This is a genomic window from Mucilaginibacter pedocola, from assembly GCF_002013915.1.
Lineage (GTDB): Bacteria > Bacteroidota > Bacteroidia > Sphingobacteriales > Sphingobacteriaceae > Mucilaginibacter > Mucilaginibacter pedocola.
Genome location: NZ_MBTF01000005.1, coordinates 1 through 56,241, shown reverse-complemented (window position 1 = coordinate 56,241; position 56,241 = coordinate 1). Strand labels below are relative to the sequence as shown.

The following is a 56,241-nucleotide window of genomic DNA, read 5'->3' as shown; positions in this document are numbered from 1 at the left end:
ACAAGGGCTCGTCGAGAATAGTGGGTTACGCCATGATGGCGGCAGGTACCGCAAAGCCCCCCGTGCCGGCGCACCGCGTGGTAAACAGGCAGGGTTTGCTAACGGGTAAATTCCATTTCGGTGGCAACACCATGGAAGAGTTGCTGGCAGCCGAGGGTATAGAAGTTAAAGACGATAAGATACAGAATTTTAAGCAGCTGTATTGGGATCCGTCAGTGGAGCTGAGCCTTTAGGGCGGCGTACCATCTTGGCGGCTTCCGAATCGGTGTAATCCGTCACCACGAACATCACCAGCAATATTACAGCGTAAGTAAGCAGGAACGCGCGCGAACGGTCGTCATACCGCAACCAGGTGTAGCACAGGGTTACAATTAATATGCTAACAAAAAGCTCTATCAGCCCGTGCAGCGGCATCGAAAAAAAGCGGAATATAGTAGCGTTGGTATCGGTACAAACGGTAAAAAACAAATGCGCCAGCCCCATGGCGTAAGCAATGCGTCCAAGGTCGTCGGGCATTATGAAAGTAGTGGGCGCCGTCCACAAAAATAGCACTATCAGGTAGTCTACGTAAGCGTGCATGCTGGGGGAAAGTATCTTCATAGTAGTATATCGAACACTAATACGGCGGCAAGGGTAATTTGGTTTTTCTATTAAATAAAAAAATGTGCCTCAAAGTTTCGTTTTATAGTGGTTTGTGTATGCAAACGCAATAAATATTCCTGATGGCTATAGGGTATTAACCATGATTCGCTTGATTAGTGGATTCTCTGATGCGCCTTAAATTCCCTCCCGCGGGGGGGAGGGGTGCGGTAGGTTCGTGCGCAAAGGCAGGGAGGGGTAGCGGTCGTTTGAAAAGCAAATGCAGTAGCTTTTAGCCTCCGCCAGCCCCGCTATCCGCTGCAAGCCCTCGTACCTTCGGGGCTTTCCGCTACTATCGGGTTTAGTTAACGCGGGGCAGTGCAACAAAAAAGGGCAGAATCGCATTACACGTTTCTGCCCGGCTATTAATTAGGGGAATATAAACCAATGTAATATTTACGCCATGGTGCGTGTACCCTGCAACGGCGAGGCATTTTTAAAGCGCCTTGTTTTAGCGGCTACGTCCTTATGGTCGGTAACAAAATTCAGCACGAACAATAGGGTAGCGTAAGTAATATAAAAGGGTTTCATGCGCAGGTCGTACTCGCTCCAGGTGAAGCTCAGCACTACCAGCAGCACACCGGTACAAACCTCTATCAGCCCATGCACCGGCATCGAAAAAAAGCGGAATATACTGCCCGTGCTATTGGTGCAAACCGCAAGTAACAACTGCGCAAAGCCCATCAGGTAAACATATTGGCCGCTACTGCCCGGTAAAACAAAAATGGTAGGCGCTGCCCATAAGAACAACGTCAGCATAAAATCGGCATAAATGTGTTTAGAGGGGGATAGTACTTTCATAAATCGCTCGGTTAAATTGAATAAATTAGTTAGGGGTATTAAATATCTGTAAAGAGTAATACAAACAGCAAGCCAAAGGAGGCATGGCGTGTGGTTAGGCTAATGAGCAAGGCATAGGTATGCGGGCAAAATGTGCCTTCACAGCATCAGGAACGCGGTTTTGCTAACGCAAAAGAAGTGTGTAATGTGGCGAGATGAGGAATCGCGCTAAATCCTATCAGGCTTAAATAGCGTCCCCATAATAAGGCGTTTTCAGGAAATATATCCCCAAGTGGGTTGTCTGAACTCGAATTTTTTCGCGGGTGTTTGTTTTTAGGAGGCGCTCAAGAGGGCTTCGCCGTTTAAGGAATTTTTAGAATTTAACAGAATGGACAAGCAGCCTAACATTCTGCCCATTCATTAAATTCATTTAAAATTCGAGTTCAGGAAATTCAGGCATCTATCTCCAGCAACTCCATCCTGTTGCCGAACGGGTCGATAAAAGCAAAGCGGGTTCTGCCGGGGATGACGGGTTCCTCCACAATTTCAACGCCATTAGCCTCCAGATGCTTACGGGCAGCAGCAATATCAGTAACCTCCATGGCTACATGGCGAATGGTGCGTGGCAGGGCGGGTTCTACACCAATGTGGAGTTGCAGGTCGCCAATATCGAACCAATACCCTTCGGAAGAAAACAAGTGGTCGGGGCGGTAAATAAGTTTTAAGCCCAGCACTTCGGTGTAGAACAGGCGAGCTTCTTCCAGCCGTTCGGGCGGTACGCAAACATGAAAATGGTCGAGCCGTTTAAAGGTTATCATTCCGCTTCGTCTTCGGCAAAAGTTAATACGTAACCGTTATTATCCAATACGGAAAACTCAGTAGCGCCATAAAAGGTTTTCTCCAGCCCCTTCAATACAGTAACTTTTTCTTTTATATCCTCAAAAAAGGCACGGATGCCGCTAAGCTTTATATATAATAACAGCGAGCCACCGTTGCTGCGGTTAATTTCGGGCAGTTCTTCGCCAAGGCTTTCCATGGTCTGGAACATCATGGTAACGCTGCCTTTCACCATCATCACCCAAACAAAGTCAGGCCCTTCTTCGGGTACGCTCATGGCTACTTCAAAGCCAAGTATTTTATAAAACTCGATGGTTTTGGTAATGTCGGCAACAAAAATATTGGGCGAGAGGCTTTCCATAAGGCGGTTAATAAATGGTAAAATTGTGTTTGATGATGCTGATAAAGGTAAAACATTTATACCTTTATTGCTAAATAAAATAGCAAAATAATTAAACCACCTATGGGACAATTGATAGACGATTTTGAAGCCTACCGCAGCAAAATGAACGGCAGGATAATGGAGAGCGCCAACACCAACATTAAGCGTTTCTTCGCCTTAGATACCACCACTTATGCCGATGGCGCCCTCGATGTAAAAACCAAAGAGCTGCTGGGTTTAGTAGCCAGCATGGTACTCCGCTGCGACGATTGCATTAAATACCACCTGGGCAAATGCCACGAAGCCGGCGTAAACCACGACGAAATGAACGAAGTATTTATGATAGCCAATTTGGTGGGTGGCTCTATAGTGATACCGCATTACCGCAGGGCGGTGGAATATTGGGATGAGTTGAATGCACAGTAGGCAGTTTGTCCGCAGGACTCCTTCGGAGCAGTGCGCGGTTAGCAATAGGCAGTTTGGTTTTCTCGAAATATATTCTGTAGCTTTAAAAAGCTAAACCTAACCACATGCGTAGCCGCCGGTTATACCCTTATGTACCTATAGAACTTGCCGCAGTTTGCTCTGCCGCATTTATACTATTGCTTATATACCTATCTGATGCAGGGGGAAGATATACCGAACCTATGGGTATTCAAATGCCCGCATCTACGGGGTTTCGTTGCAGTATTGATGGCTTTGGCGAAGGGATGATATTAGTGGGGCAGGGCAAAGTGATGTTAGATCTGGATAACCGTATCCGCAGGCAAACTTTAATAAATATGGGCAAAAAGCACGGTATGCAATTTACCGCTGCCGAGCTTACTCAATTTGAAACCATAGGTGTGTTTGGGGTGCCTCTCGCGAAGCTAAAGCCCTACCTTGCTGCGTATAAATTTGAGGGTGCTGCATTTTACGCCCAGCAGGGCATAGCAATAAGCCCGCAAGCCAACGAGTTGGGCGATTGGATAGCTTCGGCAAATAAAGCGCACGTTGCAATGAAAGAACGCCCGATAAGGATGGCATTGCTGGCTGACTATCGTACAAATTCTGCACAGATAAAAAGGGTGTTGGATATACTTGTGGAGCGGAAAATTCATCACGTTGCCCTTGTAACCGATACCAAATGACAAAAGCTTTAAAATCTAAAAATATTAGCAAAATATTCTTTTATTGCTAACTTAGGCGGCGAAAAACAAAGCCAAAAAACCTATGTCTACCAAAGAAATAACACGTTGCAGCTGGTGCGGAACCGATGAACTCTACACAAAGTACCACGACGAAGAATGGGGCAAAACCGTTCACGATGATAAGGTATTCTTCGAGTTCCTGACGCTTGAGGCTGCGCAGGCGGGTTTAAGCTGGATAACCATTTTACGCCGCCGCGAAAACTATAGAAAAGCCTTTGCCGATTTTGATGTGGAGAAGGTGGCAGCTTTTACCGACGCAGACCAACAGCGCCTGTTGCAGGATGAAGGCATTATCCGTAATCGACTTAAGGTGTCGTCAGCCATACGCAATGCGCAATTGTTTATGGATGTGCAAAAGGAGTTCGGCTCGTTCGATAAATACCTGTACAGCTTTATGCCGGGCGGCAAGCCTATCACCACCTATCACGGCGCACAAGTAAGCACCCCCGAATCTGATGCGATAGCTAAGGACATGAAGAAACGCGGCTTCAAATTCTTCGGCACCACCATCTGCTATGCCTTTATGCAAGCCACAGGCATGGTGAACGACCACGTGCCTTCCTGTTCGTTTAGATAGTTTTGATTTCACAGATTTCACCGATTCAATTGATTTCACCGATAAAAAATGATGAAGCAGATTTTGCCTCTTCGTAAACATTAATCGTACTTTTGAAAACACGCATCGACGCCTAATTTGAGTAACGACCGTCATCAATCGGTGAAATCATCTAAATCAGTGCAATCGGTGTAAAAATTAAATTATGAAGAAGCTTTTTCTATTGGATGGCATGGCGCTTATTTACCGGGCGCATTTTGCATTGAGCAAAACCCCGCGTTTTACGTCGGGCGGACTGAATACCTCTGCCGTAATGGGCTTTACCAATACCCTGCTGGATGTATTGAAGAAAGAAAAACCCACCCACATGGCGGTAGTGTTCGATACCGATGCGCCAACCGAACGCCATACCGAATTTGAAGCCTACAAAGCCCACCGCGAGGCTATGCCCGAGGACCTGAGCAAGGCTTTGCCCTATATATTTAAAGTAGTGTTGGGTTTCAACATCCCGCTCATCACATCCGACGGGTACGAAGCTGATGACATTATTGGCACCCTCGCCAAAAAAGCCGAAGCCAAAGGCTACCAGGTATATTGCATGACGCCCGATAAGGATTTTGCACAACTGGTATCCGATAACATCCGCATTTACAAGCCCGCGCGTATGGGCAACGAGATGGAGATATTGGGCGTTAAGGAAGTACTTGCCAAATGGGAAATAGAACGCCCTGAGCAGGTGATAGATATCCTCGGGCTTTGGGGCGATGCGGTGGACGGTATCCCCGGCATCCCCGGTATTGGCGAGAAAACTGCCAAAACGCTTATTAAACAATACGGTTCGGTAGAGGGCATTATAGCCCACAGCCACGAGCTGAAAGGCAAACTGAAAGAGAACGTAGAGGCATTTGCCGAGCAGGGCTTAATGTCGAAACGGTTGGCTACTATCAACCTGAACTCGCCGGTAGAGCTGGATGAGGCTGGTTTAGAAATGTGCGCCCCAAGTAAAGACCTGCTGGAGCCGCTCTTTGCCGAGCTGGAATTCAGGACACTGGGGCGACGTGTGTTTGGCGATGATTTCAGCATTACCGAAACCCGCGCCGTATCGGTACAAACCGACTTGTTCGGCGAGCCTGTAGCTGGTGCCCGCACTACGCTTACAGTAGATGTGCAGGACGTATACGAACCGCCAACTCCTGCCGAAGCCAAAAACATTAACACCGTTGAACACGATTATATTTTAGCAGACACCTTTGAGAAACGCGCCGAACTCATCAGCATACTAAAACAACAGGAAGCAATTTGCTTTGATACCGAAACCACCGGTACCGATGCCAATAACTGCGAACTGGTGGGCTTATCCTTCGCCGTGAAGCACTACCAGGCATGGTATGTGCCCGTGCCTGTCAACGAACAGGAAACCATGGCGATTGTTGCCGAGTTTAAACCCGTTTTTGAGGATGAGAAAATTGGTAAGATAGGGCAGAACCTGAAGTTCGACATATTGATGCTGAAGTGGTACAATGTGGAGATGAAGGGCAGCCTGTTCGATACCATGATGGCGCACTACGTGATAGACCCCGATACCCGCCACGGGATGGATGTATTATCCGAGAATTACCTGGGCTACAAACCCGTTTCTATCACCGAGCTTATTGGCCCCAAAGGCAAAAACCAGGGTAATATGCGCGATGTGGAGATAGAGAAGATAAAAGATTACGCAGCCGAGGATGCCGATGTTACCCTGCAGCTGAAAACTGTTTTCGAACCGAAGATAAAAGAAGTAGGTGCCGAAAAACTATTGCACGAGATAGAGAACCCGCTGATATACGTACTGGCAGATGTGGAGCACGAGGGCGTACGCATTGACCATGAAACGCTGAAAGAGTTCAGCAAGGAGCTGGAAACCGACATTGCCAAACTGGAGAAGGTAGTGTATGAGAAAGCCGGCGTTCGTTTCAACATCGCATCGCCAAAGCAATTGGGCGAGGTGCTTTTCGAGAAGTTACTGCTCGACCCTAAAGCCAAAAAAACCAAAACCGGGCAATACCAAACCGGTGAGGATGTATTGCTGGCATTGGCTGCCAAGAGCGATATCGTAAGGGATATATTGGATTTCCGCCAGTTGCAAAAGCTAAAATCTACCTATGTAGATGCCCTGCCTACTATGGTGAACGCAAAAACCGGTCGTATACACACCAGCTACAACCAGGCAGTGGCAGCAACAGGGCGCTTAAGCTCCAATAACCCCAACCTGCAAAACATCCCTATCCGTACCGAGCGTGGCAGGGAAGTGCGCAAAGCCTTTATCCCAAGGGATGAGAACCACACCATTGTATCGGCGGATTACTCGCAGATAGAGCTGCGAATCATAGCCGAAATAAGCAAGGACGAGAACATGCGCCAGGCATTTATAGAAGGTATAGATATCCACACAGCCACCGCTGCCAAGGTATATGGTGTAGGTATAGACGAGGTGGATAGCACCCAGCGCCGCAATGCCAAGGCGGTAAACTTTGGTATTATCTATGGACAGTCGGCATTTGGCTTATCACAAAACCTGGGCATACCAAGGAAAGAAGCTGCCGAGATAATAGAGAACTACTTTGCCCAATACCCGGGCATAAAACAATACATGGCAGACACCATGAACTTTGCCCGCGAGAACGGCTACGTAACCACGCTGATGGGGCGCCGCCGTTATCTGCGCGATATAAACTCTGCTAACCAAACCGTGCGCGGTTTCGCTGAGCGAAATGCCATTAACGCCCCTATACAGGGTTCGGCAGCGGATATGATAAAAATTGCGATGATAAACATCCACCGCGAGCTTAAAGCCAGAAACTTAGATGCCCGCATGACCATGCAGGTGCATGATGAGTTGGTTTTCGATGTGCCGCATCACGAGGTAGAGATAGTAAAACCTATCATCATCGAAAACATGAAGAACGCCATTAAAACCGAGGTACCTATTATGGTGGAAATTGGTACGGGTGTGAATTGGTTGGAAGCGCATTAATGGTAATATTATTATGTCAGACCTATCTTTTATTGAGTCAAAAGATTTGAAGTTTTTTCATAGTAGTGATGGAACAACTGCTGTGTATAAAAACAAAAAAGTTATTTTTAGATATCTATCTATGACGCATCCTGATGCTTCATTTACAGCAGACCAGTATGTTAAATATGCCGAAGCCGTTGGGGAACTTGTTGGTAAACTAAAAAATCTACCGATACATAGTTCTACATTCAAAAAACCTGTATCGTCAAATGACATTATAAACGACTTTTCTCCATTTTATAAATATGTTCCGGAATCAACCTTTCAAAAACATATTATAAATGGAGATTGGCAGTTGGGAACCATCCAACAATACCGTACAATTGAGAATATTAATCAACGAGATGAACTTGAAGGTTGCTCATTCTTGAATTTTACAGTAAATAATCGAATCATTAGTTCATATGTAACATCGGGATTTAATTATCTTATTTTTTGTGGCACCAAAACACCGAATTCAGAAGACTTAGAAAATCAGTTCGGTACCAGAAAGCTATTTTTCCCAAATGTCAAGTCTTTCGCGGATAGAATTTGTAAAAGCATCAATGCAAAAAGGTATTACATACAAAATGTGGAGTACAACTCCTTAAAGTTGTATGTCTGTAAAGATTCAATCACGATTGATAAAGCCATACATTCAAAAAATATCTTATCCTCTTATTACCTTGACCTAATACAGAAATATTTGGTCTACCCAAATCTTTTTGTAAAACCAGAGTCGTTTAAAAAGGAAAACGAAGTACGAATTGTTTTTGAGATGGAAAGGGATTGCAATAAGCCTTACAAGTTTAATAGTAAAGAAGTTCTAAGTTACATAAGATATTAATCAGGTGGACAAGTAAAGTTAATCTGTAATGAACTTTAAAGTAGAATTGGGAAACACATTGAGTAGCTCTATGGATTGGTTCGATGAACTAACCGAAGCGCAACAACAAGATGTTTTAGAAGGTATTGCAGAAGCCGACCGAGGCGAAGTGATTCCGCATGCAGAAGTTGTAAAGCTTTTCGCAAAGTGGGGTTTGGAATAAAGCTTTCGCATTGGTTTAATTATTGCATTCGTTATATTTGTGTAGAGCGCTTTTAAAAAGGTTATGAGTGAAAAGCATAAATATCAGCAGGTGATACCCGAAATACCGCGTACGGCGGTAGATATTTACCGCATGTTGCCGGAGGGGACGCGCTGTGAAGTGTTATTTAACGAACTAATTATGTCTCCAGCGCCTACACCTCAACACCAGCTTCTATTTTCGGACCTGCATGCCCTGCTGTACATGTTCCTGCGGGATGCGAATGTTGGTAAGGTAGTACCTTCGCCTGTAGACGTTTATGTGGAGGGCTTAGAGTCGGTAGTGCAACCGGATATGATAGTGTTGCTGAACAACAATCTCGACATGATAAAAACCGATGGCATTTACGGCGCTCCGGACGTTGCTATCGAAATACTATCCTCTAACCGCGCTTATGATACTAAACGGAAACGTGCCCTCTACGAGAAAGCCGGCGTGAAAGAATACTTCATGATAGACCCGGAGAACAAACTCACCACTTTGCTTACGCTTGATGATGCGGGCGTTTATCAGCAGAGCTACGAAGCGCCGGGTGTGTTGCGGTCGGCATTGCTGGGCTGCGATATTGCCTTTTAAGCAGGCGTTTTTACTGCTTTCTTTCCTATTTATACTACATCATTGCCAAATCGGCAACAAAAGCTACTGTCTGGTTTCGATAAATACCGAAATGGTAATTATAACCTTAATTTAATCAAATAATAACACCATTTCAAACACATTTTTCAAATTATATGTTTGTTCATTTGGGGAAATGTTTAGTACCTTAACCACTATATAATCCTTTAATGAGAATCTACCACCTAAGTGCCGAATGCTACCCTATCGCCAAGGTTGGGGGGCTTGCCGATGTTGTTGGCGCACTGCCTAAATACCAAAACCAGGCGGGGCAAAACGCAGCGGTAGTAATGCCGTTCTACAATCGCAAGTTTGTTCACGAGAACACTTTTGATATGGTTTTCCAGGGCACTACGCTGCTGGGCACCCGCCGCATCTACTTCGAGATACTGAAAGAAACTACCGATAAGCTGGGCTTCGAGCTGTTCATGATAAAGATACCGGGCTTGCTCGACCGTGAGAACGTGTACAGCTACCCAGATGAGAAAGACCAGTTCTTAGCCTTCCAGATATGCTTTTTAGATTGGATAAACTGGAGCGGGCAAACACCCGACCTGGTGCACTGCCACGACCACCATACCGGGCTGGTACCTTTCCTGATGTACCACTCATCGCTGTATAAACGCCTGGCGCAAATACCAACCATATTTACTATCCACAACGGGCAATACCACGGCGCGTTCGGCTGGGACAGGCTGAACCTGCTGCCCGAGATAGATTTTTACAAAACCGGCTTACTGGAATGGGCAGGTGGTATAAACCCGCTGGCAAGCGCCGTAAAATGCAGCTGGCGTTACACAACCGTATCGCCCAATTACCTGCACGAACTTACCATTAACTCTAACGGGCTCGAGTATCTTTTTTACCTGGAAGGGCGCAAAGGCTACGGCATTATCAACGGTATCGATACCGATGTATGGAACTCCGCTACCGACCCAATGGTGCCTGCTAAATATAGCTTAACCACAGTAGCTAAAGGCAAACAGAAAAATAAAGAATTGTTGTGCTCGCGCTTTAACCTTTCGGCAGATAAACCGCTGATCGTATTCATAGGGCGTTTGGTTGTTGAGAAGGGTGCCGACGTATTGCCCGACGCCATAGAACGCAGCATACAGCAGCATGGCGATAATGTTAACTTTTTAATTTTAGGCACGGGCGATACCGAAACCGAAATGGCGCTGCAAAAGCTGAAGGATTTCCATCCGGGCAATTGCGCCGTTTTCATCGGGTATGATGAATCGCTGGCGCACCATATATACGCCGGGGCAGATTTCCTGCTGATGCCATCGCGCGTGGAGCCTTGCGGGCTGAACCAACTGTACGCCATCCGTTATGGCACTATTCCTGTGGTACGTAGCACGGGCGGCTTGTCAGACACGGTTATCGATTTTGGCGACGAAGGCGGTTATGGCATCCGTTTTAACCATGTAAGTGTGGCGGATATCACCCACTCTATAAACCGTGCTGTTGAGCTATACGCCGACACTAAAAAAATGCAGCAACTACGCAAACACATGATGAGCCTCGATTTTTCGTGGGGGCGCTCAGCAAAAGAATATAACGACCTATACGAAACTCTAATTCCCAAGTTATGACATCAAAAGTAATCAGCATTGTACTTGGCGGCGGCCAGGGAAGCCGTTTGGCACCGCTAACGCAAACCCGCTCTAAGCCTGCCGTACCTATTGCCGGTAAATACCGGTTGGTAGATATTCCTATCTCGAACTGTTTGCACTCCAATATCAACAGGATATTTGTGCTTACGCAGTTCAATTCGGCATCGCTTAATAAGCATATCAAAAACACCTACCACTTCAGTACCTTCAGTACTGCTTTTGTAGATATTTTGGCTGCCGAGCAAACACCAACAAGCGCAGGCTGGTTTCAGGGTACTGCCGATGCGGTAAGGCAATGCTTGCACCACCTGGCGGTGCACGAATTTGAGTACGTACTCATCCTATCGGGCGACCAGCTGTACCAGATGGACTTTGAGGAAATGATAGCCCAGCACATCGAAAAGAAAGCTGATATATCTATAGCTACCATCCCCGTGCACGTAAACGATGTACCGGGCTTCGGTATCCTGAAAACTGACGAGAATAACCTCATTACCTCGTTCATCGAAAAACCAAAATCAGGTTTCGAGAACTGGGTGTCAGAAGTGAGCGACGAGATGAAGGCGCAGGGACGTATCTACCTGGCATCAATGGGTATTTACATCTTCAACCGCAAACTGCTTTACGAATTGCTGGAAGGCAACGAGCGTACCGACTTTGGTAAAGAAATTATCCCGGAATCTATCGAAGGGCACAAAGTACTAAGCTACCAATACGAAGGTTACTGGACCGACATTGGTACCATCCCATCGTTCTTTGAAGCTAACCTTGGCTTAACAGACGATATCCCGCAGTTCAACCTGTTCGATAAAAACCATATCTACACCCGTGCACGCATGTTGCCGCCAACCAAAATATCGGGCACTCATTTGGATAGGTCGATAATTGCGGATGGTTGTATCATCAATGCCAGCTTAATTACCCGCTCTATTGTAGGTATACGTACCCGCGTAGGCTTGTACACCACTATTGATAGCTGCTACGTAATGGGTAGCGATAATTACCAAACCCTTGATGAGATAGCTGCTGCAAAAGCCGCCGGCGAGCCTATAATGGGTATTGGCGACAGATGCACCCTGCGTAACGCCATCATCGATAAAAACACCTATATAGGCGATGATGTGAAAATAAACTGTGGCGCTAAACTGCCGGATGGCGACTACCCGACCCACACCGTGGTTGATGGTATAGTTATAGTTAAAAAACGCGCGGTTATACCTAACGGAACCGTTATTTAAACAATGTTGAACATATACACAACGGCTCCGTATTGCGGAGCCGTTGGTGTTTAAAGGCAACTGTAATAATGGTAAGCAATACCGTGTTTGGTATAAGTGGCGGTATTGAGGAATAGCGGAGATTTGTATTTGTAAAAGATATTTAAAGATGGCAAATGTAAATGTTGTGATAGGCGCAGGCTCGATAGGGCAAGCCATAGTGCGCCGGGTAAGCGCAGGCAAGCACGTTTTACTGGCGGATATTCGCCTGGAGAATGCCGAAGCTGCTGCTAAAACCCTGCGCGATGCAGGCTTTATGGTGACTACCGCAGTGGTAGATGTAACCTCTCGCGCCTCGGTACATGCTCTTGTGGAGCTGGCTACCTCGCTGGGCGATGTTTGTGGGGTGATACATGCTGCAGGGGTATCGCCATCGCAGGCGCCCGCACAGGTAATTTTAAAGGTGGACCTGTATGGCACCGCCCTTGTGTTAGAAGAATTTGGCAACGTAATAGCCGCAGGTGGCGCAGGCGTGGTAATTGCATCGCAATCGGGGCATAGGTTACCGCCGCTTACCTTGGAGGAAAATGCCGAACTGGCTACCACGCCTACCGAACAATTGCTATCACTCCCGTGGCTGCAACCCGATAAGGTAACCGATCCGCTGAATGCCTACCAAATATCGAAAAAGGGTAATTCGCTGCGTGTAATGGCAGAGGCGGTGCGTTGGGGGAAGCGTGGTGCAAGGGTAAATACTATAAGCCCGGGCATTATTATAACGCCATTGGCGAATGACGAACTAAGCGGCCCGCGTGGCGATGGCTATCGCCGCATGCTGTGCCTATCGCCCGCAGGCAGGGCAGGTACACCCGATGAAGTGGGCAACGTAGGCGCTCTGCTAATGGGTGCCGATGGCGCATTTATAACCGGCAGCGATTTTTTAATGGATGGCGGTGTAACCGCATCCTACTGGTACGGCGAACTGGCTCCACAGAAATAAGAGACAGGGCTTATAAATAAGAAAGCGCATTTACCATCGGGCAAATGCGCTTTCTGTTTTATTGGAGCTTTGGAGATTACAAGTCTAAACTCTCGCCAATAGCAGGCAGTTTCAGGTTCAGCCCTGCTTTGATGAATTTCTCTTTTACTTCTTCCTTGTCTATTTTGATAACCGGGAACGAATCGTAATGTATACCGATGATGTTTTTGCAGTTGATAAAGGCTGCAGCTTTAATGGCATCATCCGGGCCCATGGTGTAGTTATCGCCCAGCGGAAGGAAAGCCCAGTCGAGGTTCTCATCTTCCAGCAATTTCATATCGTAAGTAAGCGCGGTATCGCCGGCGAAGTATATTTTTTTGCCTTCCGAATAAATAACAAAACCGGCAGGGTTACCGCCGTTGCTGCCATCGGGCAGGGCGCTGCTGTGCACGGCGTTCACCATTTTAACACGGCCGAAATCGAAGTTGAAGCCGCCGCCAATGTTCATGCCGTGCACGTTATCAATATCCTGTTTGCCCAGCCAGCCTGCAATTTCGGCTATGCAAATAACTTTGGCACCGCTTTGTTTTTGCACCTGCACCAGGTCGGCAACGTGGTCGCCGTGCCCGTGCGATACCAGGATGTAGTCGGGGTTAAGGCTGGTAACATCTACAATGCCTTTAGCCAGTTCGTTGTAGGTAATGAACGGGTCGAACAGGAGTTTTTTGCCATTGGCAACCAGTTCAATGGTCGATTGCCCTAAATAGGTAACTTTCATAAGTTGATCTTTTGTTGTGGTAAAAGTACTGCTTACAAAACGGCAACAGCAAATATTTAGTTGCCGCGTACCGTATTTATTACACAAGCATTAAACTTACTTGCCAAACAGGTTGCCCAAGCCACCCATTCCGCCGAACATAGAGCCCGCCATAGCTGCCATTTCAGCTTGATGCACGTTTTCGGCTTGTTCCAAAGCTTTGTTAATAGCTATAACCATTAACTCCTCCAGTTCTTCTTTATCGGCTTCCTTCAAAAACGCCTCGTCAATAGTAACCGACTGAACAACTTTATTGCCGTTAGCCTGAACAGTAATTTTACCCCCCTCGGCAGTGCCGGTAACGCTTATAGCATCCAGCCTCTTTTTTACCTCGCCAGCCTTCTGCTGGGCTTCCATTATTTTGTCGAACATAATGCTTATGGTTATTGGTTGATTCGGTTAAGTAGTGAGTGGTTGTCGTTTTGCAACTATTCTCTACTCACTTTATCAACCATTCACTAAATATCAATCCTCCTCAGTTTCCCCGCTACCCGTGTATGCCCCTTTGCGCACTACAGGCATGCCGGTGGCTTTAAACAGGTCATCAAGGTGCAGCAGGCTGCCGTTCACAAGGTTGCCCAGCAACACAATGGTTACATCGTTCTTCAGGTCGCGCAGGTAAATGTGGCGGAAACCGTGCCACCAGCCGGTGTGGTAAACTACCTCCTGGTTTGGCGCTTCAAATATACGCCAGCCGTAGCCATAACTAAAGTGCCCGCGTAGCATAGGGTTACGAGGTGTGTATGCCGAATCTTGTGTGGCGGGTTTTATCAGCCTGCCTGCACGTAGCGCCTGGTCGAAGATGAAGAGATCGCCCACGGTGCTGTAGATACCTTTATCGCCAACAGGGCCATCTAAAAAGTTTTGTGCTACCGAGTAGCGCCAGCTGTTACGGTCGTGCCCAACTACATCCACCGGTATTTTATCATACACGGCTTTAGAGTATACGGCGGTGTGCGTCATACCGGCGGGTTTAAAAATATTCTCCATCATGTACTCGGCGTAGCTTTTGCCGGTTACCTTCTCTATAATGGCGCCCAGCACCATAAAGTTTGAGTTGTTGTAGTGGAATTTTTTATCGGGAGCAATGTAGCGCGCGGGTTTGTACTGGGCTATCATTTCCATAGCGCCTGCGTTGGTTAGCCCTTTCTTTTGGTCGCGGTGCTCGGCGCGGTAAATGCCGTCAACAAAGTATACATAGTTCATCATGCCCGAGCGGTGCGTAAGCAGCAAACGAATGGTGATACCATCGTACGGAAAATCGGGGAAGAACTCTTTTACATTTTGGTCAAGCTTCAGTTTGCCGCGTTCCCAAAGCTGCATAATGGCGGTGCCCGTCATGGTTTTGGTAACGGAAGCCAGTTCGAATTTCGAGTCGAGCTTCAGGCTGTCTCGCGTAAGGTGGTTGGCCCAGCCGAAGGAATTTTCGTAAACAATTTTGCCTTTTTTGGCTACCAGCACATTGCCGTTAAAACCGCTAACCTTATGCAGGTGCTGCATAAACTCGTCAACTTTTTTATCGGCATCTTTCGGGTTATATTTCAGGAGGGCAGTTGGGTCGAAGGGTTTTTCGGCAGCAGCGGCGGCCGCTTTTTTATCGCCCGCGCCATCAGAACAGGCAGAAATAAAGAACAACGAAGCCGCAAACGCAGCTTTCAGGACACAATTCATAGGTAAATAAATCTTCTTTAAACGAAAGCGAAAATGAGAAAATATATAGAAGGTATAATATAAAAGTTTAAATAATGTTTCAACACAATTAAAATGGGGTTAATTTTAACATATGAAAGTAATTTACAAAGCGTTGGCGATTTTGCTTTTGATAGCAAGTTGTACTAACGCTTATAGCCAGGATAACACCGGCGTAACAGATCTGATAAAACAAGGCATCGAATTAAACAACCAAAAGAAATATACCGAGGCTGCCGACAAATACAAAGCTGCATTAGCTACCGAGCCCGATAACACACAGGCCAACTATCAAATGGCGTTTACCCTGTTTTCGGCAGGAAAGAATACTGAAGCGCTGCCTTATATTGATAAAGCGACCAAAGGCAGTAATGCCAAGTTTACGGCTGCTGCTTACAGCCTCATGGGCAGCATCAACCAAAGCCTGAACAAATTGCCCGATGCGGTATCGGCTTATCAGAATGCGATAAAGGCAGATAGCGCTAATCAGCGGATATATTACAATTTGGGGATAGCCTACTTTAAAAATAAACAGTACGATAAAGCACAAGGTACTTTTGAACAGGCTATAAAGTTAGACGATAGCGATGCAGGTAGTGCGCGTATGTATGCCCTAAGTGCTTTCCATCAAAATAAACGTGCGGATGCCATATTAGGCTTTAGCAAGTTTTTATTGCTCGAACCTAACAGCAACCGTAGCGCCGAAGCCTTTGGCAACCTGCAAAATATTTTACAAGGCGGGCAGCTAAAACCCGAAGCCGGCTATAAGCCGTCGGCAGCAATTTTGGCAGACGCGGTTAAACAAAATACGGCAATTAAAAAAGCTCTTGCCCCTTTCGCGCTAAGGCGTTATGCTTCAACTGGTGATCTGCTTGCAGCACAACTTGGGGCGATATTTAGTGCTGTTGCGGATGACCGAATACTAAATAGTTATTTCGGAAAGCTTTCAACTACGGATAACATGCCTGCTTTTGCGCGTTACATTAGCCAAAGTGCTAAGCCGGAAAGCGCCAAGTGGCTGGTGGCTAATCCGGATAAACTTAAAGTTTTAGAGGATTGGATAAGTGCTAATAAACCCTCATCAATTCCATGAAAATAGGAATCTCTAAGAAGGCACTAATCTGCACTTTAATAGCATAGGCATCACTTATCTTATTTTTGCCTATAGCCGTAATAAAAAAAGCCCGTCTGAAATAATCAAACGGGCTGCTATTTTATCTAAAACTGCAAACTATGCAAACTGCCCACTGCATACTACTTCTTCACCCAGCCATCCTTGAGCGTAACCGTGCGGTTAAACACCAGCTTATCGTCGGTAGAGTTTTTATCGAGCGTGAAATAGCCTTTACGCATAAACTGCACCGGGGTGCCAATTTTGGCGTTGGCTAAATCGGGTTCTATGTAAGCAGTATGCAATACCTGCAAGCTGTTAGGGTTAATGTAGTCTTTAAAGTCGCCGTCTTCGCTGCTTGGGTCCTCTACCTGGAAGAGGCGGTCGTACAGGCGCACTTCGGCGGTTTTACCATGCTCAACACTCACCCAGTGGATGGTACCTTTTACGTTAATACCGCTGGTGTCGTTCCCGCTTTGCGATTCGGGGATGTACGTACAATGTATCTCGGTAATGTTGCCCTCAGCATCCTTCACCACGCTTTCGCCTTTTACAATGTATGCGTTCTTCAGGCGCACCATACCGCCAATGCTCAGGCGGAAATATTTCTTGGCAGGCACTTCCATAAAGTCCTCGCGCTCTATCCACACTTCCCTGCCGAAGCCAAACTCGCGGCTTCCGTCGCCACCTTCTGCTTCAGGGTTATTCTCGCCGCTAAAGGTTTCGGTTTGCCCTTCGGGATAGTTGGTTATTACCACCTTCACCGGGTCCAGCACCGCCATACGGCGCCATGCGGTTTTGTTCAGGTCCTCACGTATGCAGAACTCCAGCAAACCAACGTCTATCATGTTCTCGCGCTTGGCAACACCAATACGCTCGCAAAACTCGCGGATGCTGGCAGGCGTATAACCACGGCGGCGCAAACCGCTAATGGTAGGCATACGCGGGTCGTCCCAGCCATCCACATGCCCTTCGGTAACCAGTTGCAGCAGCTTACGCTTGCTCATTACCGTATAGTTAAGGTTAAGGCGGGCAAACTCGTACTGCTTGCTCGGGAAAAGCTCCAGTTTCTCAATAAACCATTCGTAAAGCGGGCGGTGGGGGATAAACTCCACCGTGCATATCGAGTGGGTAATTTCTTCAATAGCGTCGCTTTGCCCGTGTGCAAAATCATACATCGGGTAAATGCACCAGGCATCGCCCGTGCGGTGGTGGTGCGCGTGCTTAATACGGTACATCAGAGGGTCGCGCAGGTGCATATTTGGCGATGCCAGGTCAAGCTTGGCACGCAGCACTTTTGCGCCATCAGGGTATTTGCCGGCTTTCATATCGGCAAACAGTTGTAGGTTCTCTTCTACCGAGCGGTTACGGTATTCGTTACCCGTACCCGGTTCGGTAGGCGTACCTTTTTGTGCAGCAATCTCTTCGGCGGTGCTATCGTCCACATAGGCTAAGCCTTGTTTTATCAGCACCACGGCAAAATCGTACAGTTTATCAAAATAATCGCTGGCGTAAAGCTCTTCAGCCCAATCGAAGCCCAGCCATTTTACATCTTCCTTAATGCTGTCAACATACTCTACGTCCTCTTTTACAGGGTTAGTATCATCAAAGCGCAGGTTGGTTTGCCCGCCGTAGCGCTGGGCAAGCCCAAAGTTAAGGCATATCGACTTTGCGTGCCCAATATGCAAATACCCATTAGGCTCGGGCGGGAAACGGGTTAAAACCCTGCCGCCGTGCTTACCTTCGGCAATATCGCCTTCAACAATTTCCTCTATAAAATTAAGTGACCTTTCTTCGCTCATGGTATATCAAACAGGCTGCAAAAGTACGGAATTTTAACAGGATTTAGCGATTGAAGGATTAACAGGATTTCAAATGTGCTGATATGTCTGAACCTTGATTTGCTTGATTAAAGGATTCTCTGTTTTTCGTTTTGTCACAGATGCAAGATGTATTTAGAACGGCAGCAGGGAAGCTTCGGGCGAAAGCGGGCAGAACGTGGTGGGTATGTGCGGCTGCAAGGGCATAGGGATTGTTTGCTGAAGCGCAGGGCTGGCGCGGCGAAGCAAGGGGCAAATTATCCCAGCCCGTGGTTCTGCACGGTTTGCAGGGCAAAGGCTTGTGCGGCAAAGAAGCCTCCCTGCTGCCTTGATTTTTGGTTACTTTTTATCAAGAAAAAGTGACAGCCCTCTCGCGGCGAATGAGCGAGCCAATGCTTTCATTTAAGCACCAAAGCTTTTAAATGCCTCCACCCTTTCAAAAACAATTTTCTTACATTTACCACCAACCAAACGGCATTTACCCATGAGCCAAACCCCATTCAACCGCCCCATACGTGTATTAATTGCCAAGGTTGGGCTTGATGGGCACGACCGTGGCGCACGCATAATAGCCACCACCCTGCGCGATGCCGGCATGGAAGTAATATACACTGGCTTGCGCCAAACACCCGAAATGGTGGTGAACACTGCCCTGCAGGAAGATGTGGACGCCATTGGCATCAGCATACTCTCGGGCGCGCACATGACGGTCTTCCCCAAGGTAATGGCGCTCATCAAACAAAAAGGGATGGACGATGTGCTGCTCACCGGCGGCGGTATTATCCCGGCAGATGACATGGCTGAACTCAAAAAAATAGGAGTTGGCGAACTGTTCCCCCCCGGCACCAGCACGGCGGACATTGTAAAATACATCACCGATTGGGTACACGCCAACCGTAACTTTTAACACCACACATTATGGACTATCAAAACCTCCTCATAACAGCAAACGGACGTATACAATATATCACCATCAATCGCGAAAGCAAGCTCAACGCCCTCAACAAGCAAACCTTGCAGGAGCTGCACGCTGCCCTTACCGAAGCATTCAGCAATGCCGAAGTTGGTGGTATCATCATCACCGGCGCAGGCGCAAAAGCTTTTGTAGCCGGTGCCGATATTGCCGAGTTTACTGGCGTAGATGTAGAAGGCGGCAGGGCAATTGCCCAGCAGGCGCAAACCCAAGTTTTTGATGTAATAGCCAATGGCAGCAAACCTGTAATAGCCGCAGTGAACGGTTTCGCCCTTGGCGGAGGGTTGGAGCTGGCGATGGCATGTCACATCCGCATCGCATCAGATAATGCCAAAATGGGCTTACCCGAAGTAACTCTCGGGCTGATACCCGGCTATGGCGGCACCCAGCGCCTTACCCAGTTGGTAGGCAGGGGCAAAGCCTTAGAAATGATCATGACCGCCGATATGGTAACCGCCGCCCAGGCGCTACAGTCGGGTTTGGTAAACCATGTTGTACCGCAAGAGGAATTATTAAGCAAAGCCGAAGAACTCTTAAATAAGATACTAACCCGCGCACCATTAGCATTATCCGCAGCCATAAAAGCGGTAAACGCCGCCGCTACAGATGGGGTAAACGGTTATACGATAGAGATAGAAGAATTTGCAAATTGCTTCGGCACGCAGGATTTTACAGAGGGAGTGAGTGCCTTTATGGAAAAGAGGAAAGCGGAGTTTAAAGGAATATAGAGATTATTTTTTAAACCGCGGAGTTAGCAGAGGTTGCACGGAGGTTCGCAGAGAGCTCCTAAGGTGGTTATTAGATTTAAAAAAATCTTCTTAGTGCCTTAGTAAAAAAACTTAACCAAGCGACAGGCTCTGCGCATCTCCGCGTAACCTCCGTGCCCTCTGTGGTTAAATTCGCCGCAACACTCCCATTCTCTCCACTCAAAAATTACCCACACCAAACCATTTAACATTAAGTTTACACAGCCCTGACTATTTACCCAATCGAGTCAAAAAATAATTAATTGTTAATCAATCGATTAATTTAAGCTTACAATAGGATGAAAAATCTTAACGGATTTCCTCCTTTACTTTGCCCCGTGCTAAACCAAAAAAAGCACAACAATTAATTTACATACCAAAATGAAAAACGTATTCAAAATCGCAACACTTGCCTTAGCATTCGCAGGCATTTCGTTCGCTGCAAAAGCACAAACATCTACCACAGCTACTACTACAACTAATGGCGGCATCCGCTACAGCATTGGTGTTGAAACCGGCATCCCGGTTGGTACCTTTAACGATAGCCGCAAATGGAACTTGGGTGGTTCGGTACAGGCAGATATCCCTGTAGCAAGCCAATTATTCGTAACCGTTAACGCAGGCTTTAACAACCACTTCGGCGAAACCCTTACCGGTTTAGTTGGTGGCACAAGCTCATCTGTTAAAGTACCAAGCGTGCAATTAATACCTGTAAAAGCGGGTTTAAAATTCTTCCCGGTAGCTAACTTCTACGTACAAGGCGAAGCCGGTGCAGCATTTTTACTGAACAAATCTGATTTCTTTAATGATAAATCGGTTGCGTTCGTATATGCTCCGCAAGTTGGTGTTCAGTTCCCGGTTAGCGCAAGTGGCAACTTTATTGATGCTGGCATCCGTTACGAAGCTACTACCAAATACAGCAGCGTTGCCGGTGCTGATGGCAGCAAAGTAAACTTCCTGGGCTTACGCTTAGCATACGGTTTCTAAGCTTATCGCCCTACACTTACAACAATTTGAAAAACAACAGAAAGGGAAGCCCGCAAAGGCTTCCCTTTCTTATTGATGCCACATCAGGTAAGTTTACCCTGCCGGCCTATTATGCTTACGAACAATAGGAAAAACGAGTATTTTTATGCTTTTCTTTGTCGTATACTAAACCCAAAAACCATCACAATTAATTCACATCATGAAAGTCGTTTTTAAGACCCTAACTCTATCCTTAGCATTCGCGGGTATTTCGTTAGCTGCGAATGCACAAACATCTACTATTACAAAAAGTGCCATCCGCTATAGCATAGGCGTTGAAACAGGTATTCCTATCGCTGCCTTTGGCGATTACCGAAAATTGACATTGGGCGGATCGATACAAGCAGACATCCCTGTTGCAAACCAGTTGTTTATTACCCTCAATGCGGGTTTCAATAATCATATTGGCGAGAGCGTTAAAGGTCTTGTCGGCGGCCCTGACTTGGCCTTTAAAGTGCCAGATCTTAAATTAATACCTGTAAAAGCGGGCTTAAAATTTTTCCCGACATCTAATTTCTATGTTCAGGCCGAAGGCGGTGCATCGTTCTTACTTAACAAAGCTGATTTTTACAATAATCACTCAGTGGCCTTTGTTTATACTCAACAATTTGGCGTTCAATTCCCACTCAGCGCAAGCGGCAACTTTGTTGATGTGGGTATACGTCATGAAACTACTACCAAATACAGCAGGAATGAGGATGCCAGCGAAATTAATTTTGTTGGCTTACGCTTAGCTTACGGTTTCTAAGCTTATCGCCCTATACTTACAGCAATTTGAAAAACAATAGAAAGGGAGCCCCGCAAAGGCTTCCCTTTTTATTTGGCAGGCTTAACGTTCAGTTTACAAAAAGCTAATAGCTTTGCCTGTAGCATTAGGGGTACTTTACCCGTAATATATTATAAACGCTAAACCTTATGAAAACACTTACCATCCTTTTGGCATTCATCGCCTTATCATTTGCAACCTTCGCCCAGAAAACATTCCCTCAAAAAACACAGTTCAGTATCGGTATTGATGGTGGTTACCTCACAGGCGGCTTACAGCAAACCCACAAAATAGTGCTGGGTGCTTCGGCACAGGTCGGCTTTAAAGTGGCTGCGCCTTTGCAAGTGTTAGTCAATGCTGGCTTCCTTAACTTTTTCGGCAAAACAGTTTACTATGACGGACTGCAGGATGCCCCGTCTTACGCCAGTTCAACCGCTATGCAGGTGCTACCGGTAAAAGCAGGCTTACGCTATTTCCTCGAACCCAACTTCTACCTGCAAGGCGATGCCGGCGTAGCCTTCCTCCTCAACCGAAGCGGGGTGGGTTTCAATAATTCCAACGCATTTATCTATTCACCGCAAATGGGTTTCCTACTTAGCGCAGGCGATAAAAATTTTGTAGATATTGCCCTGCAATACCAGGGCAGCGGCAAGTTTGAAGAAAGTACCCCCGCAAGCAAGTATGGCTTCATAGGCTTTCGTGTGGCTTACGGTTTTTAAAACAAGTTAACACAAATTGAGTGAACACGAATGAGGCGAATTTTCTCAAATGATGGCGGATAAGATGTGGGTGCTAACCAATAAGAATTAGCTATATCAACCATCCTCACCCTGATCTGTGAAATTCGTTTTAATTCGAAATCATTCGTGTTCACTCAAAAAACAGAGCCTTTACCCCATCCGCTCAACTGTAATTTTTTTCTTCCACATTAAATAATTCAAAAAAAATAGCAAATATTTGTACCTTACCACATCGTAATACAATACCTGTAATCTGTAATTGCTGCTATGAAGAAAATTCTCATCATTGATGACGAAGTGAACGTTGGGCTATTGTTGTCTAAATTCTTAACCCGCAACGGTTTCGATGTAGATACCGCTGCGAACGGCAGCAACGGTATGGAATGCCTTAAAAACAAGGGGTACAATTTAGTGCTTTGCGATTTCAGGCTGGAAGATACCGACGGGCGCGAGATGCTCAAAAACATCAAATCGATGTACCCAAAAACGGGCGTTATCATCATCACAGGTTACTCGGATATTAAAATGGCGGTAGAGCTCATCAAGATGGGCGCTTACGATTACATTACCAAACCCCTCTACCCCGACGAGATATTAAACACCATTAATAAAGCCATCGAAACGCAGTACGCACTGCTCGAGGCGGCTGAGAACGATTATACCACCACTACCGAAAAGCCGCAAAAAGAGGCTAAAAAGCAGGTAATGGCAAGCGAATTTGTGGTAGGCACCAGCCGCGCTTCTAAAGAGCTTTTGAGGCAGATAGAACTGGTTGCACCCACCAATTACAGTGTAATTATATTGGGCGAAAGCGGCACGGGTAAAGAGTCGGTTGCTAAAAGCATCCACCTCAACAGCACCCGCGCCAACCAGCCATTTATTGCTATGGACTGTGGTTCGCTCACCAAAGAGCTTGCCGCAAGCGAGTTCTTCGGGCACGAAAAGGGTTCGTTCACCGGTGCATTCGCTACCAAAATTGGGCATTTTGAGATGGCTAACGGTGGCACCTTGTTTTTGGATGAGGTGGGCAACCTGTCGTACGAGATACAAGCCGCACTGCTGCGCACCGTACAGGAACGTAAAGTAAAACGTATTGGCAGCACCAAGGAGATTGACCTTGATGTACGCATTATTATAGCCACCAACGAGAACCTGCAGGATGGTATTGCCAAAGGGCGTTTCCGCGAGGACCTTTACCACCGCTTCAACGAGTTCAGTATTTACATGCCGCCCCTGCGCGATCGTGGTACCGATATTATGCTGATGGCAGAGCACTTCCTGAAAATTGCCAACCGCGAGCTGGACCGGAATGTTACTACCTTTTCGCCCGAGGTGGTAGAATGCTTTATGAACTACCGCTGGCAAGGCAACATCCGCGAGCTGAAGAACGTGGTACGCCGCGCAACCCTGTTAACCGAAGGTACCGAGGTAGGCATGAAAACCCTTCCGCTGGAAATATCTAACTTTAAGGTAACCGCCTACGAAAGCAATAACAGCAATAGTTACAGCGGCAGCGGTCCGTTAGCAGCAGCCGCGCAAGCACCTGCGCCGGAAGCGCCAAAGCACGACCTAAAGAACGCCGCCCTGGGTGCTGAGCACGAAACCATTTTACGTGTACTGCGCGAAGTGAACTTCAACAAAACCAAGGCAGCCGAGATATTGAATATCGACCGCAAAACGCTTTACAATAAAATGAAAGCCATTAACCTGAAATAACATGGCAGGCAGCACCGGCAACACGCCCGATGCCGAGGCGCTTTCAACGCTGAAGCACGATATAAAAAACCAGCTCTCCAACATCACGCTTGCCATAGAAGGCTTGCGTTTCGAGCTGGAAGATACCCCGGGCGATTTCGCTCTGTATATCGATAGCGTGCGGCAATCGGCAAAAAAAATTGATAGTTTGCTGGATGTGATACAGGCAGAAGAACAAGAATAAATAAGCCGCTCAGCCTTAAAACTTTTCGCCCCATTTTTGTTTATATAGCATCTAAAAGCTTTTCACGGGCATGTCTATCTTTAACTATAAGCAGCGCAACAACATTGTATTGGTAAGCATAATTGTGCTTGGCTGTTTTTTGCTGTATGCACTTAGCGAATTATTTAGTTCCATACTGGGTGCCATAGTGCTGTTCACCATCTTCCGCCCTTTTTATATGTGGATGGTGGAGAAAAAGAGCCTTAACAGCACTTTAGCCGCCCTCATCATCATTTTTATATCGCTTATTGTCATCGTAATACCCTTCCTGTCGTTGAGTATTATGGTGATAGGCAAAATAGCCAGCATCAACAAAGAGTCTATCCATATCGACCAATGGACTGCCAAGATTGATGCCTTTACCGATAAAAATTTGGGGCAGCCTCACTTTGCCGAAGATACCCTGCAAAAGCTGGGTGCCTACGTTGCCGACCTGTTCCCGTCGCTGTTAGGTAGCGCTGCCAACATCATCCTTACGCTATTGGTGATGTACTTCCTGATGTATTTTATGTTCACCCAAATGCGCGAGTTCGAGAGCGGCTTACTTAAATACGCCCCCTTCCGCGAACAGCATGCGCTTAAGTTTGCACAAGCACTACGCGATGCTACTTATTCCAACGTACTGGGGCAAGGCATTATAGCGGTTACACAAGGCGTATTGCTGGCAATGGGCTTTTATGCTTTTGAAATACCCGATGCTATATTTTGGGGTGTGCTGGGGATATTCTTGTCGTTTTTGCCTGTGGTAGGTGCGCCAACTATGTGCATACCCGCCAGCCTTATATTTTTTGCGGACGGACAAAACCTGAAGGGCGTATTGCTATTGGCTTACGGCTTGCTGTTTATCGGCAATGTGGATAATGCCCTGCGCGTTATCATCAACAAGAGGGTAGGCAATACGCACCCCATCATATCGGTGATAGGGGTGTTTATCGGCATACCTCTTTTTGGCATATTAGGGCTTGTTTTTGGCCCGGTATTGTTATCGTATTTCTTATTATTGCTGGAGATATACGAAACCAACCGACTTGCTGCCGACAGGCTGGAGCGGATACGAACGGGGATGGATATGTAACAATATGCGCTTGTAAGCGTTTATTTATATATTGCAACCAATACCAATAGAAATCTATCACAGCGAGAAATTTTATAATTAACAAAACAATTATTCAACTTAAAAATTAATACAATATGAACGATAACACAAAAGTAGTTGTGGCCCTACTGGCAGGTTTAGCAGCAGGTGCAGCCCTTGGAATTTTATTTGCCCCTGAAAGAGGTACCGAAACACGCGATAAACTTTCAGATTCATTAAAAAACCTTGGCGACTCGATAAAGGAAACAGCATCTAACGAGTTGGATAGGTTATTGAACCTTAAAGATTCGGTTGTTGATAATATTAAAAGCAAAGTACGTTCTGCCGAAGAAGAATACCAGGACGACCTGGAGCACGCATAGTTTATCATCGCGGGTTTAATTAGGCCCTTAAGCATACACATTACCGACCTATGGAACCACAGAAAGAGAAAGAACAAGTACGCCCAATTGTTGAGCAAGTACAGGAATACGTTGAAACCCGCGTTAGGCTTCTAAAATTAGAAGTAATAGAGCGCAGCACCTCTATTATTGCCAATATAGTTGTAGAACTTATTGTAATAATAAGCCTGGTGCTCACCTTTCTTTTCGCAAGTTTTACGCTGGCATTGTTCCTTGGCGATGTGTTCCACTCTAACTGGAAGGGCTTTGGCTCGGTAGCGGTACTTTACCTGCTTTTTGCCGTACTTTTAATGGTTGCTAAAAAACCAATAGAGCGCCCAATTGTTAATATTTTGGTACGCAAGCTATTTAAATAACAATGGATATCCTGATACATAACGCAAACGACCTGAAGGTAGAGATAGCAAGGCTTAAAAACCTGGAGGTGGAGCAAAGCGTGGCTTTAAAAGCACGGTTTGCCAGCCCTACGGCTATATTATCAACCGCTATGTCGTTATTCCCAAAATCGCCAACGGTTGATGGGGTGAAGAACGAGAGCTTCTTTAGCCAGGATTTCCTGGGGCTAATATCGCGCATTGCCCTACCGCTTACACTGAATAAAACGATATTCAAAAAATCGAACTTTTTAGTGAAAACGTTGGTAGGTATACTATCGCAAAAAGCATCTCACTACATCAGCGAAGATTCGGTAAGCAGCGTGTGGGATAAGGCAAAAGGCTTGTTCGGCAAATTCATGAAAAAGAAAGACGAACCAAAACCGGCAACCGTACCGGCTTATGTAAGCAAACCATAACAAAACATTCAGGCCCTGTTGCGAAACACGGCTTTAAAGGGATGGGCTTTAATTAGCTTATCCCTTTTGTTTTTTAAGGGGATAGCCACCCCATCGCGAATTGGCTGGCTACCTTACCTCGTTAGGGGGTACAGCTTTGTAGAAATACATCAACAACCAAAGTTTGCGCCGTAGGTGCAAAACGCCGCACGCTACTCCAAATGTCGAGCCGGCTGCATTGCCCCTACAGGGCAGTATCGCTCCTTATAATATTTCTACAAAGCTTTTGTCGCTAACGCGACTGTATTGCCGACTGTATCCTTCTGACCCACATCCAAAAAAATAAAATTGTTTAAAATGTTTTAAAAACACAGTCGTCTATATCTTTATAAACAGATATACAATTGCAAAGCGTAGTAATGCCCCAGGATAAAAACAGCCACATCATACACACTATAAAGGAGTATGGTAAAAGCCTATTGGGTTTTATCCGCAAGCGCGTAAAGAATGATGCCGATGCCGAAGACATTCTGCAGGATGTGTGGTACCAGTTTAGCAACGTACTAAACACGGAACCCATTGAGCAAACCAGCGCCTGGCTTTACCGCGTAGCACGCAACAAAATACTCGATAAGCATAAAAAACATACCGAAACCCTGCTTGATGATATGGCAGGCAACGATGAAGACGGCGACGAAGATACTTTAGACCTGCGGGACTTATTACTTACCGAAGCCCGCACCCCCGAAACCGAATACATTAAAAACATATTTTGGGAGGAGCTTTTTGTAGCCCTTGATGAATTGCCCGAACAGCAGCGGCAGGTATTTGTATGGCATGAGCTTGACGATATCCCCTTTGAGGAAATTGCCAAACGCACCGGCGAAAACGTAAACACCCTGGTATCGCGCAAGCGCTACGCGGTACTACATTTACGCAAACGCCTGAAGCAATTGTACGTCGAGATAAACAATTATTAGTAAAGATTATAACAATGAACACACGACATAAAAAAAAGCTATTCTTTATTCCGTTCGGGATAGCTGCCATATTGGCCCTGGTAAGCTACGTAGTTATGCTGCTTTGGAACGCCCTTTTACCCGAGATACTGCACGTTGGCGCAATAACCTACTGGCAGGCAATGGGCATATTTATACTGAGTAAAATACTCTTCGGTTTTGGCGGCAAAGGCGGCCCGGGTGGTGCGCCATGGATGCGCCGCAAGCAAATGATGGAAGAACGTTTCCGTAACATGAGCCCCGAAGAACGCGAGAACTTTAAAGCCCAATGGAAAGACCGTTGCAGCTGGGGCCGCCGCGGCGAACACTGGATGGGCGGCCGCGATGCTTTCAAAGAGCCCTTTAAAGAGCCAAAACCGGAAGCGGATTTTGAGCAGGAAGAAAAAGATAAATAATCCCTTAAACGTCATGCCGAACTTGTTTCGGCACCCCACGCGGCAGGTAAACGGCATGCATAACCGTTAGCATTGTGGCTACTTGTATGATGGGTTGCTGAAATAAATTCAGCATGACGTTTGGCTAAACCCCACCACCTATGGATGTGCTGATATTTAAAACAAGTGTAGCAACGCCCAGCCAGGCGAGCCGTTTGCAACCCATGCTGAGCGCCCTTGCCGACATAAAGCGCTACACTTTTGACCTGGAAGACTGCGACCGCGTGCTCCGCATAGAAAGCACCCGCATCGAATCGCAAACCATCAAACACATCCTCAGGATGGCAGGTTTCAGCTGCGAGGAACTTCAGTAGGCAGTTGGCGGTTTGCAGTGGGCAGTTTGCTTAGTTGGCAGTTTGCAAGGTAGAAACAAATCGGCTATGCAAACTGCATGCTGCAAACTGAGAACTGTCCACTGCTAACTGCACACCGCAAACTGGCAACTGCTAACTGCTAACTGCTAACTGCTAACTGAGCAGCCTGTTCATTAAAGCCAGTTGCCCGCTGTGGTATATATGATGCTGAATAAGCCCTTCTATCAGTTGGCGGTAGGTTACGCCGGTGCCCATGGCAGGGTCGCGGGTATCATTAGTGGGGGCATCCCATTTATCGGCAGGGAGGCTATTAATTACACTTTGCAGCGTAACGTTTGCCAGCTTAAAGTTGTCTTTGAGTTGTTGCCACTTATCCTCGTCAGGGTTGCCGGGGTTGGGCCAATCGCCGGCGGCAGGTTCGCCTGCAGGTTGCCCTTGCATACGTTGGGTTACTTCTTGCGCCCAGCCCAGCATGTGCAACAGTATGCCGGCAATACTGTGTACCGCGCCGGGAGGCATTTCGTAAGCATCCTCGAAAGTGATGCTATCGATAATGCTGTAGGTATTAGGCCCATACCATGGGTCGCCGCTCAGGATGCTTTGCAGCGATGCGTTTAGGGTGTCGGGAATGCTTGCCATTGTTTTTTTAACCAATATACAAGCAATTTGGTTTACTATTCTGTACGTTGGAAGCGATTTGCGCTTGCTTCCATCGGATCTATCATACAAACCATCAAAAAAGCAGAAAGCCTCCGCGAATTACATCACGGAGGCTTTCTTATTTAAACCCGTTGCCTAAAATTACGACGCTAAGTAAGCATTGATAATTTTCGAAGCTTCTTCTTTATTTTTAGCAGCGCTCCATTTCTCTTTAACCGATTGGTCGCCCAGGTCGAATAATTGTTGATACAGGCGTTTGCCATCTTTTTTCTCCAAAACTTTCAGGTTACCGCTTTTCGCGAATACGCCATCCCATACGGCGCGAACATCGCCCCAGTATTTTTGCTGGCTTGCCCACCAGGTTTTAGTGTAAGCAAATTTGCTCTCATCAATTTTGGTGAACTCTTCGTAACCTTTTTCTTGCGCAATTAATTTATCGCCTTCGGCAGTGCGTAATATCTTTTTGTTGTCCTGCTCGAACATCCAACCGTTAGGGGTCAGGATAACGCGGTTACCACGGCGCAGTACGTTATAGTCTTTACGTTTGGTGTACTCGCGGCGTGGCAGTGGCGAATCGGCTTCGCTTTGCCATTGGTGGCGGCCATCTACATGTACCCAGGTACCAATGCTTTGGTAGCGCGGGCTATCATCAACCTGTAAAACAGTTTGTACCCAACGGCCTTTAGTTTCGGCAGGCGAAAGGGCAACTTTTTTCCAGGCGTTATCTTTATCGTAGTTCATCAACGATGGGGCTTCGTAAACCCAGTCTTCGCGCCAGTGCTTAATAACGGTAGTATCATCAACCTGTAATAAGTGCTGGATAACTATTTTCTTTGGCGAGTCTTCTACGATAATAGCTGCCTCGTTACCCCACGAGCTGTAGCGCGGGTAAAATTTATAAGCTGTATCGGTTGCAAAGGTTTCGGCATAGTTGAAGGTTACTTTATAGTAGCCCGCCAAAGCTTTAATGGCTTGCCTGTCTTGCTCTAATTTCGATTGGGCGGATGCACCGAGGGAAACGGCGCAAATAGCTAAAAATAGGGAGAGTTTTTTCATCTTTATTTAGATTAATTCTAAACACAAAGAAAAAGAATAATTCAGGAAATTTCAACAATTTATCACAAAATTTTATAGTTGCGCCAACGTTGTTAAATCGTACTTTTGTATTATGATAAAAAGGCAGGCAGCATTGGTATTGGCTCTACTGTACATAGTTACGGTGGCAGGCTTTGCGCTTAACCTGCATTATTGCGGCAATTACGTTGCCGATGTTAAAATAAATGCACCTGCCGAAGCCTGCGCACAGCCCATGGCAAAAAGCAAAATGCATTGCTGTAAGGATAGCCGGTTGGACGTAAAAGTAAAGGACGACCATCAAAAGGAATCCACCTCATTCTTGTCGCGCCTTTTTGCTTTCGAGCTGCCAAAGTTCGCCTGGGCAGACTTCCTGTTCTCGTCGCAGCAATCGGTTTTAGAAAAACTTTTCGACCGTGGGCCACCCGACGAGCCGCCGGCAAATGCCATTTCTGTTTTCCTGAAGAATTGCACCTTTAGGATTTGAGCCGCTAATTACCTTATCGTAATTAGTCAATTCAATCCCAAAGTTCAATTTAAAACAGAAAACAATGAAAACCTTAAAAGTATATATCATCCTCTTTATAGCAACCATCACCGTTGCCAAAGCACAATTCACCAAAGCCGAACTGCAAGTTGCCGGTTTAACCTGCTCGCTGTGCGCCAACTCTACCGAGAAGGCTATTAAAGCGCTACCCTTTGTGAGCGAAATAAAGCCCGACCTGATGCGCAACATCTACAACATCACCTTTAAAGAAGGCGTTCCGGTAGATTTTGAGCAGATAACCAAGAAGATAAAAAGCGCAGGCTTTTTTGTGAATTACTTTAAAACCACCTACAACTTCGCCAACACCACCGTGGCCGAAAATGCTTTCACCGTAGGCGGCGACACCTATAAAGTACTTAATGCCGATAAACCGCTGAACGGCGAAGTGGTACTCACCATTGTAGATAAAGGCTTTGCGCCAAACTCGGTATCTAAAAAGTACCTGGGCAAAAACCCGGAAGCACCCGCTGCATCGGGCAAAACTTACCATTTAGCTATTTAACAGAGCTTCATTAAAAGCAGCATTTTTTATGAAAGCTATTGTATTGGCAATTTGCCTTGTGGCATGCGCATGTGTTGTGCGTGCGCAAGAGTTGTATGTAAATACCGAACCCGCCAGCAACATGGCAGCGCACTCGCTTGGCGTTCGGGTAGAGAACCAGTTCTTCACCACACCCGAATTTAAGAACCGTACCACGCTGGAACTGATGTACGGTGCCAGCGGCAAGCTAATGGTGCATGCCTCGGGCTACCTGTCCAACTTTTACCAAACCTCGCAGCGGCTGGAAGGCGGCAGTGTGTATGCTAAGTACCGTTTTTATTCGGTAGATAGCGTGCAGTCTCATTTTCGCGGGGCGTTCTTCGGGAAGGCAGCCATCAGCCGCAACCCATTCAACACGCAGGAAATTGCTTTAGAGGGCGATAACAGCGGCGTACAGGGTGGGGTGATATTCACCAAACTCATTCATAAACTGGCGATATCGGGCTCGGCAAGTTACTTACGCGGGTTCGATAACAGCGGCAATGCTATGCCTATAATGGGCGCGAAGAACGCGGTGGCGTACAGCCTATCGGCAGGGTATTTATTATTCCCGAAACGCTATACCAGTTACAAGCAGGTGAACATGAACGTATATGCCGAATTGCTGGGTAAAAGCAACCCCGGCTATGCGCAAAGCTATTTGGATGTGGCACCTGCTGTTCAGTTCATCTTCAACAGCGTTTGCAGGTTAGACTTTTCGTACCGCGCACCTCTATACAATTCTATGGACCGCTTTAGCAAGAACATGTATCTGGTGCGGTTCGAGTATAATTTCTTTAATCTATAGCGAGGGCTTTTCTACCACAAAGAACACAAAGTAAAAACACAAAGAGCACAAAGATTTGAGTTAACACGAATTTCACGAAGGAGGCGAATTTTACAAATGAAAGTCGTTAAAATTCGCTGCTAAACTTATTCATTCCGATTAGTGAAATTCGACTCAATTCGAAAAATTAGTGTTCACTCAATAAACATCCTCAAATGAAAAAATACATTTTATTTATAGCCCTCTCGCTGTTCGTGATAACGGCAGGCGCGCAGGATATGAACCACATGCAGCATATGCAACACGATACCGCTGCCAAGAAACCCATGCAGCACGACCATGCCGCCATGATGCGCAATATGCAGCACGATACCACCCACAAAATGGGGATGATGACCAGCCAGTTCTCGCTCGACCTGCCCATGAACCGCGACGGTTCGGGAACATCGTGGGTGCCCGATGAAACGCCGATGTATATGTACATGATACACGGCAAAAAGTGGATGCACATGGTGCATGGCAGCGTTTTCTTACGCTATAACAATCAGGATATTTTTAACAAAGGCAGCCGCGGCGGCAACAAGGTTGATGCACCTAACTGGCTGATGTATATGGCACAACGCAAGGTGGGTAAAAACGGCTTGTTCGCCATTAATACCATGTTCTCGTTCGACCCATTTACCGTGGGCGCAGGCGGATACCCGCTGCTGTATCAAACCGGCGAGTCGTACAAAGGCAATAAACTGGTTGACCGCCAACACCCGCACGACCTGTTTGCCGAACTAAGCGTAGCCTACACCCAACGCGTAGCTAAGAACACCGATATATCCCTATCGGTAGGTTACCCCGGCGAACCGGCATTAGGTCCGCCGGTATTTATGCACCGCCTTTCTGCCATGAACAACCCTGATGCGCCGCTGAGCCACCATTATGCCGATGCTACGCACATCACCTTTGGTACCGCAACGCTGGGCTTCCGTTACAAAAATGTAAAGCTGGAAGGTTCGGTATTTACCGGGCGCGAACCGGATGAGTTCCGCTATGGGTTCGATAAAGCCAAGTTCGATTCGTACTCGGTGCGCCTGTCGGTAAACCCATCAAAAGAGTGGGCGCTGCAGGTATCTAACGGATGGCTTAAAAGCCCCGAAGAAGCCGAACCGCAGGATAACGTGAACCGTTTTACTGCATCAGCCATCCACACCAAAATGCTGAACGATAACAGCTATGTAGCCACCACACTGGTATTCGGGCAAAACCACCACATTGGCGGGCATAACGAACCTGCGGTATTGTTAGAGCATGCCTACCAGTTCAACAAAAATGCTGTTTACGGCAGGTATGAGTATGTGCAAAAAGATGCCGATGAACTTGACCTGCATGCGCTATTCCCCAACCACCCGCGCTTTAATATCAACGCGCTAACGCTGGGTTACAACCATATTTTTGCTACTTACAAGCAAACCAACCTAACCGCCGGCTTGCAGGCAACAGCCAACTTTTCGCCATCAGCATTGCAGCCTTTGTATGGTAATACGCCAATAGGTTTCCAGGTTTATTTGAGGGTTACGCCGGCGTTGATGAAGATGGGCGGCAAGAAAATGAGTATGTAAAACAAATCAGGCGGGTAATTACCCGCCTGATTTATTAATAATGTCCCCTAAGAGAATAGATGCGTATGGTCTCATCCACAACTTCATAAACCATCCTATGCTCGGATGTTATTCGTCTCGACCATTTTCCGGACAAGTTATATTTCAATGCTTCCGGTTTTCCTATTCCTTCGAAAGGATGCGCTTGTACGTCTACAAACAATTGTTGAATCTTTTTTTGCACGATTTGATTACCAGACTTCTTCCAGTACTTCAAATCTTCGATAGCATCAGCAAACAGCTCTATTTCCATAGGTTATCGACGTCTACTTTAACGCCTTTACCTTCCTTCGCTGCCTGCTCACCACGTTTAATTTTGTCAACAAATTCTTGATTGTACGGACTCTTTTCTTCTTTCTCGAAGTTGATTTTAAGAGCTTTCAAAAATGCCTTAACAGCAGCAGATTGTTCTTTGCTCTCCGGATATACAATGAATGTTTCCATAAACAAATTTAATATTTTCCTACCATCAATTCATTTTAAAACTTCTTTATCGTCTCCGTCAAATGCGCCAGGTGATGCCTTCCATGCCACGCATACGTCGCTAAGCCTTTTTTCAATGGCACAGTATCGCCTGAGGCAGGGTGAACAAAGGTTTTCTCCCATTGGTCTTCGGTGAAACTTTCAAACAGGGTAACCATGTGGGTGTGGATGCCTTCCAGCATTTTCAACGATGGCTCCAGCGGTAGGCGGTAATCGGGCAGTAGTGCCCAGTCGGCTTCTTCGTAGGGCTTTATCGTCGGGTTGTTTTCAGTAAGGGCAAGCTTGAAACGCGTTAGCGCATTCATGTGGCTATCGGCCAGGTGATGCACAACCTGCCTCAGCGTCCAGCCGCCGGTGCGGTATGGGGTATCCAGTTGGGCATCGGTAAGCGGCATAATAGCGGCTCGCACTTTTCCGGGCAAGTTGCGAATTTCGCTTATCCATTTACGTTTATCTTCGATGATGTAAGAAACCGGGGCTTCAAATTTCCCAACGGGGTAGCGCATCTGCTCGTCTGTCATGTTATGGGGCAATAAAAATTTGGTGTATCAATAAGGATTTGCCCTAAATTAGCGTTTTGTACTTGTTTTGTAAACTGATGATAAAAAAATTCTTAACGCTGCTACTTGTACTCGTATCCACCATATCCTTTGCTGATACTATAAAAACCGATGTACTGGTAGTTGGCGGTGGCGCCAGCGGCGTAGCGGCAGCTATACAAGCTGCTCGCAGCAATGTAAAAACCATGCTGATAGAGCAGGGACCCTGGTTGGGCGGCGCCATGACCTCGGGCGGTATGTGCATTTTAGAAGCCAACCGCAACCTGCCTAACGGTTTCTACGGCGAGTTTAGGGAGCGCGTAAAGAACTATTATAAAGTACGCCTGGGGTACGATACTACTTTTAACGCCGTGCTCAACTTCGAGCCATCCATAGGCGCATCTATCTTAAAAAAACTGACCGATACCGTTAAAAACCTTACCGTTAGACTAAACACCCCCTTCACCGCCATTAAAAAAGACGGCACGGGCTGGGAAGTGAGCATTACTGTTAATGGCAAAACCGATGTGATAAAAGCAAAATCCGTTGTTGATGCTACTGAGTATGCCGATGTGGCCACTAAGGCCGGTGCTATATTCAACACCGGTTTTGATAGCAAAAAGGAGACCGGTGAAGCGCAGGCACCTGCCGACCCAACCAACCAGATACAGGACATCAGCTACATTGCTATACTGAAAGATTACGGCCGAACGGCCGACAAAACCATTGCCCGCCCCGACAATTACGAGGCGAGCCAATACGCCTGCCTCAAAAAGATAGACATAAAAGCGATGCTGAAGCGGGGCGCGCTCATTAACGATAAATACATGGTGAACTGGAATGATTGCGCTAACCAGTTCTCCGTTACCTCAGATGACCTCTCGCCCGAAAACCGCGCCGAAACCTTCCGCAAGGCGCGCCTGCATACCCTCGGGCTTATCTACTACCTGCAAAACGAACTGGGTTATAAAAACCTGGGGCTTGCCGAAGATTTCCCTACCAAAGATAAATTGCCGCTCATCCCCTACATCCGCGAGAACAAACGCGCTTATGGCGAGGTGCGCATGGTATTAGATGATGTTTATACGCCTTACACCCGCGGTTCGCGGCTGTACCGTACCTCTATAGGTATTGGCGATGCTATACCCGGGCAGCATTACATTATACCCGGCGCGCCAAAAATAAAGTATCCGCCTTTCCCGCCCTACTCGGTGCCGATGGGCGTTATTGTGGTGAAGGATGCTGTTAATTTATTCGTGACGGAGAAGGCGATGTCGGTTACCCACCTGGTGAACGGCAGCATTACTGACCCTGCCGTGCAGATGGCATTAGGACAGGGCGTTGGGGCTTCGGCGGCATGGTGCGCATTTTACGGCAAAACTACCAAGGAGCTTGATGTGCGCCATATACAGGATGAGATACTGATATATGGCGGCTCCATAATGCCCTTCAACGATATCCCAAAATCCGACCCGGCGTACCGCGCCGTGCAGCAAGTTGGCGCAACAGGTATGCTCAACGGCTTCCGCTCGGTAACGGGCAATACGGCGCAGATGCTGTTCAAGCCCGATACTACAGTGTACACCGCCGAGGTAAAACCGTATCTCAACGAAACCTTTGCCCGTTCGTTTCTGTGGTTCAACAAAACGCAGCCCGGCGAAAGTTTTACGGTAGGCAACCTGCTATCCTACATCAGCGAAATGTCGCTCACCGACCCGGAAACCCTTGAACGCATCATGCGCGCCAATTGGAAAACCAAGTACAACTTCACCGTAGCCTTTGATACCCGCCGCCCCGTAACCCGCCGCGAGTTTGTGGTGCTGGCTAATAAGTACCTCAACCCTTTTTCGAGGAAAGTGGATCTGTCTGGGAAAATTGTGAATTAGAGGTTAGAGAGCAGAGGCTGGAGGTTGGTTGCATTGTGGCTACCCTGCACGCGGGCCACAAGCCGGGAGGCTTGCGGCAGCCATAGCTTCATTTTTTAAAAAATTCGTGCAATTCGATTCAACTCGTACCATTAGTGTTCATTCAAATTCGTGAAATTCGATTCAATTAGTGCCATTCGTGTTCACTCAATTCGTGAAATTCGCTTAATTAGGTGCAATTCGTGTTCACTCACATTCGCCTTCATTATATTTGCAGCACTATGGAAACCATCACCTGGCACGATTTTGAAAAAGTAGAGCTACGCGCGGGCACTATCCTCGAGGTATCTGATTTCCCCGAGGCGCGGAAACCGGCATATAAACTAAAGGTCGATTTCGGTCCTCTGGGCATTAAACAAAGCAGCGCGCAGATAACCAAACATTACACCAAAGAAGAACTTCTCGGTAGGCAGATAATGGGTGTGGTGAACTTCCCCAAAAAACAGATAGCCAACTTTATGTCGGAGTTTTTGGTTACCGGCTTTGCCGATGAGAACGGCGACATTGTATTAGCAGCTATTGATAAACCTGTGCCCAACGGCAGTAAACTGATATAACATGTTTTTTGTGAACTGGATAATTGGGCCACAGCTTTTAGCTATCATTTTTTTGATAGCCGGCTATATTCAGAAGCTTTATCCGCCCAAAAAGATAAATGCGCTTTACGGCTACCGCACCGATAGTTCGATGAAGAACCAGCAAACCTGGGACGAGGGCAACCGCTACTCTACCGCGCTGATGATAAAATACGCCTGGGTAATGTTGCTCGGCGGCTTTGCCCTAACGGTGCTGCTGATGCAATTCCACATGGAGGAAAATGCCTTTGTACTTACCAAAGTAGGGCTGATGCTTTTCGGAGCGGGCTTTATTACTGTTAACCTTTTCAGGCTTACCGAGCGGCACCTGAAGAATTTACCTTCTAACAAAAACTAATGAAGTACTACACCTTCGGCGACGAGCCGGCCATATCGCCTGATGAGTTTTTTATGAACGAAGCCCTGAAAGAGGCCCGCCAGGCCCGGCAGGAAGATGAGATACCCATTGGCGCCGTAGTGGTTTGCAAGGGGCAAATTATTGGCAAAGGGCATAACCTTACCGAGCGGCTTAACGATGTATCGGCCCATGCCGAGATGCAGGCACTCACCGCTGCTGCCAACTATATGGGCGGCAAATACCTGCCCGAGTGCACGCTATACGTAACCATGGAGCCCTGCGTAATGTGCGCCGGTGCATCGTACTGGTTCCAGATAGGGCGAATAGTTTTTGGTGCCTATGATGCCCGCCGCGGTTTCGGCAGGCTTAACCAAACCATCACCCACCCCAAAACGGTAATAAAAGGCGGCGTGCACGAAAACGAATGCTCGCAGTTGGTGAAGGATTTTTTTAAATCGAAGCGATAGGTTTCGAGTCGGAAAGTCCACTGTCCGAAAGTCGGAAGACGGACTTTGCAAATCGGACATATCCAAATTGGCTTTACGCATTTTATCTTTCGGACTTCCCGACTACGGACTTTCGGACTAAAAGACTCAAACAAATGACATTCTTTTAGAACAAAAAGCCGTTTACGGTCTTATATTTGCTCGTCACAACATAGTAAAACTTAAAACTGAATATTATGGCATTTACACTACCGGCGTTATCTTACGCTACTGATGCACTTGAACCGCATATCGACAAACTGACCATGGAAATTCACCATGGCAAGCACCACCAGGCTTATGTTACCAACCTGAACAAAGCGTTGGAAGGCAAGCCTGAGGCTGATGCAAAAATTGAAGATATCGTTAAAAATATTTCTAAGTACCCTGCTGCTGTTCGCAACAACGGCGGTGGCCACTACAACCACTCTTTGTTCTGGACTTTGCTTTCGCCAAGCGGCGGTGGCGAGCCTACTGGTGCTTTAGCTGATGCTATCAAAAGCACTTTCGGTTCATTTGCCGACCTGAAAACTAAAGTATCAGAAGCAGGTGCAACCCGTTTTGGTTCGGGTTGGGCATGGTTAATTGTTACTGCCGATAAAAAATTAGCCGTAACTTCTACCCCTAACCAAGATAGCCCGCTGATGGATATTGCCGAAGTAAAAGGCACGCCAATTTTGGGTATCGATGTTTGGGAGCACGCTTACTACCTGCACTACCAAAACCGTCGCCCGGACTATTTGGCTGCTATCTGGAATGTAATTAACTGGGCACACGTTGCCGAGTTATACGCAAAAGCTATAGCTTAATCCAACGCTCCGCAAAACGGAGTAACACATTATACAAAGCGGCAGTTTGGAAACAATTCTGCCGCTTTTTTATTTCAATAACATTCTACCCTATGAAAGCTATCGTCCTCGAATCTGCCGAAAACCCTATCGTATATAAAGAAGTTGAAAAGCCAACCGCCGGGCCGGGCGAAGTGCTGGTGAAAATTAAAGCCGCCGCACTAAATCGCCGCGACTATTGGATAACCGTTGGCAAATACGCCGGCATTAAGTTCCCTACCATTTTAGGTGCCGATGGTGCCGGCATAGTAGCCGAAACCGGCGACGGTGCCGGAGAATGGCTGAATAAGGAGGTTATCATCAACCCGTCGCATAACTGGGGCGAGTACCCGGAATTTCAATCCAAAGATTTTAAAATATTGGGGCTGCCCGATGATGGCACCCTTGCCGAATACGTAAAAGTGCCCGCCGAGTACCTTTACCCCAAACCTGCCCATTTAACCTTTGAGCAGGCAGCAGCTATACCTTTAGCGGGCTTAACCGCCTACCGCGCGTTGTTCACCAAGGCGCATTTAAAAAAAGGAGATAAGGTTTTAATTTTAGGCGTGGGTGCAGGTACAGGCACTTTTCTGCTGCAATGGGCAGTAACGGCAGGTGCGCAGGTATTTGTAACATCGGGCAGTGGCGATAAGCTGCAGCAAGCAAAACAATTGGGCGCAGCAGCCGGTGTAAATTACAAAGCGCAGGACTGGGCAGAAGAACTGAAGCACCTATCGAGCGGTGGTTTTGATGTGGTGGTTGATAGCGCCCTCGGGTCAGATTTTAATAAGATACCCGACCTGTGCAAACCGGGCGGGCGTATCGTATTTTTTGGTGCCACGGCAGGCAACATTACCGAACTGAACGGTCGCACTATATTTTGGAAACAGCTGCAATTGCTGGGCACCACCATGGGTACTCAGGACGATTTTAAAGCGATGCTGACCTTGGTGAACGAGCATAAAATAGTCCCGGTGATAGATGAGGTTTTCCCGCTGAGTGAAGGCAAAAAAGCTTTTGATAAAATGGCGGCATCATCACAGTTCGGCAAGCTGGTAATTAGGGTTAGCTAAAATATATGTACCCTGAATTATTAGAACTACGCGTAGATGGTATCAAATGGGAAAGCCTTGATACCGCTACATTTTACTTGGTAGAGAAACTGCTGCGTCCGGTGCCGTACCGCGCGGGGCAGTTCCTCACCTTTATATTCGGGCATCACCACGAAGAGATACGCCGCTCCTATTCGCTCAGCTCCTCGCCGGATGACGACAGGCTTGCCATCACCGTAAAACGCATCAGCAACGGCGAGATATCGCGCTTTATGCTGAGCAAGGTAAAGGTTGGCGATATACTCACAGCCGTGAAACCTGCGGGCGTGTTCACGGTGGGTAATTTCGAGGCGGAAAAAGATATTATTTACTTCGCGGCAGGCAGCGGCATAACACCGGTTTTGTCGCACATCAAATACATCCTCAACCGCAAGGGTGGCAGCAAATTACACCTGCTCTACAGCAACCAAAACCAGGCTTCGGTATTATTCCATAACGAGCTGAATGAACTTGTTGCCAACTATCCCGACAGGCTAAACATAACTCATTTACTCAGCAGCGACGCCAACCGGCTCAACAATTACAAAGTAGAGCTATTGGTAAAACAGCAGCTGCAATTTGGTGCTGTGGATGCGGGGTTTTACATCTGCGGTCCGTTCGCCTATATGCGTATGATAAGCCTCACGCTGATGTATATGGGTATCGAGGCGGGGCAGATTCATAAAGAGAACTTCGTGCTCGAAACCGTGTCCGTAAGCAATCCGCACAAAACCTATCCCCCGCAAACTATCCGCATCAATTACCGCGGCGAAAGTTATGATATAGCAGCCGGCGAAAACCAATCCATCCTGCAAGCTGCCTTGCAAAACAATATACCCCTTCCCTACAGTTGCCGCAACGGTATTTGCTCGGCATGTGTAGCGCATTGCAAAAGCGGCAAGGTAGAAATGGCGAAGAATGAAGTGCTAACCGATGAGGATATTGCAAAAGGATTGGTGCTTACCTGTACAGGGCATGCGGTGACGGGGGATTTGGAAATAAATTTCGAAATAAATAGTACTTTTAAATAGAATAAGTATATTTTACCTGATATTTTTTGTTTTTTAATAACAACCTACTTTATCATCATATGACGAATTTAAAAGCCGTAGCTGCTAGTGACCAAGTTGTAAATAACACCTCTCACGGGAGAACAACTAGAGAAAAAGTATCAAATACTCTAACATCAGAAATCATAATAGGTATCTGCACTCCCATTGGATCATTCAAAGAAAATGTAATAGATAATATAGAAAGCTTATTAGATACTAAATATGGATATATTGTAAAGCGAATCAAACTTAGCTCATTTATTGAAAAATATTACGATTTCAATACGACCGCAGAAATAGGTCAATCTACAAGTTACACTTACTTAATGAATAAAATAAAGGGAGGTGACTATCTGCGTGATAAATATAATCCATCTTGTTTAGTTGAGTTGGCAATAAGGGATATCCATTATGACAGAATGGAAGAACAGCAGAAAAAAGATTTAAGCTTTAACGATCAAGTTCCCTTAGTAGAGCCAAGAAGAATTTGTTATATTATAGATTCTTTAAAAAACCTTGAAGAGTTAAACTTATTAAGGGCTGTGTATGGAGATATTTTTTACTGCTTCAGTGTTTTTTCACCAGAGCAGGAGAGAAAAGATAACTTAACAAAGAAAGATCTTACACCAACCGAAGTAGAAAAGGTAGTTAACACAGATGAATACGAGAATAACTCCCATGGGCAAAACGTGAGAAATACTTTCGTAGAGGGTGATTTTTTTATTAGGGTATCTAATTCAAACTTGGATAAGCTTTCAAAAAAAATCGAAAGATATTTTAATATAATTTTTGAGAGCGACGTAATAACCCCAATGCCAGACGAAATCGCTATGTACGAGGCTAAATCTGCCGCAGGTAATTCAGCATGTCTTTCAAGACAAGTTGGCGCGGCGATTACCAATAGTAAAGGTGAAATAATTTCAAGAGGATGGAATGATGTACCAAAGTTTGGCGGAAACTTATATAAAGAAGGTGAAACCGTCGATGTTAGGTGTAAAAACAAAGGATTTTGTAGTAACGATATTACAAAATTTAAAGTTGCTGAAGATATTATTAAAGCATTTGCAGCTAATCCAGAAATCAAATCAAAACTCTTTGGTGAAGGCGAAATGGCCGCTAATGATTCCACTTTCAAGATATTATTGAATATAATTAGGAAAAATACAAAAGTTAAGGATTTGATCGAATTCTCCCGATCTGTTCACGCAGAAATGCATGCTATAATCATGGGGAGTCAATTATCTGGCAATAAAATGATTGGAGGGAAGCTATTTTGCACCACTTATCCTTGCCATAATTGCGCCAGGCATATTATCGTTGCCGGAATAACTGAAATTTATTATATTGAACCGTACAAAAAGAGCCTTTGCATAGAACTTCACGAGGACGCAATAACTGAAGAAGAAAGCTCTACAACAAAAACAAAAATTTTAATGTACGATGGAGTAGCGCCAAGAAGATATCTAGAGTTTTTCACTTTATCGAAACAAAGGAAAGACAATGATGGTAATATAATAAAGTCAAAATTTTCAAAAATAAATCCAAAAACAAGAATAACTTTGCAGGCATTACCAACGTTGGAAATACAGGCTATACATTCCCTTACCGAAACAGGCTTATTAAATGTTTAAAAGATGAAAAAGATAAAAACTGATTTGAAAGCTCAAACTCAAATTATTTTCCCGTCAAATAATATTAATAAAGAAACTTATAGTACAGGGAAAATTGTAAACATAAAAGAACACTCAAAACGATCGTTTGATGAATTTATAATTAGAACTACTAGATCATATTAGAACTAATTCAATTGATTGAGAAACGAGTTTTAAAAGACAACTCATGAAATTGCCAATATAAGCTCTTTAAAGATTTCAAAAAAAGACCGTTGAAATATATCTTCTACGGTCTTTTTTTATTCATTTACCTACGCTCCCGGCTTCACCTGTAAATGCCTGTGCGTTTTACGGTGCGATGTTGTGCGCTCGGGTTTAGTTTTGGCCTTCTTTGTTTTTTTGCGTTTCCCCAACCAGATGATGAAGCCTGTTATAGGTAAACTGGCGCATATCAAGCTTGCCAAGAAAGCTATTATTTTGGTGGTGATGCCGCCTATTTGCCCTACGTGTATATCGTAGTTCATTTCGTTCAGCTTCAGACCGGCGCTCTTCTTTTCATAGATGTACTCTTTCAACAGCTTACCGCTATACTTATCAAATTCAAAGCCTGTAGCATGCGAGTAATGCATCGATTTTGCATAGCCGCCAACACCGATAGCACCTGATACTGCAGGGTCGTTATGTATCAAAAACATCTCTGCTTCGGGTACATGTTTACGGGCGTAAGCAAAGGCAATATCTATAACAGGCTCTTTTGCTAATCCCGAACGTTTCAGCGAATCTGATTTGGGTTCAGTTACTTCCTTATCATAATCTACACTGCCAAGGTTCGCGGTATTGTATATCGCCCGGCTCACGGGTTGAAAGGCAATAGCCAGCCCGGTTAACGCTAATATGATCGCTATCGAGGTAGCGTAAAAGCCCAGCACGTTATGAAGATCGTAGTTTATCCTGCGCCAGCGGCCACCCCATTTTATGGTGAAGCTGCGTTTGCGGTCGCTTTTGCGTTTGGGCCACCACAGGATGATGCCCGTTATCATGATCACGATGAATACAATGGTAGATCCGCCTACCACCCAGCTACCAATAGCAGGCGGTAGCAGCAAATACAGGTGAATGTATTCTACAATGGTAAAAAAGTTGTTCTGCGGCTTCTCGTGATGGGTGATCTTGGCGGTATAGGGATCGAGAAATACGATCTCGAAACCATCCTTACCCATATTGGCATAAACCCCTGCAGGGCGCTCTTCGCCGAAATAATAAATAAAATCGGAGGTAGCCTTGGGGTACGCTTTCTTAACAGAAGCTACCATTGCCGATGGCGGCAGGTAGCCACTGCTTTGGCGCACTAAGTGGCGGTGGCTGTACATGGCATCCTGTATCTCGTCCTGAAAACAGAAGATACAGCCTGTGAGTGCCACAATAAACACCACAAGCCCGGAGATAAATCCGAGCCAGCGGTGGCAAAAAAGTAATACTTTCTTGAATTTCGTCATCAGATCTGGAAAAAAAGCACCCCGCCTGGTGGTGCGGGGTGCCCGGGGGAAATTAACTAATTAAAATTTATAGTTGGCACTCAACACAACCTGGCGCAAACGCTGCGGGTTAATGGTGGTGTAACCGGTGTAATATTTTTTGTTGCCTAAGTTATTCACGGCCAAGCCAAAACGATATTTCGATTTCTCGTAGAACAGGTTGCTGTTCAGGATGGTGTAAGCCGGCAGTGAGAAAGTACCTTCGGTTGCGCTGTTGATAATTTTGTTTTTGCTTACATAGTTGCCACCCAGGCCAAGGCCTAAACCTTTAAGCGCACTGCCCGGTAAACGGTAGCTTGCGTAGAAGTTAGCCAAGTAAGGCGAACCCGCTGTATTGGGGCGGTAACCAATGATAGAGGCATCGCCGCCGGTATATTTAGAATCGTTGTAGGCAAAACCACCAACTATGTTTACCGATGGTATTGGGTTTGCAATAAGTTCCGCTTCGAAACCTTTGCTCACCTGTGTACCATCCTGTACCTGTGCATAATAAGGCAAGCCGGCTACCGAACGTAGGAGGTTGTTTACTTTAATACGGTAGTAGCTTAACGTGCTGCTCAGTTTGCCATCGAACAAGGATAATTTAACACCTGCTTCTGCCTGGTTAGCGTTCTGCAATTTGGCAATTACCGATTCGTTGCTTGCGTTGGTAAATAAGCCCGGATTAGAGAAACCGTTTTGGTAGTTGGCAAATAACGAAACTTGATCTTTAACCGGCTGGTATATTAGGCCAAACTTTGGCGAAAAACCGGTTTGGTTAAATGGTTTTGCCGATTGCGTACCATCCAGCAAATACGAACCTTTGTTTTGGTAGCTATCTACACGTACGCCTAACGAAGCAATTAGTGTTTCGGTAAGGTTTATTACATCCGAGGCGTAAGCGCTATAGGTATTGGTACGGTAGATGTAGGGATAAGTATTTGCGTTGGTTAAGGGATTTGCTGCCACTGTAGCATCAACCAGCTGTTTGTTGAACGAGCCGTAATCAAAAGTTGGGTCGTTTATTGGTACGATACCGTATTGGTTACCGTAATATATCTGGCGCGAGTTTTGGCGCTGAAAATCTAAACCAACCACAAAACGGTGGCGCATACCGCCTATATTGAAATCGCCGTTGAGGTTTTCCTGTATTTCGGTAGCGGCAAATTTGCTGTTTGCAGTAGATTGGTCGTTCCGGAAGATGTAATTATTATTGCCCGGCAGGTTTGGTTTTGATGGGTCAAGCGCAACAGCTGTTTCGTCGGTTATCAGGTAATAATAAGGGCTTGGGCCGTTTGAGAAACTGTGTGTATTAGAGAAAACGGTTTGCGATGTAATTTTATCAGAAAACTTGTATTTAGCCTCTGCGTAGTAGTTGCTGCTACGGGCGTACGAGGTAACGTTATCGTTAGAATAAGCGTTCTTGTAATCGATATTCAACTGGCTAACATCGGTAATACCCATCTGCGCCGGGGTATTGTAAAAGAAGAAGAAAGGCTTGGCAGCATTGCGGCCATAGTATAATTCAGCTTCTACCAAAAACGATAGCTTATCGTTCGCTTTGATGGAAAGGCTTGGCATAGCAGCAAACGAACGGCTTTTACCGTAATTTTGAAAACTGCCTTCGTAATTGTAAGCTGTATTTAATCGGAAAGCCACGTTAGAGCCAAGCGGCGTGTTCAAATCTAAAGTGGTGCGGCTAAGGTCGTAGCTACCTACTGAGTGCCCAATTTCGGCAGCAAAAGTTTCGAAAGGTTTTTTAGTGACACGGTTTATTAAACCACCGTACGATGCTACCACACTACCGAACAGGGTACCTGAAGGGCCTTTTATTACTTCGAGTTTCTCGATGTTTACTGCATCAATACCGCTGGTAACTAAACCGGCAATACCATTACGCAGGCGGGTTTGTGTAACAAAGCCGCGCAGAGTAAAGTAACCGCCACCATCGCCTGCGCGATTGGTAGCATCCCACATTTTCTGGATACCGTTTGCATTACGTATTGCATCCTCCACATTGAATACTTGCTGCTCTCTCAATAATTCGCTGGTTACAGTGCTGTAGCTCTGTGCATTCTCCAGGTTAGCCAAAGGAATTTTAGCGGCATCAACACTTATTTTACGGGTGAAACGGTTTGCACGATTGGCGATAACGTTTACCTCGTTAAGTTGCGAAAGGCTTGCTTTTATAGTGATCTGTGGGACAGCAGTGGTTTGCCCTGCATTTACAGTAACCGGAACCTCTACGGGCTGCACACCTACGTACGAAATAATTAAAGTATAGTTACCAGCCGGGGCTTTAAAAGAAAATTCACCGGCGTTATTGGTGCTGCTACCATAGCTGGTACCCACCAAGCCGATAGATACGTTATCGGCAACTTCGCCTTTTGATGTAACTACTTTACCTGCAACAGTACCGCGCGATTGTGCGAATATATTTGTTGGATTTATGAAAGAAATGATGACCACGAGAGCCGTAATCAATTGTAAAAGATTAAGTTGAGGTTTCCTCATTTTATTTGGACTAATTATAAACAATGCTGCGAAAATACAGCAAAATGACACATCGTCCAAATTATTTAGAATAATTATAAATAAAGTTTAACTTATTTGGTTGTACCCTTAACGCGCGAAGAATTATCCTTCACAAAGGTTTCCCAGCCCGAATAAGATTTTTTGCTTTTGCCTGCAGAGGTGGGTATTCTTTGGAACGAATGGCATACGGCTACAGCCAAACCATCGGTAGCATCCAAAAATTCGGGTGTTTCTTTAAATTTCAGCAGGGTTTGCAACATGGCGGCTACCTGTTCTTTGGTAGCGCTTCCGTTACCGGTGATTGATTGTTTTATTTTGCGGGGAGCGTATTCGGTGATATCGATATTACGAGATAATGCTGCCGCTATGGCCATACCCTGTGCGCGGCCCAGTTTTAGCATTACCTGTATATTTTTACCGTAGAAGGGCGCCTCAATGGCCAGGCAATCGGGTTTGTAGTTATCTATCAAGGCAACCGTTTTTTCGAAGATGCGCTGCAATTTCAGCATGTGGTCGTCTATCTTTTCCATCTTCACCACGCCAAGGCTTATCAACTCCACCTTATTGCCTTTCTCTAATATCAGTCCGTAGCCCATTACGGCTGTGCCGGGGTCAATACCTAATATAATGCGTTCCTTGTTGTTTGCCTCGTTCATCTTCGGCTACAAAACTACGGTTTAGGCAATGGTTTTATGCAGTATGGTTATATATTCTTCGCGGCTTATCATGGCGGCGCCCATGCTTTCGAGGTGCTCGGTATACACCTGGCAGTCTACCAAATCGTAATTCCCTGTTTGGCAAAGCCATATCAGGGCGGTTTTAGATGCGTTGCTTACCCGGCTAAACATACTCTCGCCGCAAAACACCCTGCCTGCTTTTATGCCGTAAAGTCCGCCCACTAAAGCATCACCCTGCCATACCTCAACAGAATGAGCAGCACCTATCCGGTGCAGTTCGTTATAAGCAGCCTTCATATCGGCGGTTATCCAGGTGCCATCCTGCCCTTCGCGCGGGGCAACCGAGCAAGCTTCTATAACATCGTTAAAGCATTTATTGGTAGTAATAGTAAATACGCCCGAGCGCAACACCTTGCGCATGGTTTTAGAAACATTAAGCCTTTCGGGATAGAGCACAAAACGCTCGTGCGGCGAAAACCAAAGGATGGGGTCATCCTCGCTATACCAGGGGAATATGCCGTTGGCGTAGGCAAGCAGCAAGCGCGAAGAAGACAAATCGCCGCCTATGGCAAGCAGCCCGTCTTCTTCGGCAAGTGCAGGGTCGGGAAATACAATACGTTCGTCGATCCTGAATATCATCGGGGCAAATTTATGCCTTCTTTCGTATCACCAGCTTTTTATTTTGTGCCTTGGCCACGGCATCCATATAGGCCTGCATTTCGTTGTATTTTGCTGCAGGTATGGCATGGTTTGTTAAGTTGAATTTTGCTGTACTCACCACTTGGTTTTTGGCAGCGTTGTAAACATAGTTAACCTCATAATTGCCGTAAGTAAATTTAAGCGCCTGGTTTGTTGGCAGGGTTTCTACCTCAAAGCCCTCGGGCAGATCGATGGTGGTAACGCAGGTTTTTTGCAGCGGCTGTTCAAAATAAAAATCGTACTTACGTTTTTCAACTACAGGCAAGGTTGAGTGCCAAAGATCAAACAAGCGGGGCTTTAAAAATTGTTTATTGCCGGCCGCTATGTCATAAAACTTTTCGTACTCGGCTGTAATGCCAATTTGTTTCACGCCATCCTTATCGGTTTCTGCAGTATATTGTACATCGTTGGGTTGTTTCATACCAAGGCTGCGGATCAAGTGTTCGCGTTGCTCATCGGCTTTAAGATAGCCCAGCGAAATATAATCGTCGCGGTAAACGCCGCTTGCCAGTACTTTGGCTACAGCTTTGGCGGTGCCCTCTGGGCTAAGCGTTATATGCACCTCGCTGTTAAACTGGTTATCGGCACTTATGCTTTTAGGCGTGTTTACCAATTTGCCGCCGTCCTCGGTAATCAGCAGGGCGTTACGGTTTTCGGTAAAGGTGCCCAGTTTACCAAAGGGTTGTGTATTGCTGGTACATTCCAGCCAGGTGGTATCGCCCTTAAAGGGTACGCATAAAATTACGTGGTCAAATGTATTTGCCGCAAATGCGGGGTTAGCCGGCTCGGCATTGGTACCCGATTTTATTACGGCGTAGTACGAGGGTATGTTAACCGCCTTCAGCAAGGCCGACATATAGTTTGACAGCGCCTTGCAATCGCCGTACTTTTTCTCGTCAACAAAAGTTGCCGGGAAAGGCTTTAGGCCGCCAATACCCAATTGAATACTTACAAAGCGCATGTTTTGCTGCATGTATTCATACAAAAATCGGGCTTTCTCTTTATCCGTCTTCAGCCCCTCGGTCATCTTTTGTATTTCTTCAACACGTTTTGGCGATAAGGTCCCCACATCTTCTTTCAGCGTTTTTATCCAGTTGCCAAAAGTTTGCCAGGTACTCAGGTCGCCGGGGCGGCCATCATACACAAACGAATTATCTACAAAAGTTACATCCGGGAACACCTGCCAGTCGAGCGCATCCTCTTCCAGTTTTTCAGCCTTTATATTATTTGCTGTCCAGGTGTAAGTATCGAGCCCGTTAGAGGTGGTTTTTGTTGGTTTGATGTAGGTGTTGGTACTGGCGTACCTGAAACCCATTGCAGGGTCTACCGTAACCGAACATATCGAATTTTGGGTAGATTCTTCTGCCGACTGCGGCGACCATCCGCCAAGCGTTAAATAACTGTTCTTACTGGTTTCGAGTATTATTTCAACCGTTGTTGGGTACGAGGCAATAGTATGCCTGATAGACAGCACGCGGTCGTCGGTAATTATCGACATGCCATCAGTCGCCGAGCGGTCGTACATATCGCTTTTGCTGTATTTCTTTATCTTCTGCCCGGCAGCGTTATATATCACCATCTCAAAGCTACCCACGCTGTTAAACTTTTTGTCGTAACCTACACCAAAAGCTGCGTTATGGTCGCCTTTTTCGTTAAGGATGGTTACAATGCTATGGAAACGCTCCTGCACCTTGCCTACACCTTTCACAATGTATTCGTGGTTCTCATACCGGGTTACAGCATGTGCTCCGTCCTTTAACGAATCGGGGATGGAGGATGCCACGTATAATTCGGGTAATATCTTTTTGTCTTGCGCAAGCACATTACCGGCAATGCCAAATGCCATTACCGCAGCAAGTATAAATTTCGGAGCTTTCATTATTACGATTTCTTCAGCACTATTGGCTCGTTAATCATTTCATACATCTTTTTGTAGAACTCGTGAAAATCGGCGTAGTCCTCTTTAAAGAATATGGATTTCTTGGTGTCTAAAACATACCTTACGGCTACACTGCCATCCTGTTCCGCAACAATACGCCTGAATGTAATACTGGCATCGGGTAGTGCCATTGATGCACTTTTAGGTAACGATTCTAATTTGTAACCCGCCGGCAATTTGTAGGTACCCACCAGCATAAAATTGTCGCGGTAACCAAAATCAATATCCGTAAGGCGGTTAAGGCTCAGGAACGGGCTGGTTTTAGAAAGGCCAAACACGTTAGGGTTAAAATAAATGTAATTATCGTCAGATCCTGTTAAGTCGAGGTCAAAATTTATCGACTGTTTCAATGGCAATGTATCAACATCCATATCCTCCATTTTTAGCGAGGTTATTTTCAGCGTATTATCATCTGCTTTTAAAAAGTCGATGTATTTTTTCTCGCCACCGGTTTTATACCTTTCTACAGCCTTAACTTTTTTATAACCATAACTGATCAAGTTTGCATTGCCGGTAACCTTGCTATCGGGTTTCACTTCGGCATTAACCAGCACCACGCCCCGTATTGGTTTATCGTTCTGCAAAAATACCATCTCGTAATTATTTGCTTCTTTATCTAACAGCAAACCAAACGAGTTGAGCACATTGCCAGGTACCTGGTTATATAAATTATACTTGTTAGAAGCATCGAGCACATACACTTTTGCCGAATCGACAGGGATGTATGCTACAACATTATTAAACGACGATTCTGTTGGGTAACCCGGGTTTACTTTGCCATTAGAGCGGGTACTTACCATCATAGGGTAAACCTTAACTCCGGATTTCTTTAGCAAATGGCACAGCATAATATTGATATCGGCAGAGGCGCCGGTTTTCTTTTCCCAGGCTTTTCCTACGCCATCTTCCGAGTATTTGTAATACTTCTCGTTCCACTTCATGGTATTTTTCACCTCGCCAAACAGGTAAGCTATTCTTTCATCATCGCTTTTCATGGCTTTAGCCTTTGCAATCAGCGCTTCTTCGCCTGTCAACTTTTTGCCTAACTGGCCGCCAAGGTCTTCATCTTCCATAAAATTGGCGCCCACTTTACTCCAGCTATCCGAAAAGCTCTTCGTAAAGCTCCCTTTTATGCTTAATAGTTGAAAAAGCAGGCGTTGCGCATTGTCCTGGCGCGTGGTCATAAACGGCTCATCCGGTATAGAGGGGATATTGGCAATTGCACGGGTTTGCGTGCCCATGCCTTCTGTTTTATTTACGGCATATGGCTGCACCCTGTTTTCAAGGTTTTTAAAATAAAGGGCCTCGTGTATAGTTGTTTTTAACTCGCTATAGCGGTTAGGCAGGTCGCTTTGAAAATACCAATCCGGAAAATCGTAAAATAGTGCATGAGTAACCGTGTATTTATACTCAATTACCGACCCGGGCTGCACATTAGGAAATGAGAAAACGAGCGCCGAATGGTATTTATCTACGGTCTCGGTAAAAACTTGCTTTTTATCAACCTTTATAATTTCCACGTTGCCGTTGTTCAGGTTAATAGTTTGTGCTTGCAGGCCACTTATATACTCCAACCGGTTTGCACTGTAATATTCTATGCGAATATTAGCTTCATCTTTTGCGCTGCTATTGAATATTTTTATTCGTTTGTGGCGGTTTTCAATAACCTGGGCCTGCGTGTCATAATAAACCTCGCCTTTGTCAAACAGTATCATGGCGTTGGCATCTTTTTCAAAATCGCAGGATTTTAGCTCAAGGTCGGCTTTATCTATTTTTCCGAAAGGTTGGGTTGCGGGTGTTGTTGGGGTTTGGGCATTAACTGCAAATGTAGCAGCCAAGGCAACCAGGAGGGCTAAGGTTTTTTTCATATAGTTCAAATCGTGATAAGGCAGCACTAATATAAAAACAGGTTTTGATATTATCAAGAGCCTAACGCCCACTCTTTTTAACTCAAAATAAAATTATTTAAACCCTGCGGCTCCTTATCTGTCATACTTACATGATAGCCAACGCAAAACAAATGAGGCATTTGTATGCCCGGGCGGGTTTCGGGCTGCGGTTTGCGGATACAAAAGCCACTGCTAACCTCAGCATAAAGCAGGCAGTAGCGGGACTTTTTAAAGCCTCGGAAGCTGATAACCCGCTCAATATGATAGCCAGCAACATTAGCTACAAAGATTTTCTATTGGCTAACGAGGGCACCAAGAAGATGTTTTTGCAGGAACAGCGCCAGCAAGAAAAAGCCCTCAATATTAGCTGGATGACGCAAATGAGCAGCACTGATACGCAACTGCGCGAAAAGATGGCGCTGTTTTGGCATAACCACTTTGCATGCCGCACCCAAAATGCCTGGTACGCCCAGCAGCTGAATAACATACAGCGCAGCAATGCACTGGGCAATTTTAAAACATTGATTCTCCAGGTATCGCAGTCGCCGGCCATGTTGCAATTCCTCAACAACCAGCAAAACCAAAAGAACCATCCCAATGAGAATTTTGCCCGCGAACTGATGGAGCTTTTCACCATTGGCCGCGGCAACTATACCGAACAGGATGTAAAAGAATCGGCACGGGCATTTACCGGCTGGGGCTTTAATAAAGAAGGCAGTTTTGTAGCACGCCCTAATTTGCACGATGCAGGGCAGAAAACCTTCCTGGGTAAAACGGGCAACTTTGGCGGCGAGGATATTATCAATATCCTTTTAGAGAAAAAGGAAACAGCACGCTTCATCAGCAAAAAGCTTTACAAATATTTTGTGAACGAAACGCCGGATGATGCGCACGTTAACGCCATGGCGGATGTTTTTTACAATGCCAACTACGAGATAAAGCCCCTGCTGGAATACCTGTTTACTGCCGACTGGTTTTACGCCGAAAAAAACATCGGCAACCTGATAAAAGCACCCGTTGAGTTTATTGTTGGGTTGAACCGCCAGTTTTACATCACTTACCAAAACCCCGATGTAGTCCTGCAATTTGAGCGCGCGCTGGGGCAGGTGCTCTTTTACCCGCCAAATGTAGCCGGTTGGCCGGGCGGCAAAAACTGGATAGACAGCTCATCGTTAATGTACCGTATAAAAATACCCGCTACCGTGTTGAATGGCGGAGTAATAGAATTTAGCGGCAAAGTTGATCCCGAGGATGAAGCCTTTATTGCCACCACCCGCAGGCAGCAGGAAGCCGTTGCCACCAAAATACAGGCATCGGCAGATTGGGATAAATTTTTGACAAGTATCCCCCAAGGCAGTACCAATGCTACCATTGCACAAACGTTGCTGGCGGTAGCACCAACGGGCAACATTAACCAAATTATTAATAAAACCATTGATATAAAAGCATTGGCTATAGAGTTGGCTTCTACGCCGGAGTATCAGCTTTGCTAATCGTATCATTAAAATAAGGAATTATGAAACGCAGGGATTTCTTAAAAAATTCGGCATTGGCATCGGGGGCATTTTTGATACCCTCATTCCTGAAGCCTTTCGAGGCAATGGCTGCCGGGCAGCTTTCGGGCTACAAAAACCTGGTCATCATTCAACTCTCGGGCGGTAACGACGGGCTGAACACCATTGTGCCCTATGGTAACGATATATACTACCAAAAGCGTAAAACCATTGCTATACAGCAGCCTGACATTATTAAGCTGACCGATATGCAGGGCTTAAACCCCAACCTTGGTGCGCTGAAAGAAATTTACGACCAGGGTTGGATGAGCATTATCAACTCCGTTGGGTACCCTAACCCGGATAGGTCGCATTTCCGTTCGATGGATATCTGGCAAACCGGCAGCGATGCCAACCAGTTCCTGACAACGGGTTGGATAGGGCGTTACCTCGACTCTAATTGCGCTACCTGCAAAGACCCTTATACGGCTATTGAGGTAGACGATACGCTTTCGCTTGCCATGAAAGGTGCTAAAATGAAAGGCATTGCCGTTGAGGACCCGGGCAAGCTTTACCAGGCAACCCGCCAGCCCTTTTTTAAACAACTGGTGCACGAGCACGATGATGCCCACCTTAACGAGGATAACCTGGGCTACCTGTATAAAACCATGGCAGAAACCTATTCCTCTGCCGACTATATACAGCAAACCAGCAAAACCTATAATACCTCCGCTGCTTACCCGCAAACACCATTTGCTAACCAGTTGAAAACCGTTGCCAAATTCATCAACTCGGGCTTGAAAACAAGGGTGTATTATGTATCGCTCAGCGGCTTTGATACCCATACCGGGCAGCAGAACCAGCAGGGCAGGCAGCTAAAAATTTATGGCGATGCGGTAGCGGCGTTCGTAAAAGACCTCAAGCAAAACAACAAGCTTGACGATACACTGGTGATGGCATTCTCGGAATTTGGGCGCCGCGTAGAGCAAAACGCCAGCAACGGCACCGACCATGGTACCGCCAACAACGTAATGCTGTTTGGCGGCAAACTAAAAAAACAAGGCATATACAACAAAGCGCCCAACCTTGCCCAACTGGATAACGGCGACCTGAAATACGAAGTAGACTTTAGGGACGTTTACGCCACGCTGCTTGATAAATGGCTAGAAGTAAATAATAAAGATGTGCTGAATAAAAGCTTTGCGGGGTTGGGGTTTATATAGCTTGTTGATTTTTTAGCTTCATTTTACCGCAAAGGGCACAAAAACGGCGTTTATTTAACCGCAAAGATTCTGTGTTGATTACCAAATGATTTTTTACTTTTGTTGTCTAAGGCGGCTTTATGCCAGCCTGTTTAGGGTGGTTGGCTTTAGCTTTAACCACCCTAACTATTTTATGAGGTTGCTTCCTCGCTTTGTACTTGCAGGTAGCGGCTGTCGTACCTCTCGCCTGTTTTCCAAAGGGTGTAAACCAGTTCTAATAACTTCCTCTGCACCGCTACCGCCGCTTTCATTTTAATTCCATGTTTAGATACTAACCTCACAAACACTGCTTTGAAATGCTTGTCGCTACGTATAGCGGCTAATGCAGGCATATACATTGCCTTCCGTAAATAACGGTTCCCTCGTTTGGATATACGAGGCTTACTTTTTACCGAAGTGCCCGAGTCTTTAACTTTTACATCCAACCCGCTATACCCTACCAGTTGCCTTTTATTGCGGATCAGGTTGAAGCCATTCGTTTCTGCAAGGATGGTAACTGCCGTAAGCCACCCTACGCCGGGGATAGATGTAATAGTACGTACTCTTTTAGTCAATTCGGCATCTTGCTTTATCAGGGCATCGATCTCTTCTTTAACTTCTTTTTCCTGGCTGTTGAACAGCCCGATACGATCTTTGAGCCTGGCTACGCTCCTTTCGTTAGGGTATGCTTCTGCCTGCTCGGCGTGCAGCTGGTTCTTAGCCACCGTACGTTCTGCTATCAATTGCCCCCTTTCCCGGGTTAACTGCCTTAATGTTTTGAACCCCTTCTCCGGTTGCTGCCAGTCCTCCAGTTTTGTACCAAGCCCGAAATCGCAAATGCCTCTTGAAGCAGTTTTATCAGTAATGGTTTTGATATCCAGCGACCTTATATGGTTGCTGATCTTATTGGGTAGTACTATGCTAACCTCGTAACCGTTGTCGGACAGGTAGTACGCCAGCTTCTCATGGTAAACGCCGGTGGCTTCCATCACATACCTTACGCTGGTAGTGTTTACGCTATGCTTGCTTACCCAAACCAGCATAGCCTTAAAGCCCGATTCTTTATTGGCGAACGATTTACAAGCGTAAATATCCTTCTCAAGGGAGCTGCCTATCCTGCCTAACGATACTACTAATTCCTTTTGTGCCACATCAATGCCGGCAACTTGCTTTAAAACACTTGTCATCACCTGTTAATATCTATTTTAATAAGTGAATAACCCATCTTCGTTTTGTCTCCTGGTTGGATATCCAAGCTATACCGCTATGCAGTATGCCTTACATTCTGTTCAAACTCCAATGGGCAAAAGAGCATGAGGCCGTATCTTTGCGAGAACATACTTCATGAGTTGTTTGAGCACAAATCGGCTCTCATACTCCTTCACTCAATACAAAATTATTAGCTATATTAATTGGTAACAAACATAGGAG

General features: G+C 46.0%; 60 protein-coding genes (1 of these 60 only partly in view). 40 read left to right on the top strand and 20 right to left on the bottom strand.

Features of this window, described 5'->3' with window-relative positions; translation table 11 throughout:
• On the top strand, window positions 1–233 hold the 3' portion of the coding sequence (locus tag BC343_RS08455; RefSeq protein ID WP_078347341.1) for an MGMT family protein. The gene continues 100 nt to the left of window position 1, outside the view; the window shows 233 of its 333 coding nt (coding positions 101–333); the start codon falls outside the window, past its left edge; the stop codon is at window positions 231–233.
• Here the strand turns inward: BC343_RS08455 and BC343_RS08450 are convergent.
• From BC343_RS08450 to BC343_RS08435, 4 genes are all read right to left on the bottom strand, one after another.
• Window positions 190–600, bottom strand: a complete 411-nt coding sequence (locus tag BC343_RS08450) for a hypothetical protein (RefSeq protein ID WP_078347340.1) — start codon at window positions 598–600, stop codon at window positions 190–192. The genes BC343_RS08455 and BC343_RS08450 overlap by 44 nt on opposite strands.
• A 435-nt stretch (window positions 601–1,035) precedes the next feature.
• A complete protein-coding gene (locus BC343_RS08445; RefSeq protein ID WP_078347339.1) occupies window positions 1,036–1,440 on the bottom strand; it encodes a hypothetical protein in 405 nt (134 codons plus the stop codon).
• A gap of 431 nt (window positions 1,441–1,871) precedes the next feature.
• Window positions 1,872–2,237 (bottom strand): VOC family protein, encoded by a 366-nt coding sequence (locus BC343_RS08440; protein ID WP_078347338.1) that lies wholly within the window; start codon window positions 2,235–2,237, stop codon window positions 1,872–1,874.
• The gene (locus tag BC343_RS08435; RefSeq protein ID WP_078347442.1) at window positions 2,234–2,617 is read right to left on the bottom strand and encodes a VOC family protein; all 384 of its coding nucleotides are present in this window, start codon (window positions 2,615–2,617) and stop codon (window positions 2,234–2,236) included. Before BC343_RS08435 ends, BC343_RS08440 begins: the two co-directional genes overlap by 4 nt.
• Before the next feature lie 102 nt (window positions 2,618–2,719).
• Here BC343_RS08435 and BC343_RS08430 point away from each other — a divergent pair, with 102 nt between their 5' ends.
• From BC343_RS08430 to BC343_RS08390, 10 genes are all read left to right on the top strand, one after another.
• Window positions 2,720–3,064 (top strand): carboxymuconolactone decarboxylase family protein, encoded by a 345-nt coding sequence (locus BC343_RS08430; RefSeq protein WP_078347337.1) that lies wholly within the window; start codon window positions 2,720–2,722, stop codon window positions 3,062–3,064.
• Between the two features lie 104 nt (window positions 3,065–3,168).
• Window positions 3,169–3,768: a hypothetical protein gene (locus BC343_RS08425; RefSeq protein ID WP_078347336.1), complete on the top strand. Its 600-nt coding sequence runs from the start codon at window positions 3,169–3,171 to the stop codon at window positions 3,766–3,768.
• An 82-nt stretch (window positions 3,769–3,850) separates the two neighbouring features.
• A complete protein-coding gene (locus tag BC343_RS08420; RefSeq protein WP_078347335.1) occupies window positions 3,851–4,405 on the top strand; it encodes a DNA-3-methyladenine glycosylase I in 555 nt (184 codons plus the stop codon).
• 184 nt (window positions 4,406–4,589) lie between these two features.
• Window positions 4,590–7,400, top strand: coding sequence for a DNA polymerase I (gene polA / locus BC343_RS08415; protein WP_078347334.1), 2,811 nt, complete (start codon window positions 4,590–4,592; stop codon window positions 7,398–7,400).
• A gap of 13 nt (window positions 7,401–7,413) precedes the next feature.
• A complete protein-coding gene (locus tag BC343_RS08410) occupies window positions 7,414–8,268 on the top strand; it encodes a hypothetical protein (protein ID WP_078347333.1) in 855 nt (284 codons plus the stop codon).
• Window positions 8,269–8,296: 28 nt separating this feature from the next.
• Window positions 8,297–8,470 carry a hypothetical protein gene (locus tag BC343_RS30975; protein ID WP_156088743.1) on the top strand — a complete coding sequence of 58 codons (174 nt, stop codon included), beginning with the start codon at window positions 8,297–8,299 and terminating at the stop codon, window positions 8,468–8,470.
• Window positions 8,471–8,533: 63 nt separating this feature from the next.
• A complete protein-coding gene (locus tag BC343_RS08405) occupies window positions 8,534–9,085 on the top strand; it encodes a Uma2 family endonuclease (protein WP_078347332.1) in 552 nt (183 codons plus the stop codon).
• 209 nt (window positions 9,086–9,294) lie between these two features.
• Window positions 9,295–10,719, top strand: a complete 1,425-nt coding sequence (locus BC343_RS08400) for a glycogen synthase (protein WP_078347331.1) — start codon at window positions 9,295–9,297, stop codon at window positions 10,717–10,719.
• Entirely contained in the window at window positions 10,716–11,978 is a 1,263-nt protein-coding gene (locus BC343_RS08395; protein ID WP_078347330.1) for a glucose-1-phosphate adenylyltransferase, read from the top strand. The genes BC343_RS08400 and BC343_RS08395 overlap by 4 nt, the downstream gene beginning before the upstream one ends.
• A 148-nt stretch (window positions 11,979–12,126) precedes the next feature.
• Window positions 12,127–12,957, top strand: a complete 831-nt coding sequence (locus tag BC343_RS08390) for an SDR family oxidoreductase (RefSeq protein WP_078347329.1) — start codon at window positions 12,127–12,129, stop codon at window positions 12,955–12,957.
• A 76-nt stretch (window positions 12,958–13,033) separates the two neighbouring features.
• Here BC343_RS08390 and BC343_RS08385 read toward each other — a convergent pair whose 3' ends face one another.
• The 3 genes from BC343_RS08385 to BC343_RS08375 all read right to left on the bottom strand — a co-directional run bounded on the left by BC343_RS08385 (window position 13,034) and on the right by BC343_RS08375 (window position 15,424).
• Window positions 13,034–13,714 (bottom strand): metal-dependent hydrolase, encoded by a 681-nt coding sequence (locus BC343_RS08385; RefSeq protein WP_078347328.1) that lies wholly within the window; start codon window positions 13,712–13,714, stop codon window positions 13,034–13,036.
• A gap of 96 nt (window positions 13,715–13,810) precedes the next feature.
• Entirely contained in the window at window positions 13,811–14,125 is a 315-nt protein-coding gene (locus BC343_RS08380) for a YbaB/EbfC family nucleoid-associated protein (RefSeq protein ID WP_078347327.1), read from the bottom strand.
• A 93-nt stretch (window positions 14,126–14,218) separates the two neighbouring features.
• Window positions 14,219–15,424, bottom strand: coding sequence for a serine hydrolase domain-containing protein (locus tag BC343_RS08375; protein ID WP_078347326.1), 1,206 nt, complete (start codon window positions 15,422–15,424; stop codon window positions 14,219–14,221).
• Between the two features lie 112 nt (window positions 15,425–15,536).
• On the opposite strand from BC343_RS08375, the gene BC343_RS08370 reads away from it, so the two are divergent.
• Window positions 15,537–16,535 carry a tetratricopeptide repeat protein gene (locus BC343_RS08370; RefSeq protein ID WP_078347325.1) on the top strand — a complete coding sequence of 333 codons (999 nt, stop codon included), beginning with the start codon at window positions 15,537–15,539 and terminating at the stop codon, window positions 16,533–16,535.
• A 161-nt stretch (window positions 16,536–16,696) separates the two neighbouring features.
• Here BC343_RS08370 and BC343_RS08365 read toward each other — a convergent pair whose 3' ends face one another.
• A complete protein-coding gene (locus tag BC343_RS08365) occupies window positions 16,697–18,355 on the bottom strand; it encodes a glutamine--tRNA ligase/YqeY domain fusion protein (protein WP_078347324.1) in 1,659 nt (552 codons plus the stop codon).
• A 502-nt stretch (window positions 18,356–18,857) separates the two neighbouring features.
• Here BC343_RS08365 and BC343_RS08360 point away from each other — a divergent pair.
• From BC343_RS08360 to BC343_RS08295, 14 genes are all read left to right on the top strand, one after another.
• A complete protein-coding gene (locus BC343_RS08360; protein ID WP_078347323.1) occupies window positions 18,858–19,280 on the top strand; it encodes a cobalamin B12-binding domain-containing protein in 423 nt (140 codons plus the stop codon).
• Between the two features lie 11 nt (window positions 19,281–19,291).
• Window positions 19,292–20,074, top strand: a complete 783-nt coding sequence (locus BC343_RS08355) for an enoyl-CoA hydratase/isomerase family protein (protein ID WP_078347322.1) — start codon at window positions 19,292–19,294, stop codon at window positions 20,072–20,074.
• Window positions 20,075–20,473: 399 nt separating this feature from the next.
• The gene (locus BC343_RS08350) at window positions 20,474–21,079 is read left to right on the top strand and encodes a hypothetical protein (RefSeq protein ID WP_078347321.1); all 606 of its coding nucleotides are present in this window, start codon (window positions 20,474–20,476) and stop codon (window positions 21,077–21,079) included.
• A 199-nt stretch (window positions 21,080–21,278) separates the two neighbouring features.
• Window positions 21,279–21,866: a hypothetical protein gene (locus tag BC343_RS08345; RefSeq protein ID WP_078347320.1), complete on the top strand. Its 588-nt coding sequence runs from the start codon at window positions 21,279–21,281 to the stop codon at window positions 21,864–21,866.
• Window positions 21,867–22,033: 167 nt separating this feature from the next.
• Entirely contained in the window at window positions 22,034–22,603 is a 570-nt protein-coding gene (locus BC343_RS08340) for a hypothetical protein (RefSeq protein WP_078347319.1), read from the top strand.
• A gap of 288 nt (window positions 22,604–22,891) precedes the next feature.
• Window positions 22,892–24,340 carry a sigma-54-dependent transcriptional regulator gene (locus tag BC343_RS08335; RefSeq protein ID WP_078347318.1) on the top strand — a complete coding sequence of 483 codons (1,449 nt, stop codon included), beginning with the start codon at window positions 22,892–22,894 and terminating at the stop codon, window positions 24,338–24,340.
• Window position 24,341: 1 nt separating this feature from the next.
• Window positions 24,342–24,563 carry a hypothetical protein gene (locus tag BC343_RS08330; protein ID WP_078347317.1) on the top strand — a complete coding sequence of 74 codons (222 nt, stop codon included), beginning with the start codon at window positions 24,342–24,344 and terminating at the stop codon, window positions 24,561–24,563.
• A 70-nt stretch (window positions 24,564–24,633) separates the two neighbouring features.
• The gene (locus BC343_RS08325) at window positions 24,634–25,677 is read left to right on the top strand and encodes an AI-2E family transporter (RefSeq protein ID WP_078347316.1); all 1,044 of its coding nucleotides are present in this window, start codon (window positions 24,634–24,636) and stop codon (window positions 25,675–25,677) included.
• 116 nt (window positions 25,678–25,793) lie between these two features.
• A complete protein-coding gene (locus BC343_RS08320; RefSeq protein ID WP_078347315.1) occupies window positions 25,794–26,060 on the top strand; it encodes a YtxH domain-containing protein in 267 nt (88 codons plus the stop codon).
• A gap of 50 nt (window positions 26,061–26,110) precedes the next feature.
• Complete coding sequence (locus BC343_RS08315; RefSeq protein ID WP_078347314.1) at window positions 26,111–26,455, top strand: phage holin family protein; 345 nt, start codon at window positions 26,111–26,113, stop codon at window positions 26,453–26,455.
• Window positions 26,456–26,457: 2 nt separating this feature from the next.
• A complete protein-coding gene (locus tag BC343_RS08310; RefSeq protein ID WP_078347313.1) occupies window positions 26,458–26,892 on the top strand; it encodes a hypothetical protein in 435 nt (144 codons plus the stop codon).
• A 383-nt stretch (window positions 26,893–27,275) separates the two neighbouring features.
• Window positions 27,276–27,851 (top strand): RNA polymerase sigma factor, encoded by a 576-nt coding sequence (locus BC343_RS08305; protein WP_238381729.1) that lies wholly within the window; start codon window positions 27,276–27,278, stop codon window positions 27,849–27,851.
• 14 nt (window positions 27,852–27,865) lie between these two features.
• Window positions 27,866–28,285, top strand: coding sequence for a hypothetical protein (locus BC343_RS08300; RefSeq protein WP_202909750.1), 420 nt, complete (start codon window positions 27,866–27,868; stop codon window positions 28,283–28,285).
• A gap of 140 nt (window positions 28,286–28,425) precedes the next feature.
• Window positions 28,426–28,638 carry a hypothetical protein gene (locus BC343_RS08295; protein WP_078347311.1) on the top strand — a complete coding sequence of 71 codons (213 nt, stop codon included), beginning with the start codon at window positions 28,426–28,428 and terminating at the stop codon, window positions 28,636–28,638.
• A 153-nt stretch (window positions 28,639–28,791) separates the two neighbouring features.
• Here BC343_RS08295 and BC343_RS08290 read toward each other — a convergent pair whose 3' ends face one another.
• Window positions 28,792–29,277, bottom strand: coding sequence for a DinB family protein (locus BC343_RS08290; RefSeq protein WP_078347310.1), 486 nt, complete (start codon window positions 29,275–29,277; stop codon window positions 28,792–28,794).
• 162 nt (window positions 29,278–29,439) lie between these two features.
• On the bottom strand, window positions 29,440–30,354 hold the full coding sequence (locus BC343_RS08285; RefSeq protein ID WP_078347309.1) for a DUF6607 family protein: 915 nt from the start codon (window positions 30,352–30,354) through the stop codon (window positions 29,440–29,442).
• 112 nt (window positions 30,355–30,466) lie between these two features.
• Between BC343_RS08285 and BC343_RS08280 the strand changes: the two genes are divergently transcribed.
• From BC343_RS08280 to BC343_RS08265, 4 genes are all read left to right on the top strand, one after another.
• A complete protein-coding gene (locus BC343_RS08280) occupies window positions 30,467–30,859 on the top strand; it encodes an HYC_CC_PP family protein (protein WP_078347308.1) in 393 nt (130 codons plus the stop codon).
• Window positions 30,860–30,923: 64 nt separating this feature from the next.
• Entirely contained in the window at window positions 30,924–31,421 is a 498-nt protein-coding gene (locus BC343_RS08275; protein ID WP_078347307.1) for a heavy-metal-associated domain-containing protein, read from the top strand.
• Window positions 31,422–31,449: 28 nt separating this feature from the next.
• Window positions 31,450–32,247, top strand: a complete 798-nt coding sequence (locus tag BC343_RS08270) for a hypothetical protein (protein WP_078347306.1) — start codon at window positions 31,450–31,452, stop codon at window positions 32,245–32,247.
• A gap of 194 nt (window positions 32,248–32,441) precedes the next feature.
• Window positions 32,442–33,836 carry a hypothetical protein gene (locus BC343_RS08265; protein WP_078347305.1) on the top strand — a complete coding sequence of 465 codons (1,395 nt, stop codon included), beginning with the start codon at window positions 32,442–32,444 and terminating at the stop codon, window positions 33,834–33,836.
• 34 nt (window positions 33,837–33,870) lie between these two features.
• Here BC343_RS08265 and BC343_RS08260 read toward each other — a convergent pair whose 3' ends face one another.
• Genes BC343_RS08260 through BC343_RS08250 form a run of 3 tightly spaced genes read right to left on the bottom strand, consistent with a single transcriptional unit; the run spans window position 33,871 to window position 34,879 of the window.
• Window positions 33,871–34,128 carry a Txe/YoeB family addiction module toxin gene (locus BC343_RS08260; protein ID WP_078347304.1) on the bottom strand — a complete coding sequence of 86 codons (258 nt, stop codon included), beginning with the start codon at window positions 34,126–34,128 and terminating at the stop codon, window positions 33,871–33,873.
• Window positions 34,119–34,319, bottom strand: coding sequence for a DUF2683 family protein (locus tag BC343_RS08255; protein WP_078347303.1), 201 nt, complete (start codon window positions 34,317–34,319; stop codon window positions 34,119–34,121). The genes BC343_RS08260 and BC343_RS08255 overlap by 10 nt, the downstream gene beginning before the upstream one ends.
• 35 nt (window positions 34,320–34,354) lie before the next feature.
• Complete coding sequence (locus BC343_RS08250) at window positions 34,355–34,879, bottom strand: YfiT family bacillithiol transferase (protein WP_078347302.1); 525 nt, start codon at window positions 34,877–34,879, stop codon at window positions 34,355–34,357.
• A 77-nt stretch (window positions 34,880–34,956) separates the two neighbouring features.
• On the opposite strand from BC343_RS08250, the gene BC343_RS08245 reads away from it, so the two are divergent.
• The 8 genes from BC343_RS08245 (at window position 34,957) to BC343_RS08210 (ending at window position 42,841) form a co-directional block, all read left to right on the top strand.
• Complete coding sequence (locus tag BC343_RS08245) at window positions 34,957–36,783, top strand: FAD-dependent oxidoreductase (protein WP_078347301.1); 1,827 nt, start codon at window positions 34,957–34,959, stop codon at window positions 36,781–36,783.
• A gap of 260 nt (window positions 36,784–37,043) precedes the next feature.
• Window positions 37,044–37,379 (top strand): tRNA-binding protein, encoded by a 336-nt coding sequence (locus tag BC343_RS08240; RefSeq protein ID WP_078347300.1) that lies wholly within the window; start codon window positions 37,044–37,046, stop codon window positions 37,377–37,379.
• A 1-nt stretch (window position 37,380) separates the two neighbouring features.
• The gene (locus BC343_RS08235) at window positions 37,381–37,755 is read left to right on the top strand and encodes an SdpI family protein (RefSeq protein ID WP_078347299.1); all 375 of its coding nucleotides are present in this window, start codon (window positions 37,381–37,383) and stop codon (window positions 37,753–37,755) included.
• Window positions 37,755–38,222: a nucleoside deaminase gene (locus BC343_RS08230; RefSeq protein WP_078347298.1), complete on the top strand. Its 468-nt coding sequence runs from the start codon at window positions 37,755–37,757 to the stop codon at window positions 38,220–38,222. The genes BC343_RS08235 and BC343_RS08230 overlap by 1 nt, the downstream gene beginning before the upstream one ends.
• A gap of 215 nt (window positions 38,223–38,437) precedes the next feature.
• Window positions 38,438–39,049 (top strand): superoxide dismutase, encoded by a 612-nt coding sequence (locus BC343_RS08225; RefSeq protein WP_078347297.1) that lies wholly within the window; start codon window positions 38,438–38,440, stop codon window positions 39,047–39,049.
• Between the two features lie 92 nt (window positions 39,050–39,141).
• On the top strand, window positions 39,142–40,140 hold the full coding sequence (locus tag BC343_RS08220) for a zinc-binding dehydrogenase (protein WP_078347296.1): 999 nt from the start codon (window positions 39,142–39,144) through the stop codon (window positions 40,138–40,140).
• Between the two features lie 5 nt (window positions 40,141–40,145).
• On the top strand, window positions 40,146–41,189 hold the full coding sequence (locus BC343_RS08215) for a ferredoxin--NADP reductase (RefSeq protein WP_078347295.1): 1,044 nt from the start codon (window positions 40,146–40,148) through the stop codon (window positions 41,187–41,189).
• A 59-nt stretch (window positions 41,190–41,248) separates the two neighbouring features.
• Window positions 41,249–42,841, top strand: coding sequence for an anti-phage dCTP deaminase (locus tag BC343_RS08210; protein ID WP_078347294.1), 1,593 nt, complete (start codon window positions 41,249–41,251; stop codon window positions 42,839–42,841).
• 293 nt (window positions 42,842–43,134) lie between these two features.
• On the opposite strand, the gene BC343_RS08205 is transcribed toward BC343_RS08210, so the two are convergent.
• The 6 genes from BC343_RS08205 to BC343_RS08180 all read right to left on the bottom strand — a co-directional run bounded on the left by BC343_RS08205 (window position 43,135) and on the right by BC343_RS08180 (window position 52,055).
• On the bottom strand, window positions 43,135–44,319 hold the full coding sequence (locus tag BC343_RS08205) for a PepSY-associated TM helix domain-containing protein (RefSeq protein ID WP_078347293.1): 1,185 nt from the start codon (window positions 44,317–44,319) through the stop codon (window positions 43,135–43,137).
• A 60-nt stretch (window positions 44,320–44,379) separates the two neighbouring features.
• On the bottom strand, window positions 44,380–46,821 hold the full coding sequence (locus BC343_RS08200) for a TonB-dependent receptor (RefSeq protein ID WP_162276838.1): 2,442 nt from the start codon (window positions 46,819–46,821) through the stop codon (window positions 44,380–44,382).
• Window positions 46,822–46,943: 122 nt separating this feature from the next.
• Entirely contained in the window at window positions 46,944–47,528 is a 585-nt protein-coding gene (gene ruvC, locus BC343_RS08195) for a crossover junction endodeoxyribonuclease RuvC (protein WP_078347291.1), read from the bottom strand.
• Between the two features lie 21 nt (window positions 47,529–47,549).
• A complete protein-coding gene (gene aat, locus BC343_RS08190) occupies window positions 47,550–48,188 on the bottom strand; it encodes a leucyl/phenylalanyl-tRNA--protein transferase (protein ID WP_078347290.1) in 639 nt (212 codons plus the stop codon).
• Between the two features lie 10 nt (window positions 48,189–48,198).
• Window positions 48,199–50,127: a DUF3857 domain-containing transglutaminase family protein gene (locus tag BC343_RS08185; protein WP_078347289.1), complete on the bottom strand. Its 1,929-nt coding sequence runs from the start codon at window positions 50,125–50,127 to the stop codon at window positions 48,199–48,201.
• A gap of 2 nt (window positions 50,128–50,129) precedes the next feature.
• Window positions 50,130–52,055, bottom strand: a complete 1,926-nt coding sequence (locus tag BC343_RS08180) for a DUF3857 domain-containing protein (RefSeq protein ID WP_143822110.1) — start codon at window positions 52,053–52,055, stop codon at window positions 50,130–50,132.
• Between the two features lie 131 nt (window positions 52,056–52,186).
• Between BC343_RS08180 and BC343_RS08175 the strand changes: the two genes are divergently transcribed.
• Window positions 52,187–53,569, top strand: coding sequence for a DUF1800 domain-containing protein (locus BC343_RS08175; protein WP_078347287.1), 1,383 nt, complete (start codon window positions 52,187–52,189; stop codon window positions 53,567–53,569).
• A 23-nt stretch (window positions 53,570–53,592) separates the two neighbouring features.
• Complete coding sequence (locus tag BC343_RS08170; protein WP_078347286.1) at window positions 53,593–54,792, top strand: DUF1501 domain-containing protein; 1,200 nt, start codon at window positions 53,593–53,595, stop codon at window positions 54,790–54,792.
• Between the two features lie 170 nt (window positions 54,793–54,962).
• On the opposite strand, the gene BC343_RS08165 is transcribed toward BC343_RS08170, so the two are convergent.
• Complete coding sequence (locus BC343_RS08165) at window positions 54,963–55,997, bottom strand: IS110 family RNA-guided transposase (protein WP_078346504.1); 1,035 nt, start codon at window positions 55,995–55,997, stop codon at window positions 54,963–54,965.
• Window positions 55,998–56,241 lie beyond the last annotated feature (244 nt).

Excerpts from the sequence above, each read along its gene's own strand:
- ruvC (WP_078347291.1), bottom strand. The coding sequence starts at position 47,528 with ATGAACGAGGCAAACAACAAGGAACGCATTATATTAGGTATTGACCCC.
- BC343_RS08375 (WP_078347326.1), bottom strand. The coding sequence starts at position 15,424 with ATGAATTGTGTCCTGAAAGCTGCGTTTGCGGCTTCGTTGTTCTTTATT.
- BC343_RS08410 (WP_078347333.1), top strand. The coding sequence starts at position 7,414 with ATGTCAGACCTATCTTTTATTGAGTCAAAAGATTTGAAGTTTTTTCAT.
- BC343_RS08405 (WP_078347332.1), top strand. The coding sequence starts at position 8,534 with ATGAGTGAAAAGCATAAATATCAGCAGGTGATACCCGAAATACCGCGT.
- BC343_RS08220 (WP_078347296.1), top strand. The coding sequence starts at position 39,142 with ATGAAAGCTATCGTCCTCGAATCTGCCGAAAACCCTATCGTATATAAA.
- BC343_RS08430 (WP_078347337.1), top strand. The coding sequence starts at position 2,720 with ATGGGACAATTGATAGACGATTTTGAAGCCTACCGCAGCAAAATGAAC.
- BC343_RS08180 (WP_143822110.1), bottom strand. The coding sequence starts at position 52,055 with ATGAAAAAAACCTTAGCCCTCCTGGTTGCCTTGGCTGCTACATTTGCA.
- BC343_RS08185 (WP_078347289.1), bottom strand. The coding sequence starts at position 50,127 with ATGAAAGCTCCGAAATTTATACTTGCTGCGGTAATGGCATTTGGCATT.
- BC343_RS08345 (WP_078347320.1), top strand. The coding sequence starts at position 21,279 with ATGAAAGTCGTTTTTAAGACCCTAACTCTATCCTTAGCATTCGCGGGT.
- BC343_RS08370 (WP_078347325.1), top strand. The coding sequence starts at position 15,537 with ATGAAAGTAATTTACAAAGCGTTGGCGATTTTGCTTTTGATAGCAAGT.
- BC343_RS08165 (WP_078346504.1), bottom strand. The coding sequence starts at position 55,997 with ATGACAAGTGTTTTAAAGCAAGTTGCCGGCATTGATGTGGCACAAAAG.
- BC343_RS08330 (WP_078347317.1), top strand. The coding sequence starts at position 24,342 with ATGGCAGGCAGCACCGGCAACACGCCCGATGCCGAGGCGCTTTCAACG.
- BC343_RS08250 (WP_078347302.1), bottom strand. The coding sequence starts at position 34,879 with ATGACAGACGAGCAGATGCGCTACCCCGTTGGGAAATTTGAAGCCCCG.
- BC343_RS08285 (WP_078347309.1), bottom strand. The coding sequence starts at position 30,354 with ATGAAAAAACTCTCCCTATTTTTAGCTATTTGCGCCGTTTCCCTCGGT.
- BC343_RS08260 (WP_078347304.1), bottom strand. The coding sequence starts at position 34,128 with ATGGAAATAGAGCTGTTTGCTGATGCTATCGAAGATTTGAAGTACTGG.
- BC343_RS08450 (WP_078347340.1), bottom strand. The coding sequence starts at position 600 with ATGAAGATACTTTCCCCCAGCATGCACGCTTACGTAGACTACCTGATA.
- BC343_RS08445 (WP_078347339.1), bottom strand. The coding sequence starts at position 1,440 with ATGAAAGTACTATCCCCCTCTAAACACATTTATGCCGATTTTATGCTG.
- BC343_RS08235 (WP_078347299.1), top strand. The coding sequence starts at position 37,381 with ATGTTTTTTGTGAACTGGATAATTGGGCCACAGCTTTTAGCTATCATT.
- BC343_RS08420 (WP_078347335.1), top strand. The coding sequence starts at position 3,851 with ATGTCTACCAAAGAAATAACACGTTGCAGCTGGTGCGGAACCGATGAA.
- BC343_RS08300 (WP_202909750.1), top strand. The coding sequence starts at position 27,866 with ATGAACACACGACATAAAAAAAAGCTATTCTTTATTCCGTTCGGGATA.
- BC343_RS08230 (WP_078347298.1), top strand. The coding sequence starts at position 37,755 with ATGAAGTACTACACCTTCGGCGACGAGCCGGCCATATCGCCTGATGAG.
- BC343_RS08360 (WP_078347323.1), top strand. The coding sequence starts at position 18,858 with ATGAGCCAAACCCCATTCAACCGCCCCATACGTGTATTAATTGCCAAG.
- BC343_RS08245 (WP_078347301.1), top strand. The coding sequence starts at position 34,957 with ATGATAAAAAAATTCTTAACGCTGCTACTTGTACTCGTATCCACCATA.
- BC343_RS30975 (WP_156088743.1), top strand. The coding sequence starts at position 8,297 with ATGAACTTTAAAGTAGAATTGGGAAACACATTGAGTAGCTCTATGGAT.
- BC343_RS08225 (WP_078347297.1), top strand. The coding sequence starts at position 38,438 with ATGGCATTTACACTACCGGCGTTATCTTACGCTACTGATGCACTTGAA.
- aat (WP_078347290.1), bottom strand. The coding sequence starts at position 48,188 with ATGATATTCAGGATCGACGAACGTATTGTATTTCCCGACCCTGCACTT.
- BC343_RS08380 (WP_078347327.1), bottom strand. The coding sequence starts at position 14,125 with ATGTTCGACAAAATAATGGAAGCCCAGCAGAAGGCTGGCGAGGTAAAA.
- BC343_RS08325 (WP_078347316.1), top strand. The coding sequence starts at position 24,634 with ATGTCTATCTTTAACTATAAGCAGCGCAACAACATTGTATTGGTAAGC.
- BC343_RS08275 (WP_078347307.1), top strand. The coding sequence starts at position 30,924 with ATGAAAACCTTAAAAGTATATATCATCCTCTTTATAGCAACCATCACC.
- BC343_RS08440 (WP_078347338.1), bottom strand. The coding sequence starts at position 2,237 with ATGATAACCTTTAAACGGCTCGACCATTTTCATGTTTGCGTACCGCCC.
- BC343_RS08175 (WP_078347287.1), top strand. The coding sequence starts at position 52,187 with ATGATAGCCAACGCAAAACAAATGAGGCATTTGTATGCCCGGGCGGGT.
- BC343_RS08395 (WP_078347330.1), top strand. The coding sequence starts at position 10,716 with ATGACATCAAAAGTAATCAGCATTGTACTTGGCGGCGGCCAGGGAAGC.
- BC343_RS08290 (WP_078347310.1), bottom strand. The coding sequence starts at position 29,277 with ATGGCAAGCATTCCCGACACCCTAAACGCATCGCTGCAAAGCATCCTG.
- BC343_RS08170 (WP_078347286.1), top strand. The coding sequence starts at position 53,593 with ATGAAACGCAGGGATTTCTTAAAAAATTCGGCATTGGCATCGGGGGCA.
- BC343_RS08315 (WP_078347314.1), top strand. The coding sequence starts at position 26,111 with ATGGAACCACAGAAAGAGAAAGAACAAGTACGCCCAATTGTTGAGCAA.
- BC343_RS08435 (WP_078347442.1), bottom strand. The coding sequence starts at position 2,617 with ATGGAAAGCCTCTCGCCCAATATTTTTGTTGCCGACATTACCAAAACC.
- BC343_RS08210 (WP_078347294.1), top strand. The coding sequence starts at position 41,249 with ATGACGAATTTAAAAGCCGTAGCTGCTAGTGACCAAGTTGTAAATAAC.
- BC343_RS08205 (WP_078347293.1), bottom strand. The coding sequence starts at position 44,319 with ATGACGAAATTCAAGAAAGTATTACTTTTTTGCCACCGCTGGCTCGGA.
- polA (WP_078347334.1), top strand. The coding sequence starts at position 4,590 with ATGAAGAAGCTTTTTCTATTGGATGGCATGGCGCTTATTTACCGGGCG.
- BC343_RS08350 (WP_078347321.1), top strand. The coding sequence starts at position 20,474 with ATGAAAAACGTATTCAAAATCGCAACACTTGCCTTAGCATTCGCAGGC.
- BC343_RS08240 (WP_078347300.1), top strand. The coding sequence starts at position 37,044 with ATGGAAACCATCACCTGGCACGATTTTGAAAAAGTAGAGCTACGCGCG.
- BC343_RS08255 (WP_078347303.1), bottom strand. The coding sequence starts at position 34,319 with ATGGAAACATTCATTGTATATCCGGAGAGCAAAGAACAATCTGCTGCT.
- BC343_RS08310 (WP_078347313.1), top strand. The coding sequence starts at position 26,458 with ATGGATATCCTGATACATAACGCAAACGACCTGAAGGTAGAGATAGCA.
- BC343_RS08335 (WP_078347318.1), top strand. The coding sequence starts at position 22,892 with ATGAAGAAAATTCTCATCATTGATGACGAAGTGAACGTTGGGCTATTG.
- BC343_RS08320 (WP_078347315.1), top strand. The coding sequence starts at position 25,794 with ATGAACGATAACACAAAAGTAGTTGTGGCCCTACTGGCAGGTTTAGCA.
- BC343_RS08340 (WP_078347319.1), top strand. The coding sequence starts at position 22,034 with ATGAAAACACTTACCATCCTTTTGGCATTCATCGCCTTATCATTTGCA.
- BC343_RS08295 (WP_078347311.1), top strand. The coding sequence starts at position 28,426 with ATGGATGTGCTGATATTTAAAACAAGTGTAGCAACGCCCAGCCAGGCG.
- BC343_RS08385 (WP_078347328.1), bottom strand. The coding sequence starts at position 13,714 with ATGAAAGTTACCTATTTAGGGCAATCGACCATTGAACTGGTTGCCAAT.
- BC343_RS08265 (WP_078347305.1), top strand. The coding sequence starts at position 32,442 with ATGAAAAAATACATTTTATTTATAGCCCTCTCGCTGTTCGTGATAACG.
- BC343_RS08215 (WP_078347295.1), top strand. The coding sequence starts at position 40,146 with ATGTACCCTGAATTATTAGAACTACGCGTAGATGGTATCAAATGGGAA.
- BC343_RS08400 (WP_078347331.1), top strand. The coding sequence starts at position 9,295 with ATGAGAATCTACCACCTAAGTGCCGAATGCTACCCTATCGCCAAGGTT.
- BC343_RS08390 (WP_078347329.1), top strand. The coding sequence starts at position 12,127 with ATGGCAAATGTAAATGTTGTGATAGGCGCAGGCTCGATAGGGCAAGCC.
- BC343_RS08270 (WP_078347306.1), top strand. The coding sequence starts at position 31,450 with ATGAAAGCTATTGTATTGGCAATTTGCCTTGTGGCATGCGCATGTGTT.
- BC343_RS08280 (WP_078347308.1), top strand. The coding sequence starts at position 30,467 with ATGATAAAAAGGCAGGCAGCATTGGTATTGGCTCTACTGTACATAGTT.
- BC343_RS08355 (WP_078347322.1), top strand. The coding sequence starts at position 19,292 with ATGGACTATCAAAACCTCCTCATAACAGCAAACGGACGTATACAATAT.
- BC343_RS08425 (WP_078347336.1), top strand. The coding sequence starts at position 3,169 with ATGCGTAGCCGCCGGTTATACCCTTATGTACCTATAGAACTTGCCGCA.
- BC343_RS08365 (WP_078347324.1), bottom strand. The coding sequence starts at position 18,355 with ATGAGCGAAGAAAGGTCACTTAATTTTATAGAGGAAATTGTTGAAGGC.